The following is a 57,671-nucleotide window of genomic DNA, read 5'->3' as shown; positions in this document are numbered from 1 at the left end:
GATGCCGTGGGCCGGCACGCCGAAGGCGTTCTCGCGCAGCGCGGCATAGGCCTCGGCCTCGCGGCCCTTCAAGGCGCCGAAGCGCCACAGGTCGACCAGGAACGGCGTCACCGGGTCGCCGGTCATGATATTGGTCTCGAAGTTGGCATAGCCCCAGCGCGGCAGCCAGCCGCCCTGCTCGCGGATCTTGAGCACCGAGGTCGCGATATCGCTCGCGCGCTCCGGACGCAACAGCGCCAGCATCTGGTTCTGGGCGCGGTAGGTGTCCCACAGCGAGAAGAACTCGTAATAGGCCCAGTCCTTGGCCGTATGGATGGCGTCGTCGTAGCCGCGATAGCGGCCGTCGGCGTCGTTGCCGGTCAGCGGCTGCAGCAAGGTGTGGTACAGCGCGGTGTAGAACACGGTGCGGTCATCCTTGCTGCCGCCCTCGATGCGCACGCTGGCCAGCTCGCGCTGCCAGTTGGCCTGCGCCTTGGCTTTCATGGCGTCGAAGTGCATTGGGCGACCAGCCTCCATGCCCTCGGCCTTCAGGTTGATACGCGCGCCTTCGGCATCGACGTGCGAGATCGCGCTGACGGCGGTTACCGCCTGGCCATCCTTCAGGTCAAAGCTCAGCCACACGCCGTGTGGCTTGGCCTCGCCCTGCTGGCTCGGGCCGTCGACGTCCGGCCAGCCGGCGCGGTCGTCCCAGATGCCGCGCTTGGCGAAGGGCTGGTCGAACTCCATGCGGAACCAGGTCGTGTACTTGGCGCCGCCACAGAAGCTCTTGGTGACGATCTGGCCCTCGACGCTGCGGTCGCCCACGATCTTCACTTCGCTGCCGATCACGGAATGGCGTTCGTTGGCCTGACCCAGGTTGAGCAGCACGTGGCCGGTCTTCGTTCCCGGCGCATAGGTATAGCGCTCGGCGGCGGCGCGGGTCAGCGCGGTCGCCTCGGCGGTGATGCCGCCGTAGCTGGTCAGCTTGACCTTGTAGTAGCCGGCCTGGCCGACTTCGCCCTCATGCGTGTAGTCGGCGGCGTACTGCTTGTGGTCGAACGCGCCTTTTTTTGCGGTGTCGAAGTCGCCGCCGGGGCCGATGGTTCCGGTGACCGGCAGCACCGACAGCTGGCCGCCCTGCTCCCAGCAGCCGGCGCCGGACAGGAAGGAGTGGCCGAAGCCGCGGATCTTCTTGTCGGTGTAGCGGTAGCCGGCGTAGTGGTCGGCGATCGGGCTGACCTGGATCATGCCGAATGGGGCCGAGGCGCCGGGGAAGGTATTGCCTTCGTCCTGGGTGCCGATGAAGGTGTTGACTGGCATCGTGCCGACGGCGACGGCGGCTTTGGCCGCATTGGCCGACCCGCCGGCCGCCGTCGCATCGATCGCGGACAGCGGCAGCAGGCAGGCGGCCAGGGCGAAGCAGATGCCTCGAATCGCAGGCTGGAATGGGGTGGTTCGGTGTTGACTCATCACGCTGCGTCTCCTTCGAGCTGTTCGAACAGTTGGTGCATGGCCGCGGGTGGCGGCGGCGTGGCGCCGGCCTGCAGGCAGGCGGCGGAACCGGCGGCCAGCGCCGCGTGCAGGTGCGACTGCAGGCGCCGTTCCGGATGGCGCATCAGGCTGGTCAACAGGCCTGCAGCGCTGGCGTCGCCGGCGCCGACGGTGTCCACCACCGCCACTTTCGGGGCCTGCGCATCGCAACGCTCGGCGCCGTGGAACAGGCTCGCGCCCTGGGCCCCGCGCGTCAGCAGGCAATACGCCGCCGGATTGAAGGCGCGCAGGCGCGCCAGCGCTTCGCCCAGTTCGAGGCCGGGGAACAGGCCGCGCAAGTCGTCGTCCGACACCTTCACCAGGTCGGCGATCGAGGCCATGGCTTCGAGCGTCGGCGCATAGCGCTCGTCCATCAGGTTGCGGTAGTTGGGGTCGAAGCTGATCGCGACACCCTGCGCCTTGAGCTGGCGCGCCAGTTCCACCAGCTTCGCCGCCAGCGGCTCGCGTGCCAGGCTGATGCCGCCGAAATGGGCCCAGCGCAGGTTACCGGCCCAGCCGGCCGGGAACAGCGCCGGCTCGAAGTGCAGGTCGGCGGAATCGTCACCGATGAAGAAGTAGCGCGGCGGCTCGCCCTGCTCGACCACGGCCAGCAGCGGCGAACGGTCGACCCGCTGCAGCAGCCGCGTATCCAGGCCGACGGCCTCGCTGGCGCTCCACAACGCGTCGCCGAAGCGGTCCAGGCTGATGGCGCCGGCGAAGGCCGCCGGTTCACCCAGCGCCGCCAGCGCGCGCGCCACGTTCCAGGTCGATCCGCCCACGCGGCTCACCCATTGTTCGTCGCCCTGGTGGATCATGTCGGTCAGCGCCTCGCCGGCGCACAGCATGAGCGGGGGATTAAGCACGCGCGCCACCCTTCAGCACGGCCACGATGTCGTAGACGGCGCCCATGGTGTGATAGTCGACCTTGCCGGCCGGGCTCTTCTCGTCGGAGAGCTTGCGGTTCTCACGGTCGAGGATGCGGTACCAGGCGCCGTGCTGGTGGTCGACGAAATGGGTCCAGCTGTATTCCCACAGGCGGTCGTACCAGGTCCAGTACTCGGCGTTGCCGGTGCGCGCGGCCAGCATCGCCGCCGCCGCGGCGCTTTCTGCCTGCACCCAGAAGTATTTGTGGAAGTCGCACACGGTCAGGTCCGGCGCCAGCGAGTAGCACAGGCCACCGTATTCCGGGTCCCAGCCCTTCTCCACCGCTACCTTGAACAGCTTTTCCGCGGTCGGCAGCAGCCAGCCGAGGTCCTGCTCCAGCACGTCCTTGCCGCGCGCTTCCAGCTGCAGCAGCAGCTTGGCCCATTCGGTGAAGTGGCCCGGCTGGTAGCCCCAGGGACGGAACAGGTTTTCCGGGTCCTCGATATTGAACGTCCAGTCGGGCTGCCAGTTCGTATCGTAGTGTTCCCAGACCAGGCCGCCGCAGCGTTCGGCCTGGCGCTGGGTGATGTTGTAGGCCACCGTATAGGCGCGCTCGATGTAGCGCCGCTCGCCGGTCGCCGCATGCGCCGCCAGCAGGGCCTCGCAGGCGTGCATATTGGCGTTCTGGCCGCGGTAGGTGGACAGCTCACGCCAGTCCTGGCTCGCCTCGTCGGCATACAGGCCGTCGGCCGCGTTCCAGAAGCGCTTTTCCATCAGCTCGAAGGCTTCGGCGATCCAGGGACGCGCCTCCTCCATGCCGCCCATCGTGGCGTGCGCATAGGCCAGCAGCACGAAGGCCTCGCCATAGGCGTGCTGGGTGCCGTCCTCGATCGTGCGGCCGTCCAGCATCCAGGCATAGCCGTCGCCATCCGGGGCGCGGTGCGATTCGCGCAGAAAATGGACCGCATGCGTTAGGCCCTCGCGATAGGCCGGATCGCCGAAGTGGCGGTAAGCCATGGCATAGGTGAACACGAAGCGCGTGCTGCTGACCAGGTGGCGATGGCTCGCGTCGTAGACCGCGCCGTCGTCCTTGAAGTAGTGGTACATGCCGCCGGCGGGATCGATCGCGCGCGGATGGTAGAAGCGCATCGTGTGGCGCGCGTGGTCGAGCAGCACGTCCGGGCTGCGAAAGTTCGGGAAAGTGGTCATGGTGGCTTCGGGTGGGTGTGCGTTAGTCGTCGTAGCTGCTCTCGCGCACGATCATCTCGACTGGCAGGGTTATCTGGGATGGGGTTTCGTCGGGTTTGTGCAGCAGGGAGTCGACCCCGGCCCGCCCCAGCGCTTCCTTGTCCACGTGGACGGTGGACAGCGGCGGGATGGCGGCGGCGGAGGCGGCGATATCGTCGAAGCCGACGATCGCGAGGTCATAGGGGATCTTGAGCCCTTCGGCCAGGCAGTACTTCATGGCGACCAGGGCGGTGCTGTCGTTGTAGCAGAACAGCGCGTCCGGCCGCTTCGGCAGCTCGAGCAGGCTGCGCATCGCCTCGATCACGCCGTCCTCGCCCTCGCCCAGCGTGGGCACGATGACTTCCAGGCTCGGGTCGGCATGCACCTTGGCGTCGAACAGCGCCTGGCGAAAGCCCCGGTTGCGCTGCTGGATGCTGTAGTGGGCCAGGGAGCCGGACAGCATCGCGATGCGCTTCTTGCCGCAGCGCAGCAGGTGCTGGGTGGCGAGGTAGCCGCCACCCATATTGTCCGGATTGATCGAGGTGAAGCCGCGCCGGTGCATGTCCACCAGCACCATCGGCTTGCCGGTCTGCTGCAGCGCGCTCAAGACCTCGGGCTCGAAGAAGCCGGCGCACAGGATCGCGTCGGGCTGGTGCAGGCGGATCTGTTCCAGCACCGGCTCGGCCGGACCGACCACGATCAGCGACAGCGCGATGCCCTCGCGCCGGCAGGCTTCTTCAGCGCCGTGCAGCACCGGCGTGAAGAACGGACTGGAGGTGAGCGTGTTGTGCTGGCTGTGCAGCAGGAAGGCGATGCGGCGGATGCGGCCCTTCTTGAGCAGCGAAAAATCGTAGCCCAGCCGGATGGCGGCCTCGCGCACGACCGACCGGGTCGCCTCGGTCATGCCGCCCTGGTTTTTCAGCGCACGCGAGACGGTGCCGATCGACAGCCCGGTCTCGCCCGCGATGTCGCGCAGGGTCACCTGGCTCATGGCAGCACCAAAATCGACAACATGCTAGGTCTCCGTCATTATTATTTAAAACTGTTTTATTAAACGCTGGATGCCGCGTTTTTTGGCCTTAGACCGGCCAGGAAAATTCGCTTGCATCCAGCAGGTTTTATAACAGTCGCACTTTTGACGCGTCAATCGAAGAGAAGCTACTCCGGCGCTTTTTAGCGCTTTTTAGTAAACAGGCCAAACGCCGCCCGTCACCGGGTTCTGCCGAGGCATGTCTTACCTCGGCAGAACGTACTTACTGCGTGCCTGTTTCGTGTTTACCGGGCGCTCAACACACCGGTCGACGGCTTGCGCACACCCGGCTGCAGCAGTTCGAGTTCGGCCAGCTCCACCGTGCTGCCGTTGTCGAAGCGCAGGCGGTATTCGCGGTAGGCGCCCGGCTTGGCGACACCGAACGGCCGCAACTGCTTGCCCCAGTCGAAGCGCTCGCCGCTGCGCCCGTCGAGCGCAGTCCAGCCACCCTTGCCGCTGCGGCCTTCCAGCGTCCAGCCCAGGCCTTGCGGCGCGGACGCGCCCGCGGTGATGGTGTAGTGGCTGATCCGGGTTGGCGCCGCGAATGCGAACGCGACGCTGGCGCGCGGCGGCAGGGACAGCACGGTCGCCGCATCGTCGTCCACCAGCGCGCCGGCGATACGCTTGCCGTCCAGGGTCACGCTGCGCGCGCCGCCGCTGCGGTCGTCCAGGCCCTCCGGCTGCTTGCCGGAGGCCGTGAGCGAGGCCGGCAGGCTGGCTGCGTCGCTGCCCCAGGTCGACGGCGCACTGCCCATCGTGAATTCCAGGGTGGCGCCATTGGCGATGTCGGCGTGTTTGATCCAGGCCTGGTTCCACGGCTTGCCGTTGACCTTGAGCGACTGCACGTACACGTTCTGCGGGCTGTTGTTGTTCGCGATCACGCTCAGCATGCGCCCGTTTTCCAGCCGCACGTCGGTGCGCGCAAAGGCCGGCGAGCCGATCACGTATTCGGGAGACCCCATGCGCAGCGGATACAGGCCCATCATGGCGAAGGTGTACCAGGCCGACATCTCGCCGTTGTCCTCGTCGCCGGCGTAGCCCTGGCCGATCTCGCTGCCCAGGTACAGGCGGCGCAGCACTTCGCGGGTCAGCGCCTGGGTCTTCCAGGGCTGGCCGGCGGAGGCGTACAACCACGGAATGTGATGCGAAGGCTGGTTGCTGTGCGCGTACATGCCCATGCGCACGTCGCGCGCCTCGGTCATCTCATGGATCACCCGCTTGTAACGGCCCGAGAATTTTTCCTCACCCGTCTCCGGGGTGGCGAAGAACTGGTCGAGGCGCGCCGCCAGCTTGTCGCGTCCGCCCATCAGGCTGGCCAGCCCCTCGACATCATGCGGCGTGGTGAAGGCGAAGGTCCAGGCGTTGGCTTCGGTGTAGTCCGCCGCCCACAGGCGCGGTTCGAAGCTGGCCGCCGGCTGGCGCCACTGGCCCTTGGCGTCACGGCCGCGGAAAAAGCCCGTCGCCGGGTCGAACAGGTGCACGTAGTCGGTGGCGCGCGAGGCGAAGTATTCGCTCTCTTCGCGGTAGCGGCGCGCGCGCGCCGTATTGCCCTTGCCGGCCTCCTCGTCGGCCAGCGCCTGCCCCATCTTGGCCAGGCCGAAGTCGTTCAGCGCCCCTTCCAGCGTCCACGACATGCCCTCGTGCACCGTGGTGTCGGCATAGCCACGGTACATCGACTTGCCCAGGCCCTTGCGGCCCACGTTCGAGACCGGCGGCGCCACCGTCGCGTTCTTCAGCCCCGCCTCGTAGACCTGGTGCACGTCGAAACCGCGCACTCCCTTGAGCCAGGCGTCGGCGAAGGCGACGTCGGAGCTGGTGCCGACCATCAGGTCGGCATAGCCCGGCGACGACCAGCGCGCCATCCAGCCGCCGTCGCGGTACTGCTGAAGGAAGCCATCGACCAGTTCGCCGGCGCGGGTCGGCGTGAACAGCGCATAGGCCGGCCAGGTGGTGCGGAAGGTGTCCCAGAAGCCGTTGTTGACGTAGTTCTTGCCCGGGATGATCCTGGCCGAGGTGCTGGCGCCGTCGCCGCCGGCATTGTCCTTGGACCAGCCGCTCTGGTCGGCATGGCGCCAGTCCGGCTTGTCGACCGTGCCGACGTTTTCGTGGGCCATGTTCGGATACAGGAACAGGCGGTACAGGTTCGAGTACACGGTCACCAGCTGGTCTTCGCTGGCGCCCTGCACGTTCACGCGGCCCAGTTCCGCGTCCCAGGCCGCCTGGGCGCGCTCGCGCACGGCCTCGAAGCCGGCGTCGCCGACTTCCATGTCCAGGTTGCGGCGCGCCTGCTCGAGCGAGATCAGCGAGGTGGCGATGCGCATGCGCACCTCGCCCTTGGCATCGGGCTTGAACTTGACGTAGCCGGTCGGACGGCCGGTCTCGAGCGCGCCGCTGGCGGTCCATGGCTGGTCGAAGCGCGCGAACACGAACATGCGCGAGGCGCCGTTCGACAGGCCGCTGCGGGTGTCGGTATAGCCGCGCAGGGTCTGGGTCGCGGCATCGAGCGTCAGGCCGCCGCGCGCGTCGACGTTATCGAACAGCAGATTGGCATCGGCGTCAAGAGGGAAGCGGAAGCGGAATACCGCGGCGCGCTCGGTCGGCGCGATCTCGGCGCGGATGCCGTTGTCGAAGTCGACCCGGTAGCCATGCGCGCGCGCCTGTTCCTGCTCGTGCGAGAACGACAGCGCGCGGCGCTGGCGATCGGGATCGGGCTGGCCGCTGGCGGCCGAAGGCATCACCTGGAAGGTCTGGCGGTCCCCCATCCACGGGCTCGGCTGGTGGCTGAGCGACAGCGCCTGCAGGCGTGGCCGGTTGTCGGGACCGTTCTTCTCGTTCCAGCTGTACATGAAGCTGAGCGTGCCGGCGTCGGTGACCGGGGTCCAGAAGTTGAAGCCATGCGGCATCGCCGTCGCCGGGATGTTGTTACCGCGCGAGAAGGTGCCGTTGGCCTGGGTGCCGCGCGTCGCCCGCACGTAGTCCGACACGCGCGTGACGGCCAGCGGGGCCTGGTCGGCGATGACGATGTCGTCCAGCCAGCCGCTGGCCCTCGCCTTGCCACCGGCGGGCCGCACTTCGAGCTCGATCGACTTGATGCGGCGGCCCTTCAGCTGGCCCAGGCGCACCGATTTGTTCGCCCACTGCTGCGGGAACAGCGTCTTCGATTCGGCCTGGGAGGCGGCGCCGACGCGTACGCCGTGGTGGTCGAGGATGCCCAGGCTTGAGACGCGGCTGCCGTCGTCCAGCACCAGGTCGAGCGAGATGCCGGTCGAGGCGACCGTGTCGTCATCGACGATCTCGGGCAGCACTTTCCACGACAGCGTCGTGTCGGCATCGATGGCGATATCGACCGGGAACAGCTGCATGCTGCCGCCGCTGCCTTCGGCCTGGTAGCGCAGCGCGCGCAGGCCGCTGTAGCCGGCCTTCGGCTTGGCGGTGTAGGGGCGCTCGGGACCCGCGCCGGCCTCGACGCGCACACCGCTGCCGGCAAGGGTCGCAGGCATGGGGTCATTGGCCTCGAACGAGCTCGAGAACCAGGCCGCGTCCGTGGCCGGTGCCGGGCTGTCAGGCGTGGTGCTGGCGCAGCCGAGCAGCAGCGCGGCGGCGGCGACCTGGGCCGCGATGGCGCGCCGCCGCGGGGCAGCGCCACGGCGTGCGCCTGCGCTGCGTGGTTGGTCGGACAGCAAGGCGGCGCTGCGGGAATCGTGAGCGGTTGCTTTCTGCGTCATGGTGCGGAAGGGCTCCTGGTCTGTGGAAGGGTGGCTGGCACGGCATCGGCCAGCGCGCGAAGTTGCAGGGCGGCGCGCAAGTCGTCTTCGCTGGCGTCGGACGTCACCTCCAGCGTGATGCGCTCGCCCGGTAGCAGGGTCAAGGCGTTGTCCGACAGGTCGGCATCAAGATCGCCGAAATCGATCCAGACCGCGCGCGCGAGGCTGGAGGCGGAGATGTCGAGCAGGTAGGCGCCGGCGTGAGCTTGATCGCGGCGTAGGTCCGCGCGCAGGCCGGCGTCTTTCCAGGCGATGTTTTTGGCCGGCGCAAAGTACACCACGGCGCGCGCGGCCGGTTCGCCCTCGGCTTGCAGCTCGAATACGGCGACGGTGGAGGCGGGATCGGCCGTGCCGAGCAGGTCGGCGTCGCGGTAGGCGGCGACCTCGGTCGCCGACAGCGGCGCCATCTCGACTGGCTTGCGTTCGTCGCGCAGCACCTTGCCGTCCAGCGTCATCACGCGGGTACGCAGCTCGCCACGCACGCGGCCGATGCGGTCATTGAGCAGGCTGAGTCCAGTCTCGCCCTTGGCATCGCGCAGCGCGGCCAAGGCCACCGGCGCGAAGAAGCGGCGCGCGTGGAAGTGCAGCGCCTTCGGGCGGCCGAACCAGTCGATGCCGGACCAGGAAGCGCCCGGCCAGACGTCGTTGAGCTGCCAGTACAGCGAGCCCATGGTAACCGGCCGGCTGCGGCGGTGATGCAACGCCGCCAGTTCGATGCCTTCGGCCTGCATCGCCTGGCTCAGGTAAACAAAGCCGGCGAAGTCGCGCGGCGCGCCGAACTCGTCATTGATGTACTTCATCAGGCGTTCGTTGCCCTTGCCGGCCATGAACTTCTGATGGGCGTCGATCACGGGCGCGCCGAGCTGCTGCTGGTCGCGCCGGGCGAAGGCATCGATGGTGCGCTGGACTGGCCACGCCTGCAGGCCGTATTCGGACATGAAACGCGGCGTGATCTCCAGGTATTTCGTCACTGGATGGGCCGGATTGCCCCACACTTCCCAGTAATGCATGTCGCCGCTGGCCTCGGTGTTGGCGACTTCCTGCAAGTCCTCGCTCGGCGAGCTGGACCAGTAGCCGATGCCGCCGCCCTCTTCCCGCACCACCTGGCGCAGGTCGGCGCCGAATAGCTGCACATAGCCCTTCCATACCTGGTCGGCGAAGACCGGATCGGCCGCCTTCAGCGTCTTGCCATGCCCCCAGTATTTCCACGCGATCTCTTGCTCGTTATTGCCGCACCACAGCACCACGCTCGGATGATTGCGCAAGCGCCTGACCTGGTCGCGCGCCTCGTGCACGACGTTCGCGCGGAAGGCCGGGTCGTAGGCCGGCTGCATGCCGCCGCCGAACATGAAGTCCTGCCATACCAAGAGGCCCAGCTCGTCGGCAAGATCATAGAAGTCGCGCCCTTCGTAGTAGCCGCCACCCCAGCTGCGCAACATATTCATATTGGCGTCGCGCGCCAGTTCCAGCGCGCGGCGCAGCTGCGCCTTCTTGACGCGCGGTTGGAACATGTCGAACGGGATCGTGTTGGCGCCCTTGGCGAACACCGGGATGCCGTTGACGACGAAGTAGAAGGCCGTGCCGCGCGGGTCGCGGTCGCGGCGCAGTTCGACGCTGCGCAGGCCGGTGCGGGCGGAGACGCTCGCCAGCCGGGTCTTGCCGTCAGCCACCTCGAGCTCGTAGCGGTACAGCGGCTGCTTGCCGTAGCCGTTCGGGAACCAGCGCTGGGGCGCGTCGACCGCCACCGGAAGCGCGATGCGATTGGCGCCGGCGCGCAACCGGGCGCGCTGGCGGGCGGCCAGCGTGCGCGCGCCATCGGGCGCGGTCTGCCACAGGCGCAGCTCGACCGCCGCAGCGCGCACCGCGTCGAGCGAGGCGATCGCGGTCAGTTCGGCGCGCGCGGCGTCGACGCGATCCTGGCGCAGTTGCAGGTCGTCGATGCGCAGCGCATCCCAGCTTTGCAGCACCACCGGCTTGGTGATGCCGGCGCCGACGTAGCGCGGTCCCCAGTCCCAGCCGTAGTGATAGCCGGGCTTGCGCACGAAGTTGCCGGTCATGGCGTCCTGCGGCTCGTCGCCGTAGGGAGAAGGATAGTTGCCGGCGATTTTGTGCGGCATCGCCGCGACCTGCGGCAGCATCCGCGCGATCGGCGAGCGCAGCACGATGCGCAGGATGTTGCCGCTCGGGTGCAGCCGGCCCTGCACCGGCACGCGCCAGGTACGGTGGGCGTTGTCGGCGTCGAGCAGCTTGTGGCCGTTGAGCCAGACTTCGGCGAAGGTGTCCAGCCCTTCGAACACCAGGTCGCTGCGCGCGTTGCGCAGGGCCGCGCGCGGGGCATCGAATTCGACGCGGTATTCCCAGTCCGCCAGGCCGATCCATTGCAAGCCGGCCTCGGGCGCGCCGACATAAGGGTCGGGTATCAAGCCGTGCGCCATCAGGTCGGTGTGCACCGTACCCGGCACCGTGGCCGCGCGCGACGGCGCCGCTTCCGGATAGGCGCCGGCCTGGGCGTCGCCCGGCACCATGCGGAAGGTCCAGCCCTGGTCGATGGTGAACTGCAGCGGCACTTCGGCCTGGGCGGCGCCGGCAAGCAGCGCCATGACCAGTCCGAGCAACAGGCGCGTGGAGGACATCAGTGTAGACATGGCAATCATGGGATGTGGGCCTCCCCGCCTCCTGGTCGAGGTGCGGGGAGGCGCGACGGCGGAACTCAGAACTTGTAGTTCAGGCCCACGTATGCCACGCGGCCGGCGTAGCCACTCGAGTAGTAACGCGCCTTGGTGTCGTTGCCCAGGCGGGAACGCGACTCTTCCTCGGTCAGGTTCAGCACCGATGCGGTCAGGCTGAGTTCCTTGGTGAAGTTGTAGGCGGCGTTCAGGTCGACCTGGCTGTACGGCTCGTCATACACATTCAAGCCGTTGACCAGGCCGTTGACCACTTCTCCGCGGCGGTTGTACGACGCGCGCAGCATCATCTTGTCGTCCGAGTAGAACACGGTCAGGTTGGCCTGGTTCTTGGCGCTGCCCACCAGCGGCGAGGTGCCGATCTGCTGGCCATTGGACAAGGTGATCGCGGCCTGGTTGGTCTTGTTATACGTATAGTTCGCCTGGAAGCCAATGCCGGAATCGAAGGTGTGCTGCGCATACACTTCGATGCCCTTGGACACCGCATCGCGGCCACCGGCGCTGGTGCTGTAGTTCTGCACCGCCACCGACTGGCCGCCGATGTCCAGGGTGACGTCGCGCACCACCGGCACCGCGAAGTTGCTCACGTTCTTGCGGAACACGGCCGCGCCCAGCACCGAACCGCGCGTGAAGTACCACTCGAGGCCCAGGTCGTACTGCGTGGCCTTGAAGGCGTCCAGTTCCTTGTTGCTGCCCGTACCGAACCAGCCTACCTGGTCGCCGCCGCCGATCAGGCGGCGATCGTCGACGTATTCCTGGCCGAAGTTGCGCAGGCTGCCTGGGGCGGCGATCGAGTTGTAGCTCGGACGCGCCACCACCTTCGACGCCGCGCCGCGCAGCAGCAGGGTGTCGGTGAGGTCGAAGGCCAGGTTCAGGCTCGGCAGGTAGTCGGTGTAGGTACGGTCGAGCGCGCTCACCACGAAGGTCGAGATGTGGCCGCTGGCTGGATTGGTCTGGCTGTCCGGCAGCACGGTGAAGCCGCTGGTGCAGCCCGAACCGGCCGGCGCGCCGGCGGCAGGCGCGCCGCCCGGCAGGCATGGCGCCGGATTGCCGTCGGGACCGTCGAAGAAGTAATCGTTGTAGTAATCGACCTGGTCCGTCGAATCGGCGTGCTGGCGGGTGCGCACCACGCGCATGCCCAGGTTGCCGCGCAGGCGGTCGGTCTTGATGTTGGCCTGGACGTACATCGACGTGATTTTCTCGTCGACGTTGTAGACGAAGTTGTCCTCGTTACGAGTCTGCATCGGGCCGTAGGTGCTGTTCAGGTGCGCGATATAGGCCGGATAGTTGATCGCCGGGAAGGCGCTCGCTTTCAGCCCGTTGGTCAGGTTGCCCAGCTCTTCGCTGTAGAGGAAGTCGGGACGGAACTTGTTGGCATTGACGTCGCAACCGTTCTGGAAGCGGCTGTCGTAGTCGCCCGGGTCGGCGCCCTGGCAAACCCAGTAGTTGTTGCCGGTACGGCGGTTGGTGCCGCCATCGCGGTACTTGGCGCCGAACTGGATCGAATCGAGCCAGTTGCTCTTGTCGACGTGCCAGGTCAGGTCGGCCTGGGCGTAGTTCTGGTCGGTCTTGTTGCGGGTCCACGACGAGCTGGTCGAGCCAAGGTCGATCTCGCCGATGCCATTGCGCAGGTTGGCCATCAGCTCCGGCGAGAAGTTCATGGTCGGGGTGCCGGAGAGGTCCCACGACGAGAAGTGGTTGCCCAGGCTCCAGCTGCCGTCGGCGTTCTGGCGGCGCGGCTTGATCGGCATGCCGAGCGTCATTTCCGGACCGCCCTCGGCCCAGGTGCGGCCGAGCTTGATGTCGGCGTCGAGCGACTCGCCCTTCCATTCGAGTTCGAAGTCGGCGGTCTGCGACAATGCTTTTTCGCGGCTGATGTTGCCGGCGATCTGCGGGGTCGGAATCGTGCAGTCGTCGGGACCGAAGCCGCCGGTATTGGCGAACCCGGCCGCCCCGGCCTGCGCCGAGCTGCAGTAATAGTTCTTGCCCGGACGCGCGCTGTACTGGGCGCCGGTGACGATGCTGCCGCTCGGGTCGAAGGTCAGGTGGTCGAGCATGCGGCCGCCCGGATAATTGCCGTCGCCGTTGAAGCGCGCGATGCTCCATTCCGGGATCTTCAGGGAATTGGTCTGCGTATTCTGCTTCAAGTCGAAGCGGAAGTAGTTGGCCGTCATGTTCAGGTTGCGCAGCGGCTTGAATTGCAGCGTCAGCTGGCCGCCCTTGCGCTCGCGTTCATTGGTCACCACGTCCAGGTTGACCGAGGTCGGCAGCGCGAAGTTGGTGTAGTAGTCGCCATCCTGGTTGTAGAAGCCCGACTCGCCCCACCAGTACGAGTTCAGTCCGTTCGGCTGGCCGTTGACGTCGACCGACGGATTGGTGGCGCGGCTGTCGCTGTACCACTGCCAGTTGGAGGTGCTGCCGCCCATGGTGCGGATGGTGCGCTTCTGCTGGGTGTAGCCGATCAGGACGCCGATGCGGTTGCTTTCGTCGTGCCAGGCGTACTGGCCCGAGATCTGCGGGTCGGTCTTCTTGGTGGTGTCGGACCAGGTGCCTTCGGCGTTCAGGAAGCCGGAACCCGATTTCACGTCCAGCGGACGGCGGGTGCGCAGGATCACGGTCCCGCCGATGCCGCCTTCGTCGAAGCGCGCTTCCGACGTCTTGTACAGTTCGGCGCTGGCCAGCATATTCGACGGCATCAGCGTGTAGTTGAACGAACGGGACGGATCGCCATTCGATTCGGCGGTGGCGACGTAGTTGCCGTTCAACTGGGTCAGCGTCAGTTCCGACGACAGGCCGCGCACCGAGACGTTCTTGCCCTCGCCGCCGCTGCGGGTGACGACCACGCCCGGCACGCGCTGCAGGGCGTCGGCCACGTTCTTGTCCGGGAACTTGCCGACGTCTTCGGCCGTGACCACCTCGACGATCGAATTGGCCTCTCGCTTCTGGTCGAGGCTTTTCTCGATCGCGTAGCGGTAGCCGGTAACCTGGACCGTTACCGGTGCCACGGTATTGGGCTGGACCGCGGGCTGTGCGCCCGCCTGCGCCGGTTCTGGTTGCGCAGCGCCCTGCTGGGCCACCGGCGCTGCGGGTTCCGCTGCGGTGCTCGCAGCCGTCTGCGCGTGGGCGCTGGAAAGGGTCAGCAGTGCGGCGCCGACCGCCATGGCGATGGGCGTGATGCGGCAGGTCTGCTGCCGGGAAGCGGCTTGGGTTCTTGAAGTCATCGTTTGTCTCCTTGTCGTGCCCTGTGGCGGGCTTTCTTTTAGGCGGAACCTTTCGGGTTCCATGGAGCGGCATGCCGTGCTTTCCCCGGATGCGCGGACGCTGGAATGATAGCGTTCACAGGGATTTACTAAACGACAGTGATGCCGCGTGCATAGCAGGGGTCTTCGTGTAACAACAAGCGAATTTATACAAAGGAAAGAACTTCCACTCAACAGTCTTTCGCGGAACGGGCGCAGTTTAGCGAAGTTTAGTAAACGGCGATAAACCGTGTGCGACCCCGTTCCCCTGGGCAGAGTGCGATATCATCGCGGCAACTTAACCTGAGACAAGAGTGTTGCCGCTGTGTTTTTCCCCTATGTTTATCTCGCCTACCTGTACTTCGTACTGCGCCTGATCGTTCCCCTTCCCCTGCACCGCTTCACCCGGATCGGCCTGGGACTCGCCCTGCTGCTGGTCTGCCAGCACCACATGATCCAGCGCTGGGTGTTCGGCACGATGTTCTCGCCCGAGATCCCGCGCATCTTCATCATCCTGCTGGGCTGGTTGTACTGCAGCTTCCTGCTGGCGCTCCTGCTGCAGCTGCTGGCCGACCTGGCCCTGCTGGCCGCCTGGGCGCTGCGCCGCGGGCGTGCCGTCGATGCCCGGCTGACGCTTCGTTTGCGATATGCCGTCCTTGCCGCCGGCACGCTGCTGTCGGCGGTCGGCGTGGGCCAGGCGATCGGGGTGCCCGAGGTACGCCGGGTCGAGCTGGCGATCCGCGACCTGCCCCCGGCCCTGGATGGGTTCCGCATGGTGCAACTGACCGACCTGCACATCAGCCGCCTGATGCACGGGGACTGGGTGCGCGAGGTGGTCGAGCGCAGCAATGCGCTGCGGCCCGACCTGGTCGTCATCACCGGTGACCTGATCGACGGTTCGCCGCAGGCGCGCGCGGGCGACGTGCGGCCGCTGGCCGACCTGGCGGCGCGCCACGGCGTCATCGCCAGCCTGGGCAACCACGAATACTATTTTGGCGCCGAGCGCTGGACGGGTGTCTTCGAAGGACTGGGCATGCGGGTGCTGGTCAACCGCCACGCCACCGTCGACCATGATGGCGGCCGCCTGACGATCGCCGGCGTGACCGACCGGGTGGCGCCGCGCTTCGGTATGGAGGGGCCGGACACGCGCCGCGCGCTCGAAGGCGCCGCGCCGGATGCGCCGGTCGTGCTGCTCAGCCACCAGCCGATCGGCGTCGCCGCCAATGCCGAAGCCGGAATCGACGTGCAGTTGTCGGGCCATACCCATGGGGGCATGATCCGGGGAGTCGACCAGGTGGTCAAGCGCGCGAATGGCGGCTACGTCTCGGGCAGTTACCGCGTCGGAGGGATGGTGCTGTATGTCAGCAACGGCACCGGGCTGTGGAACGGGTTCCCGATCCGGCTCGGGGTGCCGGCCGAGATCACGGAGTTCGTCCTCAAGCGCGCGGGTTGATCGAACGCGTGGACGGCCGAGCCGTCCACGCGTTCAACAACATCTCAACGCGACCGCTTCTCCAGTTTCGGCACCGGCGGCAGCGACGCCTGGTGCTTCTTGATGTCGCTGAGCAGCAGGCGCGCCTGGGTGCCCCAGCCACCGATGAAGACGTCATCCTTGCCGTCGCCATCGAGATCACCCCTGCCCATGCTCCAGCTGCGGCCGACGGTCACGCCCGGCAGCACGGACAGGGTCACATCCTTGAAATTGCCCTTGCCGTCGTTCTGCCAGGCGCGCGGCTGCAGCGGCACGAAGCCCGGCACCTGGATCGCCCCGACCAGCAAATCCGGCGCGCCGTCGCCGTTGAAATCGACCACCGTGCCGGCCCAGCTCGAGAAGGTGTGCGCCGGCAGGCGCGCCTCCGTCTCGTCGCGGTAGTTGCCCTTGCCGTCGTTGACCAGCAGGCGCGTTTGCGGGTCCTTCTCCCAGCCGGCGTTATTGCTCGTGATATTGAAGAACACGATATCGAGCTTGCCGTCGCCGTTCACGTCCAGCACGTGCACTTCGCGGGTCTCCATCGGCACCTTCAACTCTAGCCGGTCCGACGCGTCCTTGAAACGTCCCTTGCCGTCGTTGATCAGCAGGCGATTCGGCTGGCTGGGGCTGGCCAGCACCAGGTCGAGGTGGCCGTCGCCATCCATATCGGCCAGCACCGCGCCCTCGGTCTGGTCGTTCGCCTGCGGCAGGTGGGTGGCGGAGGCATCGATGAAATAGCCGGGCCGCTTGGGGTCGCCCAGGAACAGCAGGTTCTTGGCCGGCACCTCCTTGCCGCCGCCCGCCTCGCCGGTGCTGCCGATGAAGATGTCGGGCAGGCCGTCGCCATTGACGTCGCCGACCGCCAGCCCATTGCCCTGGCTGTGGGCCGGCAGGCGCGCGCTGGCGTCGACGAAGCCGCCCCTGCCGTCGCCCAGGTAGAGCTGGTGATTCTCGTCCGCCTCGGCCACGAACACCACGTCCATATGGCCGTCGCGGTTGAAATCGGCGGCGCGCACGTGTTCGCTGTCGTGCATGCGGGTGCCGAAAGCATCCGGGACGTATGTCAGCTTGCCGCCGCCGTCATTGCGGTACAGGCGGTTGACGCCGTGCTCCACCGAGATCACGACATCCAGGTCGCCGTCGTGGTCGACGTCGATGAACACCGAGTCGGTGGCGTGCAGGGCCGGTGCGACCGGCACATTCAGCAGGGTCGCATCGATCCAGCCGGATCCCGGCGCCTCGGGAATCAGGGAGAAGGCATCGTAGGCCGGATCGCGCGCAGTGGGCTTACCGGGCTTGCCTGGCTCGATGCGCCAGAGATCGTCCAGCTCCGGCCCGCCGCCGCGATTGCCGCTGCCGGCAGCGATATAGACCTTGCCGTCCAGGGTGGCGGCCTGGGTGCCGTGGCGGCCGACCGGCATGGCGGGTAGCGTGTGCCAGCGGGCGGTTTTTGGGTCCCAGGCCTCGACTTCGCGGTGCGCGTGTTCGTGCTTCATGCTCTCGCCGCCCATCACCGCCAGCTTGCCGTCGATGACGGCGCTGGCCGTCCCGGCGCGCTGCGTCGGCAGCGGCGCAGGGAGCGTGCTCCAGCGCTTCGTCTTGAAATCGTAGACGTCGACCTCGCCGACCGTCTGCGCCAGGGTATTGCCCAGGTCGTGCGCGGAGCGGCGGCCGCCCGCCGCATACAGCTTGCCGTCGATGACGGCGGCGTGGAAGTGGTCGCGCGCATGCGGTGCGTCGGGGAGCTCGATCCAGCGGCCGGTGGCCGGGTCGAAGGCGTCGAACCAGGCGACGTAGCCGCTCATATGGCCGCGGCGGTTGCCGCCGACCAGGTAGATGATCCCGTCATGCACCGCCACGCCGCTCGCGCCGCGCCGCCGATGCGGCGGAATCCCGGGACCCTTGCTCCAGCGGTCGGCCGCCGGATCGTAGATCAGCACGTGCGGCACCGGAGACTCCTCCGGGAACTTGCCGGTCAGGGCGCCGAGCACGACTAGCTTGCCTTCAAACTCCACGCCCTGCAGATGGTGGATCTCGAATGGCGGCGCTTCGCCTTTGGTCCAGCGCCCGCTGGCCTGGTCGTAGATCTCCAGGGGCCGCTCGCCGCGTCCGCCGAGCAGGATCAGGCGCCCGGCCACCGCCGCGAAGCCGTTCTCGTGGCGCGCGGTGGGCCTGGATACGTCGGTCTGCTGGCGCCATTGCGGCGCCGTCGCCTGGGCGGGTTCACGGGCCTGGGCGGCGCTGCCGCCTATCGTCGTGGCGGCCAGCGCGATGGCGGCGGCGAGCCGGGTCCAACAAGGGTTGCGCGGCTTGGCGCAAGGGTCAAACGTCATCGATACGTTCCTCCATGAGCTGCAAATGCGATGCAAGCGGAAAGCATAGCAGACTTGACAATTCGGCAAGCACGCCCGACATCCCCATGTCATGGACCTGTCACGTGACGTTGATAGCATGGCTCGTTCGGTTCGATAAATGACAGCCCGGTGCCTGCCTCCACCCCTCTTCCACTCGCCATCCTGCGCCGCCGCGTCCTGTCACTGGTCAGCCCCAATGCCCTGCTGCCCGTGACCTGCGTGCTCGGACTCACGATCGTGCTCTCGATCTGGGCCTTTTACTTCGATCGCGCCGAGCAGGAGAAGACCGTCGCGCGCCAGGCGGCGACCACCAGCAGCGAAAACATCGTCCTCATCGTCGCGACCAATCTCGAAGAAGTGCTGGGCCGGGCCACGCTCTATGCGCGCATCGCCGCCAGCGAAGCGAATGCGGCGCAGTCCAGCGCCCTCCACCTGAATCCGCAAATGGTCGGCGACTCGGCCTATGTGCGCGCCGCGCTGTTCGACGCCGATGGCGCCCTCGCGTACTCGTCCGCCAACCAGGACCGGGAGCCCGAGCTGCAGCAGCTTCTCGAGCGCACCGGCGGCGACCCACCCGACGCGCCGGCGATGGCGATCGGACACCCCGCCGCGAGCGGCAAGTATCCCTGGCGCCTGCCGCTCCTGGTCCGCCTCGACGGAGACCGGGGCCACTACGGCGCGATGGTCGACCTGGGCTACTTTTTGGGCAGCTACCGCAACGTCGACCTGGGGCCGGAAGGACGCATCGAGATCGTCCACCAGGACGGCGCGCCGCTGGCGGTCATGCAGGGCGGGATCCTGTTGCCCACGGCGTCGCGCGCGACGGGGATGATGGAGTCCTCCGCCGGCGCCATCGTCGCCCGCGAAGTCCTGGCCGACATCCCGATCCGGGTGACCGTGATCCAGGATCCGGCGGTCGTCCTGGGCCAGCTCGATGCGCAGCACCGGTCGTACTTCCTGCGCGCGGGCGCCTATTCGCTGCTGGTGCTGGTCATCACGATCGGCATCGCGGCCGGCCTGTGGCAACAGCAGCGGCTGCACAGCGCCGTGGCCGTTTCGGAACAGGAAAAGCAGCGCCTGATCGCCCAGCTGGAGCAGGAAAAGAGCCGCGCCCTCGCGCTGGCCTCGCAAGACCACCTGACAGGGCTGGCCAACCGCCGGATGTTCCAGGAGATGGCGTCGGCGGAACTGAAGCGGGCCAGGCGCAGCCGCAACCTGTATGCCCTGCTGTTCTTCGATCTCGACCGCTTCAAGGTGATCAACGACACCCTGGGCCACGGCGTCGGCGACCAGCTTTTGAAGGCGGTGGCTGCGCGCCTGCGCGGCGCCGTGCGCGAGTACGACCTGGTCGCCCGGCTGGGCGGCGACGAGTTCGTGGTCCTGCTGTCCGAGGTGCCGTCGGAGGAATTCGTCGCCCAGCTCGCCGGCAAGCTGGTGCAGGGCCTGTCGGCGGTCTATACGAACCTCGACGGCCACGACGTCGAAACGAGTCCCAGCGTCGGCATTGCGCTGTATCCGCGCGACGGCCAGCAGCTGGACGCGCTGCTGCTGCATGCCGACCAGGCCATGTACAGCGTCAAGGCGCGCGGGCGCGGCTTCTTCAGCTTCTACGACGCCTCGCTGAACGCTTCCAATGCGCTGCATTCGGAACTCGCCGCGCGCTTCAGGCCGGCCATCCAGGACGGCGAATTCTGCCTGCACTTCCAGCCCAAACTGACCCTCGACACCTTGCAGATCGTCGGCCTGGAAGCCCTGGTCCGCTGGCAGCACCCCGACCATGGCCTGATCTTCCCGGGCGACTTCATCCCCCTGGCCGAGGAACAGGACTTCATCGCGCCGCTGGGGCGCTGGATCATCGACGCCGTGTGCCGCCAGCTGGCGCAGTGGCGGGCGGACGGCGTGCCGCTGGTGCCGGTGGCGATCAACGTCTCGGCGCGCCAGTTGCGCGACGAACGGCTGCTGGAAGACTTCCTGGGCGCGCTGGCCCTGCACGGCATCGCACCCGAGCTGATCGAGATCGAACTCACCGAGAGCAGCCTGATCGAGGATGCGGAACTGGCGCAGCGCAACCTCGACGCCCTTGCCGGCGCCGGCATCCGGATGGCGCTCGACGACTTCGGCACCGGCTTCTCTGGCCTGTCCCGCTTGAAGCAGTTCCCGATCCATACCGTCAAGATCGACCGCTCCTTCATCCGCGACATCCGCAACGACACCAACGATGCGGTGATCGTCGCGTCGACCATCTCGCTGGCCCACAACCTGGGCCTGACCGTGGTGGCCGAAGGCGTCGAGACGCGCGACCAACTGGTGCACCTGAAGGCCGCCGGATGCGACCAGGTGCAGGGCTTCTACCTGCAGCGGCCGTGCGCCGCGGCGCAGATCGCGCCGCTCCTCCACAAGCAGTACCTATCATTCCAGCCGACATGACATCCATTCTCCGCCGCCGGACAGCCATGCAGCTCCCGCTCCTCGCGGCCCTGGGCGCCCTTGGCGCACCGGCGCTGGCGGCAGCCTGCGAACGGCCGGACCGGCTGCGCTTTTCCATGATCCCGCGCGGCGACGTCCGGAAGGAAATCGCGGATCTGCAGCCGCTGCTCGACCAGTTGCGGGCGGCGCTGGGCATCCCGGTGGAGATCTATGCGGCGCCCTCGTACGGGGCGGTGGTCGAAGCCCTGCTGTCCGGCGCGGTCCACCTGGCGCGGCTGGGGCCCGCGTCCTACGTGTCCGCCAGGCGCGCCGATCCCATGCTCACGCCGTTCGCCAACTATGCGAACAAGGCGAGCAGGTTCCAGCCGGCCGGCGCGTCCTATCATTCGCTGCTTATCGTCCGGGCCGGCAGCGCGCTCGCGGACGTCGGGGCCCTGCGCGGAAAACGCCTGGCCCTGGTCGATCCCGAGAGCACCTCGGGCGCCCTGATCCCGCGCCACGTATTCGCGAAACAGGTCGGCAGGCCGCTGGAAGCGTATTTTTCCCAGGTCGGCTATTCGGGCAGCCATACCCAGTCGATCAACCGGGTGCTGGCCGGCCAGATCGACGCCGCCTTCGTCGGCAGCCAGAACCTGGCGACGGAGATGGCCTCGAATCCAGCCAGGGAGCGCCAGATCCGGGTCGTATGGCGCTCCGGCCCGATCCCGACCGACCCCTTCGTGTTCAGGGGCCAGCTATGCGACGACTTGCAGGAGAAGATACGCGGCGCTTTCTTCAACCGCGGCGGCCCGCAGAGCGCCGACGTGCTGGACAAGCTGAACGTCGCGCGCTTCGTGCCGGTGTCGGACCGCGATTACCGGATCGTCCACGAGATTTATTGAGGTGGATGGGAGGCGCGCCAGCCGGCAGTCTCAGAAGAACGGCCAGGCGAGTCGCCCCTTCAGGTGCAGGACGACCCGTAGCGCCGGGTAGCCGAGCGCGAAACCGAAGGCCAGCAGGCAGCATGGTTGGCCCATGAAGGCCAGCCAGAACCCGGCGACCATGCTGGCGGCCACCAGCACCATCAGCCACAGCTCGATACTGAGCAGGAATCCGGACGCTGCGCGCCACACTTGCCGCAGCTCGGCGGCGACTTCGCTGACGGACTTGTCATGCACCATGGCAGAGTTACCTCCTCGACCGGACCGGCGCCCGGACCGTTACTGCATCCTAGCCCCGGCGCCGACAAGCAGCATTGCCGCGCGACAATAAATGCGACGGAGTTCCAGTCTCGTGACGCGGCGGACTCATACCCAGGTATGCCCCGCCCTATCCGATGCGCCGATAGGCGGCGGTGCGCAGCCTGCGGATAATGTGCTTACCCTGATCATCCGGAGCCGCCATGACCGACATCACCGCACCGCGCGCCATCATCATCGGCGGCTCCCTCGGCGGCCTGTTTACCGCGCTCACCCTGCGCGCCATCGGCTGGCGGGTGGACGTGTTCGAGCGTTCGCCGCACGCCCTGGACAGCCGCGGCGGCGGCATCGTGCTGCAGCCCGACGTGCTGCACGCCTTCCACTTCGCGGGCCTGCGCCATCCCGGCGCGCTGGGCGTGGCGTCCGGGGACCGCATCTTCCTCGACCGCGACGGCAAGGTCGTGCAGCGCGGCTACCAGCCGCAAACCCAGACCTCGTGGAATATGCTGCACGCGCTGATGCGCGCCGCGCTGCCGGACACGCAGGTGCATGCCGGCGAAACCCTGCTGCGCTTCGAGCAGGCGGGCGGCCAGGTGCGCGCCCATTTCGCCGGCGGGCGCAGCGAGACCGGCGACCTGCTGGTCGGCGCCGACGGCGCGCGCTCGACGGTGCGCCGGCAACTGCTGCCGGCGCTGGCGCCCGACTACGCCGGCTACGTCGCCTGGCGCGGCCTGGTGCCCGAGCCGGCGCTCGGCGCCATCGACCGCGCCCTGCTGGACGGCGTGTTCGCCTTCCAGCAGGGCCCGGACCACATATTCCTCGAAGACCTGGTGCCGGGCGAGGACCGCTCGCTCGCGCCCGGCGCACGGCGCTGGAACTGGGTCTGGCACCGCAAGCTGGTGTCGGAGCGCCTGGCCGGCGTGATGACCAACGTCGCGGGCCGCCAGCACGCGTTCTCGCTGCCGCCCGGCGCGCTGCGGCCCGAGCACGCGGCGGCGCTGCGCGAAGACGCCGCAGGCAACCTGGCGCCGCCGTTCGCGCGCCTGGTCGCGCTCACCGCAGAACCGTTCGTGCAGGCGATCCTGGACCTGGACAGTCCGCGCATGGTGTCGGGCCGGGTGGTGCTGGTGGGCGACGCCGCCTCGGTGCCGCGCCCGCATACGGCTGGCGGCGCGGCCAAGGCTGCGGCCAATGCGCTGTTCCTGGCCCAGGCCCTGCAGCGCACCGAGGTGCCGGTCGAAGAGCGGCTGCGCGAGTGGGAAACGCTGCAGCTGCGCACCGGCCGCCTGATGCTCGAGGCGGGGCGGCGCATGGGCGACCGGATCATCGGCTCCGTACCAGCCGATGCTTCACGGTGAAAAATGGATCGCGATTCATACCCGCAGGATTTACCGTCTTTAACTTTCATCGCCGGGCGATGACGATTATGCTGACATGGCGCCGATGACCTGTCGGCGAACGCCGAACCAAAGAGGAATCCATGTCAGCATACGTCGTCTTCATCCGCGAAAAAACCACCGACCAGGCCCAGATGGACCAGTACGCGCAAACGGCGCCCGCCGCGCGCGCCGGCCACGACATCACCCGGCTCGCCTTCTATGGCGCGCTCGAGGTGCTGGAGGGCCCAGCCGCCGAGGGCGTCGCCATCCTGCGCTTTCCCGACATGGCGGCGGCGCGGGCATGGTATGACAGCCCGGCCTACCGGCAGGCGCGCGAGCACCGCCACCTTGGCGCCGACTACCGGATGCTGCTGGTCGAGGGCAGCGACGCCGCGCAGTAAGCGGCCTTACCTGCCCCCACTCCCCGGCCGGACCATTCACTTTCCAGGAGAACCTCATGAGCATGAAGCACGTCCTGTTCATCGTGACCAACACCCATGAAATCGGTCCGCACAAGCGCCCGACAGGCTACTTCTTCCCCGAGATCGCGCACCCGGTCGAGGTGTTCGAACGGCACGGGGTGGCGGTCGAATACTGCTCGCCGCTGGGCGGCGCGCCGTCGGACGACGGCTACGACGAGAGCGACCCGGCCCAAGCGGCCTACCGCAACAGCAAGTCGATCCGCCGCCTGGCGCGCAGCCGCCGCCTGGCCGAAGTGGACGTGCTCGACTACGACGCCGTCTTCGTCCCCGGCGGCCTGGGCCCGATGGCGGACCTGGTCACGAATCCCGACGTGAAGCAGGCCCTGGCGCGCGCCTGGAACGCCGGCCTGATCGTGTCCGCGGTCTGCCATGGCCCCTGCGCCCTGCTCGGGGTGAAGACCGAGGATGGCGCGCCGCTCATCAAGGGCCGCCAGCTCACCGCCTTCTCGAACCGCGAAGAAGAAAACTACGCGAAGGCAGACGTGCCCTTCATGCTCGAGGATGCGCTGGTGGCGGAAGGCGCGCAGTTCTCGGCGGCCGATCCCTGGCAGGTCAAGGTGATCGTCGACGGCCGACTGATGACGGGGCAAAATCCCGCCTCGGCCGGTCCGCTGGCGGAAGAGATCGTGAAAGCGCTGGGCTGACGAGGTAGAACGGCATCGCCACACCCACCAGGAACCTCGACCGTCCGACGTAGTCCGACTGTTGCCTGCATCAGGGTGAGCGCAGCTTCTTTCTTGTACGGACAAGCGGTTTGGTCGTGGCGGTGTCATCAGGCACGGTGCTGTTTCCCGGCCCAGGCAGCTGGGTCGAATCGCCCATAGCGGCCGTCTGTTTAAGTTGCTGCAAAGCGGCATTCATCTGATGCTTGAACTCGGCAATAGCCTCCGCAATTTCGTGCATGCCAGCGGCGGCGTTGTCCCTATCATGCTTGAACTGGATGAGTATCGCTTTCGACACGCTGGCATCGTCGCTCGCCATCGCAGCAAGATCGTCGGCAGGTTGCAGGACACCGTTGTCCTGCGCTTCGCGCATCACCGGAACGAATGCCACCTCCAGACCGAAGAACTGGCCGATGCGATTCAGCGTCGCCATCGTCGGATTGCCCTGTCCCAGTTCGATTGCCTTGATTACCCTGGCGCTGACGCCGCGGTGTCGCGCGAACTCCTCTTGCGTCATCCCGGAAATCGCCCGCATCTCACGTACGCCCTCGGTGAGTGACAGCCTGGCGGCGGCTGCGGACGCAAGCATGCGATTGCGTCGCTCCCGAATCTGCGTCTTGTCGATCGGTTTTCTTCTGCTCATGACTACCTCAAGGCCAGGATGTGGGTTCGTTGCGCTTCGACGCTGGGTTTGACGAATTCGACGATGTCATTGTCGATGCCTGCCTCGCGCATGTAGTTGGGCAAGGTCGCCAGTTGTTCGCCAAATCGGACCAGGGCGTCCACCACCTGCGCATGCTCCGGACCGGACAAGGCCAGGTGATCCAGGATGTCCGTCCAGTGCCGAAGTTCCTTGCGTGTTTCACGGTGATACCAGCGCGCCGAGCGGGTGATGCCTTCGGGGTCCAGGTACATCGGTGCGAAATCGAACAGGGGCGTCAGGCGAACGATACCATCGGCAGATTGCACCGCTGTGTTGCGAGCATGGTTATCGGTATTGCGCATGGCCAGGTTGAGCACGTCGCGCCGGATGAACTCGATGGTCTCTTCGGTCGGATCGTCCACGACCTTGCGTACTGCCTCCAGCAGTTCGAACTGGTTGGCCTGGGTACCGAAACCGGCCAGTCCGGCGATCGAGGCCACGCTCTCCTGGTGAAAGCGCTCTACGCATCCGTCCCGTGCGCGGCGGTCGAAGCGAGGAACGAACAAGGTGTTTTCATGCCATGTCGGCAGGTCGAAGGTACGGATGCCAAGTCGGTGAGCGACTTCCATATAGCCGGCTTCGTTGCGCAACACCTTGCGATCGTCTTCGGATGACCCGCGTGGTCGCTTGACAATGTAATGGCGCCGGGCACGGTCGTCGGAGAGCGTCGCATCCGGATACCATTTGCCGTCATGCCCTTCGGTCAACAGGTATTTGGGGGCGACTCCCTGCACGCCAGTGCCACCTGCCGCCAGCATGCCATGGACCATCATCACTTCATGGAAGTCTGCCGAACGTGCGAGCAATTCATCGAAATCGAAACCCGCGGCAGCAACATCATGGCGTCCGACATGCTGCTCGTAATAATGCACGGCTTCCCTGACCCGCAGTCGGCCGATGGGATTGAAGGCGCCTGCGCAGAGCAGCGGGAGATCGGACGCCTGGGCATCGGGAAGCTTGAGATGATCGAGGAGGAACTTGCGACCATTCCCTTGCGGTACGAGGTCGTACAAAAACGTCGGCCAGGCCTCGCGGACATGGCGACTGGCATCGACTGGAAGGACGAGCGAGACCGGAGACGGCGCGTTACCGAAAGCGTAGGGCAAATCGTACTCGAATACGCAATCGTTGGCCCTGAAGCCGTTGTGGACGATGTCTGAAAAGCTCGCAGTGGCAGCTGCCATCCACTGGCCGTCCTGGAAAATCTCGATATGGCAGTCCATATTCGGTCAACACCCTGAAAGTGCACTAAATGATCCTGAAACCAGTATAGCAGCTAGTTTGTGCACCGGACAGCAGATAGCATACGGCCATATTTGCACCTGACACATTCTTGAGTCCGAATAAAAAATTGCCGGCGTCAGCCGGCAATTTTCACTCCTGTCCTGCGTCGAGCCTCAGGCGCATCCCTAGAAATCGAACTGCGCCGACATCAGCGCGGTGCGCGACGCGGCTGCGCTGGCGAAGGTGCCGTTGGCCAGCCAATAGGCCTTGTCGGCGACGTTCTCGACGCTGGCGCGCAGGATGACAGGACGGCCCATCAGGCTGGTGCGGTAGCGGGCGCCGATATCGAAGCGGGTCCAGGACGGCAGGAACAGCGTGTTGGCGGCGTTGAACGGGATGTCCGAGGTGTGGATGGCGCGGGCATTGAAGCTCAGGCCCGGCACCTGTACCAGATCCCAGTCGAGGCCGGCGCTGAGGGCGCGCTTCGGCACGCCATTGGCGTCGTTGCCCTCGTTCACGCCGCCCTGGGTTTTCTGCAGTTCGGCGTCATAGAAGGTCGCGCTGGCCATCAGGCGCAGGTTGCGCACGACCTCGCCCATGGCCGACAGTTCCAGGCCGCGGTTACGCTGGTTGCCGTCCATGCTGTAGATCGTGGTGACCGGATCGGTGACGGCGTTCGGACGATCGATCTGGAACACGGAGATGCCGGTCAGGAGCTTGCCCTGCTCGACCTTCACGCCGGCCTCGTACTGCTTCGATTTATACGGGGCGAACACCTCGCCTGCATTCGCCGCCGTCTGGGGCGCCGTCCCACCGCGCGTCAGGCCGGACGTGAAGTTGGTGTACAACGACACATTGGCCATCGGCTTGACCACGATCCCGAGCAGCGGCGAGGTCGCGCTCTCGTCGTACGAGGTCGTGCTGGCTCCGGTCGGTGCGATATTCTTCGCGACGACCTTCTGCTTGCGCACGCCGCCGGTCACCAGCACCCGGTTGTCGAAGAACGACAGGGTATCGGTGAGGGCGATACTGGACAGCTCCGTGCCCGAGGTCGTGGTCGGCGACTCGCGTACCCCGGTCATGGCCGGCAGCGGCACCGGATGATAGATGTTCGAATTCACCGCGGCGCTGGCCGGCCCGGGCAGGTAGAAGCTGCCGGACTCCTGTTCCAGGCGCGAGGCCGAGACGGTGAACAGGTGCTTCACGCCCAGCCCCTCGACGGTGGCGCGGGCGCCGACCTCGCCGGTCTTGTTGCGGGTGGCGGCGTCGTACCATGCATTGGTGATGCGCAGATTGCCCGCCATGTCGATCGCATCGTTGCCGCGCGCGGCTGGGAAGTCCTGCTCATAGGCGTTGTAGTGGTAGCCGGCGGCGGCGTACAGCATCACGTTCGGGGCCAGGTCGTATTCCAGCCGCGACGAAATGGTCGAATCGCGCATCGCGAGTTCGACGCCCGGATACATCGCGCTCTTGCCGGAGGGCGCATCCGGGATCCGCGTCACGTTGGGACGGAAGCCGGACTGGCCGCGGAAACCGTCGGTGTCCTCGCGCTGGGCATAGGCATCGACCACCCAGCGCAGATTCGAGGAACGGTAGTCGAGCGTCAGCGCGGCCAGGCCGGATTCGGTCTTGCTGTGGTCGAGCGTGTTGTCGCCATTGCGGTAGACGCCGTTGAAGCGCACACCCCACTGGCCGGCATCGCCGAAGCGGCGGCCGACGTCCACGTGGGTGCCGAAGATCGACTTGCTTTCGAAGGTGCCGGTGATGCGGGTCAGCGGCTGGTCGCCCGCGCGCTTGGTGACGATATTGATGCTGCCGCCGACGCTGCCGCCTGGGGGGATGCCATACATGAGCGTTCCCGGGCCTTTCAGCACTTCGACGCGCTCCATCATCGCCGCCGGCATCCGGTTGCCCGAGGCCAGCCCGTACAGGCCGTTCACGCCGACGTCGCCGCTGCCGACGCCGAAGCCGCGGATCTGGAAGTCCTCGCTGAAGCCGGAGGTCGAGGTCTGCACCCGCACCGAGGCTTCGTTGACGAGCACGTCGGCCAGCGTGCGCGCCTGCTGGTCTTCCAGCAGCTGCGAGGTGTAGTTGGTCGTGCTGAACGGCGTATCCATGATGTCGCTTGCCCCGAGCACGCCAACGCCGCCGCGGCGCGCCACGCCGCCATTCATGTAGGGCGCCTCGTCCAGCGTGCGGGCGCCGGTCACCAGCACTTGCTCGATCTGCGGCGTCGCGGCGTCCTGGGCGTGCACGGCGCCGGCCAGCAGGGCGATGGGCGCGGCGGCGAAGGCGGTGCCCCAGACCCTGCCGATCATCAGGCACAGTTCCGTGGGACGATTGGATTGGGCAGATGGCGGAGTCCGAAGCTTGGTCATGAAGAGGTCCAGTAAGAATTGACATTGAATGCAAGTGAGAATTATACTCATTTGCATAATCAATCACAATATTCTTGATGGATACACCGCCTTGTCAACCCTCGAAAAGAAGGACTGCGGCAGCGTCTTACGGGGCCCTTGGCGCTGTCCTGGGGCGGCGCGCAGCCAGATCCTCTCGCCGATGATCTGACTGCTGCCCCCCTTCAGTCCGGCCGGCCGGCATGGCTGCCGCCTCGCGCTCCCCACACGGCGTAGAACAGCACGTACAGCTCGCATGCCGCCGTCAGGAGGAACGACAGTTGCAGCCCGACGGTATCGGCGAGCCAGCCTTGCGCGATGACCAGCGCCCCACCGGCAATGGCCATGATCAGCAGGCCCGCGCCCTCCTCGGTGAGCGGCCCCAGGCCCCGGATACCCAGCGTGAAGATGGTCGGGAACATCACCGAATGGAACAGGCCGACCGAGACCAGCGCCCATAGCGCGACCTGGCCGGTTCCCAGCGCGGCGACCAGCATGACCATGAAGGCGCCGATGCTGGCCATCGCCAGCACGTGCTGCGCTGCCACCCGGCGCATCAGGACGCTGCCGGCAAAACGCCCAACCATCATGCCGCCCCACATCAGGAACAGGTAATGGGCGCCCTGCTCGTGGCTCAGGTTGCCGATCTCCGGCAGCGCCACGAAGTTGATGAACAGGTTGGCGACGCCGATTTCCGCGATCAGGTAGATGAAGATCGCCGGGATGCCGAGCACCAGGTTCCGGTGGCGCCACAGCGACAGCGTGGCGCGCACTTCCTTGCTGACGCGGCGCGTGCCGGCATGCAGCGCCGGCAGCGGGAAACGCGCGATCGCCACCGCCAGCAATACCAGCACGCCCGCCACGATAAGGTAGGGCAGCTGGACCGCCTGGGCATCGGCGAGGCGCTCGGCCTGGGTAAGGACCGTGTTCGCCTGGGCGGTGCCGGAGTTCGAACGCCCCAGGATCAGATAGGCGCCGAACAGCGGCGCCAGCGTCGTGCCGAGCGAGTTGAAGGCCTGGACCAGGTTCAGGCGCGACGAGGCTGTTTCTGGCGAGCCTACCACGGTCACGTAGGGGTTGGCCGACACCTGCAGCAAGGTGATGCCGCTGGCGATGACGAACAGCGCGAACAGGGTGACGCCATACGATGGCAGCCGCGCGGCCGGGACCATCAACAGGGAGCCCACGGCCATGATGGCCAGGCCGGTCACGATCGCCCGCTTGTAGCCGACGCGCTCGATCAGCCGCGCCGACGGGATCGACGCGATGAAGTAAGCGGCGAACCAGACCGATTCGATCAGCGTCGTCTGGGTATAGCTCAGGTCAAACACGCTGCGCAGGTGCGGCAGCAGGGTGTTATTGATGACGGTGATGAAGCCCCAGATGAAGAACAGGCTCGACAGCAGCGACATGACGGCGAAGCTGCTGACCCTCACCGATCCGGGTACGGTGGAAGCTGTGCCGGAAGCGGCAGTGGGACCGGGCATGGAAGACTCCTTCAAACGGATCGATCGGAATGCTGCAACGCTCCGGTCCGCTCGCGGCTGGCGCCGACGGACCGGTCCCGCATCGTAGAGCCTTTCGTGATGGCATTCCAATCAAGAATTTGACGAGATCGATACCCGTTTTGATATCACTCCCCGCTTCTCGCAGGCCTCAGAAGTAGTAACCAGCCTGCAGATTGATGCGCCGCGTGAACCCCTGGTGCGCGGACGAGGTCGCAGCCAGGCCGCCCAGATCGGGCGACAGATAGGGATGGTGCTTGCCCATCATCAGGTCCGCATAGAACGACCACTTCCCTGCCCCGAAGCTCATCCCGGTCACGTTCTGCACCGAGTCCCGGTAGTCGCCGCTGCGCTTTTTCAGGACGCTGTAGTCGTTGTAGACCTTGAACCCGCTGAACGGGCCGATCCTGCCGGGAAGGTCGTAGCTGATGTTGGCGATATGGATGTCGCCCTTTGATGCGACCGGGAACGGATAGCCGAAACCGCCGACCAGGACGAAGCTGTTGGGGTCCAGGCCGCCATAGGTCTGCTCGGGACCGTGGGCGGTGCGGTAGCTATAGCGCATCGATTGCAGCATCACATTGACGCGGCCATAGCTGCCGCGATAGTGGACCGCCCCGGCGTGGCGCCGGGTGTCGGTGCCGCGGCCGTTGTCGATCTCGCCGGTCAGGCCGGAAAAACCGAACTGGTGGCGGCCTTCCGGCCCCAGGTTCCAGACCACGCGCCCCACCAGGGTGTTGCGCTCGCTGTCGGTCTGGCCGGTGCCGTAGCCCTGCTCATCGTCATCCTTGACGATATTGTAGGAATAGCGGTTCGAGGCGCCCGCCGTATTGCTGCCGCCGCCGTAGGAACCGCCATCGCGCGGGAAGAAGGCGAGCTGCCATTCGACAGGGCCGGGGCGGCTGATGTATTTCACGCCGAGGTCGTATTTGTCTTCGAAGCCGGCATAGAAGGCGATCGACTCGTAGAAGTTATTCGAGGCGAACGGCAGCAGGCCGAAGGGATTGCTGTCCAGGCCCACATGCAGTTCGCTCTTGTCGTCGAAGCGCACGCCGCCCCAGGCATGGCGCAGGAAATGCTGCCAGTAGTCGCCCTGCCCCTTCGGGTAATTATTGTAGCGGTACTGCGCCGAGCCGATCATCCGGCCGTCGTCGTAGTTGACGTCCAGGCGCGCCGTGTCGAGGCCGACGAAACCGCTGCGGCGATCCTTGTCCCAGCTCTTGTGGCCGTAATTGAAGCGGATCGCGCCGCCGATCGTCAGCGGCGATGCCGCTTCCTCCTGCGCGCTCCCGATCTCCTGGGCTTGAGCGGGGGCGGATGCGAGGACCGCGATGCCGGCCAGGGCGGCGCACAGGCCAGTCATCGTCTTCATTTTCATGCGAGCGCTCATGCGAGCTGAAAGCGCCGCCCTTGTCGAATCGAGGTCTTGCGGGGTAATGGTGTAGTTCAAATTCACGTAGATGTCCTGAGTGATGATCGGCGCGCCGCGGCCGGCGTCGAGCGGGCGATGGCGCAATTGACGAAGAATCCCGGGCCTACGGTCTATTGACGGCGCAGCAGAACTTGATATCGGGCGATCCATGTCGCGCGATGTGCAAGCTCCCGAGGTCGAAGTGGCCTGCGATTGCCCTCGATGACCGACACGGCCAGGCCAATGACGTCATCGTCGTGGGAATACAGGACCAGGTTCACCATTCAAGGTGACGACGCCGCACAGGGCGCCCTGCCTGGCGCATGGGGTCGATCCGGACAAGACAGCGATCTCGGACGCTGCTCAATGCGCCCCATGCTTGCCGGCGCGCTCGGCGCCGCATCGACTGGGGGGGGAACATTGACGAATGCCAGGCCATGACTGGCGGCAGAAAGACATATTGTAACCTAGCAATGCAGATTCGTACAAATGTACTTGCCTCTATTGAAACAATTACAGCCGTCCGCCTGCATCGCAGCGCCGGCCGCGCGTGCAAATCGGAGCGGCGCTTGCAGCGCCTCGCACGAGGGAAGACGCGATCCGCAAGATCAAGTCCCTCAAGGCCCACGGCCTGACTTTCGCGATCGACGATTCCGGAACCGGCTATTCGTCGCTGGCCTACTTCAAGCGGCTGCCGCTCGACATGCTCAAGATCGACCGCTCCTTCGTGCTCGACCTGACCACGAATCCCAACGATGCGGTGATTGCCCGCACCATCATCGCGCTGGGCTCCAGTCTTGGCCTGAAGGTACTGGCCGAAGGCGTGGAAACCGAGGCCCAGCGCGACTTCCTGCTCGAGGACGGTTGCCAGGCCTGCCGGGGCTGCCTGTGCGCGCGGCCGCTGGAAGCACAAGCGTTGGCGGGACTGCTGCGCAAGCACTGACCACGCCTCCCGCCCGACGCATCCATCGTCCTTCCAAGGACGCATCCAAACATTAATAGCAAACAGATGAAGCTTTCGAACGAAAGCTTTAACGCAGATACAACAAGTCTTTCGAAAAAAATCGAAAGATGTTTTGTCATCGCCGCGATTTCGCTATAGACTAAATATCGCTGTAGAAACGGCAATACCGGACGCTTTCGATATCCAAAGGACCGAAACCTTCACACGTGAGAGACAACGTGATACGAAATCAAACGAAAGCATCACTCGACTCACACCAGCTTGCCCGCGCCGTGGCCGGCGAATGGTGTGATCGCGACCGGTCCGCCTTCCCGGTGTACCTGCACTCGCCGTACTGCTCCAACAACTTATAAAAAAGGAAGCGTTTAATGAGTTCTCATATGCAATGCCGCCCGCACGCCGACAGTCACGCCCGCCTCGTGCTCAAGCCCCTGACTTCCGCCTGCCTGCTCGCACTAGCCACCCTCACGGCGCCCGCCCGCGCCCAGGAGGACGCCACCACGGTCGATCCCGACAAGGTCGAGCAGGTCGTCGTGACCGGCACCCGCGCCAGTCTGCAGCAGTCGCTGGCGCTCAAGCGCAACTCGGCTGTCGTGCAGGACAGCATCAGCGCCACTGAGCTCGGACGCTTCCCCGACAACAACGTGGCCGACTCGCTCAGCCACATCACCGGCGTGTCGATCTCGCGTACGGCCGGCGGCGAAGGCCAGCAGGTCAGCATCCGCGGCCTCGGCCCCGACTACACGATCACCACCTTCAACGGCCGCCTGCTGGGCACCGACAGCGCGGGCCGCTACTTCGCCTACGACGTGCTGCCGGCCGACGTCATCAGCGGGGCCGACGTCGTCAAGTCGACCCAGGCGCAACTGGTCGAAGGCGCCATCGGCGGCCTCGTCAACCTGCGCTCGGCCAGCCCGTTCGACCAGAAAGGCCAGCGCGGCCTGCTGCGCCTGGAAGGCGACCACAACGACATGAGCAGCCTCAACGGCAAGAAACTGTCCGGCACTTACAGCAATACCTGGAATGACAAGGTCGGCGTGCTGCTCGGCGTGGTCTACGCCAAGCGCGACGTGCGCACCGACACCGCGGGCAACGATGGCGGTTGGACCCGCAACGCCATCCCGAGCGACCCGAGCCAGTTCTGGGAGGGCGGCAACGCCTGGGGCGGCCACATCGACCCCAACGGCAACGGCATCCTCGATCCCGAAGAAGAAGGCCTGATCGGGCCAGGGCAGTTCCGCTTCGGCTCCATCATGGAGAAGAAGGAACGCATCGCCCTCTCGGGCAAGGTGGAGTGGCGCCCCACCAGCGACGTGAAAGTGATCTTCGACGGCTTCAAGACCCGCCTCGACTCGCCGCAGGTCGGCTACCAGCTGTCGTATTACCCCTTGTTCGCGCCGGGCCGCTGGTCCAATATGCAAGTCTCCAACGGTGTGGTGACCGACCTGACCCTGGACAGCACCGACCCCGAGCTGCGCCTCAATCCCGAGGTCCTGAACCAGACCGAGTACCGCGTGGTGGATACCGCCATGTACGGCACCCGGGCCGAATGGAAGGTGTCGCCGACCTTCAAGGTGGCGGCGGACGGCTACCTGTCCACCTCGGAGCGCAACTCGGGCGGCAACGACAGCTATGTCGTGCTGCGCATGAACCAGCCCAACACCACGCGCATCCGCCTCACCGGCTCTTCCGTGCCCGACGTGACGACCACGCTGGCCGACGGCCGCGACCTGCAGACCGGCCTGGCCCAGGGCCTGTTCACCGGCAACGACTTCAATACCCACTACTACAGCCGCACGGGCGACAATATCAAGGACCGCATCGGTGGCCTGACGCTGGATGCAGACTGGCGGGTAGACCGGTTCAACGTCGACAACCTGAAGTTCGGCGTCAGTCAGACCAACCGCAAGAAGTCGCGCGACATGATCAACAACGCGTTCAATGCGGGCCAGGATCATTACTCCGGCGAGAATGCGATCAATGTGGGCTCCCTGGGCAACAACGTCATCAACCAGACCCTGAGCCCAAGCGGCTTCCTGTCCGGCGTGAGCGGAAACTTCCCACGCAGCTTCCTCGGTTTCGACGTCAACAACTATGCGCAGGCACTGGCCGGCCTCGACGGCCAGCCCCGCCCGGGCGGCGGCGTCTACAGCTCGACCTTGTCGGCGCCCGCCTTCAACCCGCTGGAAAGCTACCGCGTGGAAGAGAAAACCACGGCTGCGTTCGTGCAGGCGGACATGTCGGGCGACCGCTGGTTCGCGGACGTCGGCGTGCGCCTCGTGCGCACCAGGACCAGCGCCCAGGCCTGGGACGCGAAGATCAACGACATCCTGCAGAACGGCGCGTTCAACTTCACTGCCGTCTACGCCGATCCGTCGGTCATCCAGCAAGACGCCAGCTATACCTCCGCACTGCCATCGGGTAACTTCACCTACTCGCTGACCGACAACCTGCAGCTGCGCCTCGGCGCCGCCAAGACGATGGCGCGTCCGTCGGTCGACAAGCTGGCGCCGTCCAGCACCACCGCCAGCATCTCGTGGGGCGACTTCACGCAGATCTACGGCGGCAATGCCGACCTCAAGCCGTACTCCGCACGCCAGGCCGACGTGTCGCTCGAGTGGTATTACGCCAAGAGCTCCGCACTGACCTTCGCGGTCTACCAGAAGAACATCAAGAACCAGATCACCAACCAGTGGCTGACCGGCCAGGACATCGGCGCGCCCGGTGGACGCCTGTTCAACGTGCAGCGCCCGATCAATGGCGACAGCGCCAAGGCCCGCGGCATGGAGATCGGCCTGCAGCACCTGTGGGACAACGGCTTCGGCGTGCGTGCGCAATACACGCGCAACCTGTCGAAGAGCTGGGTCGACGGCCAGGAACGCCCGCTCGAGGGCATCGCGCCGGCGACCGCCTCGGTGGGCGTCCTGTACGAGAAGGGTCCATGGAGCATGAGCGCCACGGCCGACTACACCGACTCCTTCGTCACCGCCACCAATGTGATCGGTTCGGGCTTCAACGAGATGGCCAACTCGATGACCTGGGTCACGGCCCAGATCGCCTACGAGGTGAACAAGTCGCTGCGCATCAGCCTCGAAGGCAATAACCTGTCCGATGCAGAGCAGGCGCCGAAGCTGACCAACGGCATCGTCAGCCTGCCCAACGGCTACTACCGCTATGGCCGCTCGTTCACCCTCGGTGCAAGCCTGAAGTTCTGATGCGATTTGTTGTCTCTCCCCTTGCCGCCCTGTTGTCCGGGGCGGTTCTTTTCTCGGCCCAGGCGGCGGACACCGTCGAGACCACGTTCCGCGCAACGGACGAAGAGATCGCCAATCCCGAGCGCGGCATGTATGTCTGGGCGGCGGACGACCTGGCCGCATGGACGCAAGCGCAGGCCGATGCGCAGTTCGCGGCCGGCTATCGCCTGGTCTATGCGCCGGTGCGGCTGGACCGGCATGCCGGTGGCGCGCTGCCAGCCGCCCTGCTCGATGACTTGTCCGAAGGTCTTGCCAGGGCGCGCCGGGCGGGCCTGAAGGTGATTCCGCGTTTTATCTATAACTACCCGGCGGGCGAAACCGGCTACCAGGCAGCGCAGGATGCACCGCTCGCGCGCGTCCTGGAGCACATCGGTCAGCTCGAGCCGGTGCTTGCGGCCAATGCGGACGTCATCGCCTACCTGCAGGCCGGCTTCGTCGGGGCCTGGGGAGAATGGCATACATCGTCCAACCGGCTCACCCAGCCGGAGGCGCGCACGCGTATCCGCGACGCGCTGCTCGCGGCGCTGCCGGAAGGCAGATTCCTGCAACTGCGCTACCCTCCCTATCTGATGGCGTGGGCGCCGCAGGCGCCGCGCTGGCGCGACGGCTCGAAGGCTGCGCGCATCGGCGTGCACAACGACTGCTTCCTGGCCTCTAACACGGACGTCGGCACCTATGGCGAAGACGCGCCGACACGCCAGCGCGAGCGCGACTACGTCGCGGCGCTATCAAACGTCGCACCGTTCGGCGGCGAGACCTGCAATCCGGCCGATGCGGTCGATCCGACGCCGCGCGGGAACTGCGAGGACATCCTGCGCGAAGGACGGCAGTTCGGCCTGACCTACCTGAACGACACCTATTACCGCGAGCTGTTTCATGCGCGCTGGGAGGCGCAGGGCTGCATGGCGCAAGTCAGGCGCAGCATGGGCTACCGCTTCGAGCTGGCGGCGCTGCGGCACAGCGCCACGGTCGCAGCCGGCCGGTCGGGCGACCTGGCGCTGACAGTCAGCAACCGGGGCTGGGCGCGCGCCTTCAATCCACGCGCCGTGCACGTCCTGCTCAGGCACCGCTCGACCGGCGCGGTCGTGCGCATTCCCCTGGCCCTGGTCGACCCGCGCGACTGGCTGCCGGGAACCACCAGCAAGGTGAACGCACGCCTTGCCGTACCCGCCGGCACGCCCACCGGCGCCTACGACGTACTGCTTGCATTGCCGGACGGCGCCGCCGCGCTTGCCGGCGACGTCCGCTATAGCGTGCGTCCCGCCAATGCCGCGGATGCCGCGCAGTCGCAGGGATGGGATGACGCACTGGGGGCGTTCCGCGTCGGAACGACGCTGCGCGTACAGTAAGACGAAAATTTCTTTCGATTATCATCGAATGACAACGACAATAAGGAGATATGGATGAAAGAGCGCTCGACCAGGAGGAGTCAACCCAAGCCGTGGAAACTTGTCTGCGGTAGCCTGGCTGCCGCCGTGGCCTTGTTGTGTGCGCCGGCGCATGCCGCGCCCACCGGCGACCCATTGGCCCCGGCGGGCCGCTGGGAAGGCGCCACGAGCGGCAGCGCCAGCACGCCGCCGATGGGCTGGAGCAGCTGGAACGCGTTCCGCACCGAAGTCGATGAGAGCAAGGTGCTCGGCGCCGCGCAAACGCTGGTCGACAGCGGCCTGGCCAAACTCGGCTACAAGCACGTCAACATCGATGACGGCTGGTGGGTGAAGCGCCGCACGGGCGACGGCCGGCTGCAGATCCGCACCGGCATCTTTCCATCTGCAGCCACCGGCGGGCCGAACGGGACCAGCTTCAAGCCATTCACCGACAAGCTGCATGCGATGGGCCTGAAAGCCGGCATCTACACGGATATCGGACGCAACGCCTGTTCGCAAGCCTATGACCTGCATTCGCCCAACCTGCCGCAGGGCACGACGGCCGAGCGCGAGGTGGGACTGGAGGGCCACGTCAGGCAGGACATCAACCTGTATTTCAAGGAATGGGGCTTCGACTACATCAAGATCGACGCCTGCGGGCTGGCCGACTTCCTGCCGGGCTCGGACCTGGTGAAAAAACAGGACTACCGCGCGGCGGCGCCGCTGATCGAACGCGGCTCGATCAACCGCACCGATATCAAGGCGGTGCGCGCGCGCTACGAAGACGTGGCCGCGGCGCTCAAGGAAGCGCGGCCGAACAATGACTATGTGCTGTCGATCTGCGCCTGGGGCATGGCGAACGTGCGCACCTGGGGCAAGGACGTCGGCAACCTGTGGCGCACCAGCGCCGACATCACGCCGAGCTGGACCAGCATGCTGCACAACTTCGACAGCGCGGCCAAGCGCGCGCTGTACGCCGGCCCGGGCCAATGGAACGACCCGGACATCCTGCACATCGGCCACGGTGAATTCGATGTCGCCAACCCGGTCGAAGTGCGCTCGCATTTCTCGTTGTGGGCGATGATCAACGCGCCGCTGCTGCTCAGCTATGACCTGCGCAACGGACCGGCCTCCTTCCTCGAAGTCATCGGCAACGCCGAGGTGGTCGGCCTGAACCAGGACAAGGCGGGACACCAGGGCGTGGTCACCTACGACTCGGACGATGCGCAGATCATCGTCAAGACGCTGGGCAACGGCGAGCGCAAGGCGGTGGCCTTGTTCAACCGCGGCGCCTCGCCGGCGCCGGTGACCCTGCTGGCAGGCCACCTCAAGTTGTCCGACAGCGCACCGGTGACCCTGCGCGATCTGTGGTCGAAACAGAGCGCGACCTTCACCGGCGAAAAGGAATTCGTGCTCGCGCCGCACGAGACGCTGGTGTTCGAAGCGACCGGCAAGCGGCAGCTGGAAAACGGCGTGTACCTGTCGGAGATCCCGGGCGCGATCAACGTCGCCGTCGACGGCACCCGGCAACCGCAACTCGATCCGACCGTCCACCGCATGATCGACCCATGGTCGAGCACCCGCTCCGGCGGCTCGCGTCCCCAGTACGCGGGCTGGGGTGGCGCGCAGGCGGATACGACGCCGTATGGCCAGAGCCTGGAGGTGGCGGGACAGGTGTTCGAGTCGGGGCTCGGCGTGCTGTCGAATTCGCGGCTGCAGGTGAAGAACGATGGCGGCTATGCACAGTTGACGGCATCGGTCGGCGTGGACGATTCGACCGAGAACACCCGGCAGCCGGTGCGCTTCTATGTGTATGGCGATGGAAAGCTGTTGGCCGAAAGCGCGCCGGTGGCGTTTGGAACCAAGGCGCCTCGATTGAACGCCGATGTACGCGGCATCAAAGTGATTGAACTTGTGGTGCGCGGATCAAAGACGGACGACGCGCCGCCTGTGGTTGCGACCTGGGGGGATGCTCAATTGACGCGTGACGCCGGATCCTTGACTACTGCCCAACGCAGATAATCTTGGTGTCGTATTCGTGGGCATTGCCTTTCTTCTTGGCAGCCCAGTCGATAACTTCCTGAGCTTCGGCCACCGTCATGACGGTGGCTTTTTCTTTGTTCTTGATGAAGGATACACCTTCGAACTTGCCTTCTTTGCTGCGCATTACTTTGGCGAATACGGGCGGCTTGCCCTCCTCGGTGCGCTTTTTTTGCTGGACGAGGTAACGCTGGTCGGTGGTTTCCATGCGAATGTCTTATACGTGGTGGATCAAGACCGCATTTTACGGCGTGCGATTGGTCCAAGGCCAGAAACCCAACGGTCATTCACTGGAATATTCGAGCCCTTTCGTCGCGGGTCATTGCCGGCAAGACGGGTATTGTCAAATCTACAGATCGCCATGTTACAATTGTCGCTACTGGCGGTGCGCCTACCGTACCATGCGCGCATGAACAGTTTCAATCGAATGGGCAGGCGATGACTTTCGCCAGCGATCAACAAGGCGCCGGGGTCGGCCTTTCCGAGGCGGCGCAGCGCATGCTCGACTTGCGCGACGCCGTCTTTGCCACCTGGGAAGCACGCGTGCGCGAACGGATCGTGCAGGCGCGTGATGTCCAGCATCCCATTCTCATCGACACCTTGCCTGTCTTCTACGACAACATCGCCCAGAGCATCAGCCCCGACTATCCGCGCCTCACGGCGGTCGACGGCACTTCGGTGGCTGCCGAACACGGCGGCGAACGGGCGCGGGTCACCGTCTACGATCATGCGGCGCTGATCGAGGAGTACCAGATCCTGCGTTGGGCCATCTTCGAGGTATTGCAGCGCGAGCAGGTCGACATCGGTCAGCACGAGGCCCGCACGATCCACGCCTCGATCGACGCGGGCATCCAGGAAGCGGTCGAGGCATTCTCGCTGGTGCACAGCGGCTTTCGCGAGCGCTTTGCCGCCGCGCTCACCCACGATATGCGCGGCCCGCTGACGGCTTCCATGTCGGCGCTCGAACTCATCCTTCTGAGCAATGACCTGACACGCGTCAAGACCGTGGCCGCCAAGGCGCTCACCAATCTGCAGCGCATGGCCGCCATGGTGGACGAGCTGCTCAATACCATGGCTTTCCACAGCGGCGAGAGCATCCAGCTGGCACTGGCCAAGGTCGACATCTGGGAGGTCGCAAAGGAAGTCCAGACCGACGCCCTGGCGGCGCACGGACCCCGTATCCATCTCGATGGCCGTTCCATCGGCGGCTGCTGGGACCGCGCGGCGCTCAAGCGCGCGGTGGAGAACCTGGTCTCGAACGCGGTCAAGTACGGCGCCGCTGGCTCGCCGGTCACCATTCGCCTGGGCAACGTCCACGAGCGCTTGCTGCTGACCGTGCATAACGAAGGCGAGCCGATTCCACCGGACGAACTGGAATGCATCTTCCAGATGTACCGCCGCGCCGAAGCCGCCTTGCGCGGCCAGCGCCAGGGTTGGGGAATCGGCCTTCCCTACGTCAGGGCGGTAGCCGAAAGCCATGGCGGCAGCATTGGACTGGACAGCAGCGCGGAACGGGGGACCACTTTCGTCATCGATATTCCGATGGATGCGCGCCTGGTCCGGTCGGCGCCCACCCTGCAAACGACGGACGTCTGAGCGCAAGCTGTAGCCATCACACTCGCGCATGCGCTGGCCCATGCACCGGCGGATTCGGACTGAAACCTGATTCGTCGAAATACACCGACTCGCACCAGGGTTATGGTCGAGCCGGGACAATCCGGCGAATCGCTCATCGCCTCCAGCCCTCCCCGCAGGCCACGAGCCGCATCACCAGCGGACGCTTCATCTATTTCCCCCGCGCCGCAATGATCAGTTACACCCAGGACGGCGTGTAGAGCAGAACATTTACACATTTTTGATAATGAGATATCATTCTCATTAAGGAGGAGCATCGTCCTGACGGCCCCTGTGCGTCTCCGATTCCCGCATCGCGGCGCCCCGCCTTCACCACCTCACCCAATGATCAGAAGCGACCACCTGACCAAACGCTACGGCGAGCGCACCGTCGTCAACGACCTTAATCTGCACGTGCCGGCCGGACAGGTTTATGCGCTGCTCGGGCCGAACGGCGCCGGCAAGTCCACCACCATCGGCTGCCTGCTGGGATTCGTGAAACCTGACCACGGCCGCATCACCCTTGCCGGCTCGCCCCTTCCCCCGGCCGAGGCGGCAATCCTCCACGCCGCCTATATCGCTGAAAACGTCGCCCTGTACGAGCGCCTTACCGGCGTCGAGAACGTCGACTTCTTCATGCGCCTGCTGGGTCGCCGCCTCCCCACGAGCGAGATCGAAGCGCTGCTGGCGCGTGTTGGCTTGCCCAAGCACGCCTGGCACCGGCAGGCGCATGGCTATTCAAAAGGCATGCGCCAGAAGGTCGGCATCGTGATGGCGCTGGCCAAGGGTGCGAGCGTATTGGTACTGGATGAACCGACTTCGGGCCTCGACCCTGAAGCCAGCGTCGCTTTCGGCGAACTGATCCGCGCGGTGGCGGACGACGGCGCGGCGGTGATCATGGCCACCCACGATTTGCTGCGCGCCCAGGAACTGGCCGACCGCTGCGGGCTGCTGGTCGGCGGCCACCTGGTCAGCGAATGGAAACTCGGAGAATTGAATGCAGGCGAACTCGAACGCAATTACCTCGACAGTCTCGCGGCCCGTGCCTGACGCCGTGTGGCGCCACGCCTTCGTCGGCGCCTGGCAGGCCGACTGGCGCGAGCGCCGGCGCGACTGGCGGGTGGGCCTGGTGCTGGCGCTCGGCCTGGCGCTGGCCGCCTGCGCCGCGCTGCTGGCTTCGCTCGACCTCGACCGCACCCGCGCCGCGCGCGCGGTGGCGGCCGATGCCGAGGCCCAGCGCTGGGTCCACCAGGGCAGCAAGAACCCCCACTCCGCCGCCCATTATGGCGTGTACGTTTTCAAGCCGCTGCCGACGCTGGCGGCGCTCGATCCCGGCATCGAGCACTATGTCGGCACCAGCGTGTGGCTCGAAGCGCACCGTCAGAACGATATGGTGTACCGCCCTGCTGCCGACGGCGCGGGGGCCGATCGCCAGTTTCGCCTCAGCCCGGCCCTGATGCTGCAGGTGCTGGCCCCGGCCGCCATGATCTTCCTGGGTTTCGGCATGTTCGCCGCCGAGCGCGAGCGTGGCATGCTGCCCGCGCTGCGCCTGAACGGCGCGCCGCTGCGCGCGATCGCCACCGCGCGCGGCGCCCTCCTGCTCTGCCTGGCATTGACCATGTCGCTGCCGGCGATCGTCGCCATCGCGGCCGTGAAGTGGCACGCCGGCGGCGCCGAGCCGGTGGCCGACGCCGCTATGCGCGGGGTGCTATTCGCGGCCGGCTACCTGGTCTATCTAACCACCTGGGCCGCGCTGGTGACAGCCGTATCGGCCTTTGCCCGGACCCTGCGCGCCAGCCTGGCGCTACTGGTCACGCTGTGGATCGTCGCGACCCTGGTGCTGCCGCGCGCCGCGGTCGAACTGGCGCAGTCGGCGGCGCCCCTGCCGTCGATGCAGGCCTTCCGCCAGGCGGTCGACGAAGAACTCGGCATGCCCGACGACCCGGCCGAGGCCGAGCGCCACCAGCAGCAGCTGCTCAGCCAGTATGGCGTCGACGATGTCGCCGACCTCCCGGTCAACTGGGCCGGCATCAGCCAGTTGCGCAGCGAGGCCCACGGCAACGAGGTGTTCGACCGCCACTACGGTCCGCTGTTCGCGGCGATGGCCGCGCAGGACCGGGCGGTGGCGCTGGCGTCCTGGCTGTCGCCGGCGGTGGCGATCGGCGGCCTGTCGAGCCGGCTGGCGGCGAGCGACAACGCCAGCCATACCGAATTCATGCAGGCGGCCGAGGCGCACCGGCGCCTGATGCAGGACTTGCTCAACAGCGACCTAGCACGCAATCCCGACCGTGGCGGCGTCAAGTACCAGGCCGGCGAAGCGCTGTGGCGCAGTATTCCGCCGTTCCGATTCACCTACGCCGCGCTCGACATGGGCGAGGTGCTGGCGCGCTGGATGCTGCCGCTGCTGGCCGGCCTCGCCGCGGGCCTGGCGCTGGCCGCCGCCGCCCTGCGCCGCCTGCGCACCGGGAGCGTCAAATGATGTCCATCCTTGCCCTGGCGCGTTTCGACCTGCGCGCCCTGCTGCGCGAGCGCGGCACGCTGCTGCTGATCGCCGCAGCCCTGCTGCTGGCGCTGTACGGCCTGTTCGAGGGCGCGCGCTTCCAGCGCCATGCCCAGGCCGCGCAGCAGGCAGCGCTCACCCAGGAAGCCGGCGCGCGCGGCGCCGCCAAGGAACTGGCGGCGCGGTACTTCGCCGATCCGGACGACCCGGCCTTCGCCGGTATGCGTTACTTCCGCACCCCGGTCGACATCCGTGGCTACGCCTTCCGCGAGCACGTCGGATTCGCGGCGCTGCCCGCGCTGCCCGGCGCCGCGCTGGCGATCGGCCAGGCCGACATCCAGCCCGGCTATGTGCGCGTGCGCGCCGAGTCGATGGAATCGGTGCGCACCGCCACCGAGATCGAGCATCCGGCGCGCCTGGCGACCGGGCGCTACGACCTGATGTTCTTCGTGGTCTACCTGTGGCCGCTGGTGCTGCTGACCTTGTCGGCTTCGGTGCTGACCCAGGACCGCGAGAGCCTGCGCCTGCGCAGCCTGCTGCTGCAGGGAGTCGGCAGCAGCCGCATCCTGTTTACCCAGGCCGGCGCCCGCAACCTGCTCGCCACGGCGCTGCTGGTGGCGACCGTCGCTGGCGCGGCGTTGCTCGGCGGCGCCGTGCCGCGCGATGGCGCTGGCCTCGCCGCGCTGGGCAGCTGGAGCGCCATCGTGCTGCTGTATTCGGCCTTCTGGACCGCGGTCGGCGCCGCCGTGTGCGCGGCCTGCGCGAACCGCATGAGCGCGATCTTCGCCGGCTTCGGCCTGTGGCTGCTGTTCGCGATCGTGCTGCCCGCCGCGCTCGACGCCGGCGCGCGCATGGCTGCGCCGGTGCCGCCGCGCGAGCGCTATGTCCAGGCGACGCGCGATGCGCTCGACCAGGTCAACGCCAACACGGCCAGCAGCATGGCGCGCTTCTACGACAGCCACCCGGAATGGAAGCCGCAGCGCACCGCCCCCGGCGACGTATCGTCGAACGTCTCGCGCCTGCACCGTGCCGAAGAGGTGGAGCGCACCATGGCCGGCGTCGAGCGCGAGTTCGCCGCTGCCAGGGATGCGCGCAGCGCCTTGTTCGCGCGCCTGAGCCTCGTGAGTCCGGTGACGCTGGCGAATGGCGCTTTCTCCCGGCTCGCCGGCAACGACGGCGCGCGCCACGCGCGTTTCGTCGGCGAGGTCGCGCGCCACCAGCATGCGCTGCGCGACTGGTTCCAGGGCGCTATCCAGCGCGCCGCGCTCGGTGATGAGCGCTCGCCCTGCCCGCGCACCTGCCTGGGCGGCTACGGCTTTCGCGACTTCGACGCGGTGCCGCGCTTCACCCCTTCTGAAGGACTGGGGCAGCCGGCCGCCATGCCGCCGCGCGCCTGGCTGCTGGCGGCATGGGCTGCCTGCTTCATCGCACTGGCGCTGTTCGCGCTGCGCCGCGAACGCCGGCGCCAACGCGGCTGATTTTTAAATATTTCCCCCTCACGTTTCTGGAGTAGTCATCTTGCAATCCGTTACCCGTCCCACCGTCTGCGCTACGCCCCTGCGCGCGATTCCGCATGCCGTCATGCTCAGCTGCGCGCTGGCCGCGCCGGCGCTGGCAGAGGATATGACCGCCGCGCCCGCCGACCCGGCCCAGGTCGTCGAAGTCAAGGGGCAGCGTAGTGAGGACGAGCGCCTGGCGCCGGGCACCGGCGCCAGGTCGTTGCCCGGCGGCGTCACCACGGTGACCGCCAAAGACCTGGCCACACTGGACATCGGCCGTGACATTTCGAACGTGTTCCGGCGCGTGCCGGGCGTGGTCGCCAACAATATCGACCAGGGCGACACCGGCAACGGCTTTCGCATGCGCGGCTTCGCCACCCAGGGCACGCACGGCGCCGACACCGCGATCTACATCGATGGCGTGCCGCAGAACATCCCGTCCAGCCAGGGTGGCGCGGGCCACGGCCCGGCATTCCTCGAGTGGATGACCGGCGACATGATCGACACGATCGACGTCATCAAGGGACCCGTCTCGGCCCTGTATGGCGACCAGAATCGCGCCGGCGCGGTGGCGATCCGTACCCGCGAAGGCGGCGCAGCCACGCCATCGAGCGCCACGGCGACCGTGGAAAGCTATGGCGGTCGACGTGGCTCGCTGGTGCTCTCCAGCGAGCACGGCAAGCTGCGCTCACTGGTCGTGGCCGACCGCTACAGCCTCGATGGCTTCCGCCACGGCGCCTTTACCGATCGCAGCAACCTGTTCTGGAAGCTGTCGACCACGATCGGCGACGGGGTCTACAGCCTGCGCGCCACCTATTACAAGTCCGACTTCGCCGGCGCCGGCTACCTGTCGTTGCCGGCCATGGAAGCCGGGCTCGATCCGCATTCGACGATGTACGACCTGCCCGGCTTTGGCGCCGCCCAGCGCAAGACGCTGGTGTTCAACCGCCGTCCGGCCTCCGGCGAGGCCGGCTGGTTCGCCACTGCCTACGCCGAGGACTTCGAGCGCAGCCGCGCGATCCAGACCAGCACCACCCAGCACACCTATGGCTACGACGACCGCGGCATCTACGGCGCGCGCGGCGGCAATACCTGGACCTTCGGCGACGCAGCCGTGCTGACGCTGGGCGCCGAGGCGCGCAAGGACAAGGGCGATGCGTATCGCCAGCAATACCGCGACCGCCAGCCGACCGCCAACTACGTCAACAACCAGGACCTGGACCTGCTGACCTACGGCGTGTTCGTGCAGGGCCAGTACCGGGTACTGCCCACCGTCAAACTGCATGGCGGCGCGCGTTACGACCGGTTCGACTACGACCTGGTCAACCTCAAGCTGCCGGCCGCATCGACCGGCTACAAGGGTTCGGTGCTCACGCCGAAGTACGGCGCGATCTGGAACGTCGTGCCCGACGTGGAACTGTACGCCAATATCGCGCAGGGCTTCCGCTCGCCGGCTGCCGAGCAGATCAGCACCAGCGGCAGCCTGGGACCGCTGGGCGCCCCGGGCGGACGCATCAACGCCGGCATCGATCCGAGCCGGGTCCGCTCGCACGATGTCGGTTTCAACGCCAGGCCCCTCGGCGGCCTGAGCGTGTCCGGCGCGTTCTACTATATCCAGAACGACGACGAGATCGTCAACACGGCGCCCGACGTGTTTGTCGCTTCGGGCCAGACCACCCGCCGCGGCGTGGAGCTCGACCTGCGCTACCAGTTCAGCAGCGCCTTCAGTACCTACCTGAATTACGGCCGCATCCTGCGCGCGCAACTGGACAACCCGGCCCCCGGCGCCGGCGCCCGCCTGTCGGTGCCGGAACACACCTGGAAGGCCGGCGCCCAGTACCGCAGCGCACTGGGACCGGGCCGGCTGACGCTTGCCGGCGACGTGTATGTCACGGCCGGCAATCCCTACTACATGGGCACGCCGCTATATCAACGCGGTATGCCGACCTATGTGCGCCACGACGTCAAGGCGACCTACGACATCGGCAAGTTCCAGGGTGCGCTGTTCGCGACGCTGCAGCCGCACAAGTTCGCCAGCGACATCGCCTATGGCACGGCGGGCGCTCTGGTGGTCACTACCGTGCCGCAGGCCAGCGGGGGTGCGTCGCTACGGTATTTCTTCTGACGCGACCGAAGGCGAAGGGGAAAGCGACTGACGGGGCGTTCGTCTAATGCAGGCAACTGCGCTTGTGCAGATACATTTCCCGGTCCGCAGACTGCACATAGTCGAGCAATGCCGTGCCGCTGCCCGGATCGCATTGCACCGCGCCGGCGCTCACCCCGAGCAGGTAAGTGCGTTCCTGCATCAGGTTGAACGCGCGCAGATTGTCCTGAAGCCGTGCCAGTATCACGCGCGGATGCGCGTCGTCGAGTGCGAATGCGACGAACTCGTCGCCACCGAAGCGTGCCAGCACGTCGCTGTCGCGCAGGGATTCGCGCAGCACGCTGGCCGCGTCCTGGATCAGCCTGTCGCCGGTGGCGTGGCCGAGCCGATCGTTCACCAGCTTGAGGCCGTCGATGTCGGCATAGATCACGGCGCAGCCGGTCTGCTTGCGCCGGGCCAGCTTGAACATGTGCTCGGCCTGGGCGAAGAAGCCGCGCCGGTTGTTCAGGCCGGTCAGGACGTCGGTCAGCGCAAGCGCGCGCGTTGCAACGTCGGATTCGTCGCGACGCGCCAGTTCGTCGGCATGCGCCAGGGCGCTGCCCGCCATCTGTTCGTATTGAACCGATACCAGGGCCTCGAGCGAGGTGCGCGCCGAGATCCTGCCCAGGGTCGCGATGGACAATTCGAGAATCGTGCCCAGCAGGCTGTGCCGTTCATCCCAGGTGTCCGGCGCCGCGTCGCCCGTCCAGCCGGCGGCCAGCACGGCCATGGTGTGCCGGCTCGGCACGCCAACCAGCATCGTCCGCCGGTCCACCATCGCTGCATGTTCCGGTCCGCTGTCCAGGCGGGCCAACGCCATGCGGTACCAATCGTGGTCTGACGTCGCCTTGCCCGGCCTGCCCTCACGGTCGAAATCGATGCATTCGTTGATCTCGCCACGCACCAGCAGCAAGGCACTGTCGATGTGCGCCAGTTCGGCCATGGCCCGGCCTGCCAGCGCCAGCGCGGCGCCGGGCTTGTCGACTTGCATCAATTCACGCGACATGGTGAGCAATGCGCGCAATTGCCGCGCTTCCAGGTCTGGACTCGGTTCGGTCATGTGTGTCATCGGTAGCTCTCCGCTTGCGTTTGGTCCGCAGCCACGGCTGCGGCTTATTGATCGTCTGGTGACGACGGGGTAATCGCTTCCGAGACCGATTGTCCCTCGCTCTCCCGGCGGCGCAGGCCGGGATGGCCGAGCACGCGCGCAATCACATGCTCGGGAACCTGCTTGTAGCGCATGTATCGAATAGCGAGTTCGGCATTGCGCGCTGCCAGGATATTCAGCCCGCGTGCGACGGCATTCGCTGCGGGCCCGTCCCGGCGCCGCTGGCGCTCGTTGATCAGCATCGATTCTCCATCACAATCGGCCGAAACTGAGCGACACATCGGAATAATGCCTGCAACTGTTTCAAACGCCAGTGCGATCGATCATACGCGCCGCATTGCCAGGGGACCAGCGCTTTTCGTAACGGTGCATCGGGCATGCCGTCCGCCATCGCCGCGGGCGGATGGCGGCCGTGGCGCCGTGGCCGGCCTCAGGCCTCAGGCCTCAGGCCACATGCAACAGCACGGCGATATAGTGGCAAATACTGCCGGCCAGGACGAACAGATGCCAGATCCCGTGACCATGGCGCACCCTATGGTCGGTGGCATAAAACACGATACCGGCCGTGTAGCACAAGCCGCCCGCAGCCAGCCAGGCAAAGCCGGCGCGGCCGAGCGCATCCACCAGAGGAACGGTACAGACGATGGCGAGCCAACCCATCACGACGTAGATGACGAGCGACAGCACGCGCCGCCGTCCGGCATACAGGAGCTCCTGCGCGATACCGAGCACGGCCAGGGTCCAGACCACGCCGAACATGGCCCAGCCGATGGCACCGCGCAGCGCCACCAGCGTGAATGGCGTGTACGTGCCCGCGATCAGCAGGTAGATCGCGCAATGGTCCATCTTGCGCAGTACGTCCTTGGTTGCGCCGCGCAGGCTGTGATACAGGGTAGAGGTCAGGTAGAGCAGCAACAGCGTGACCGCGTAGATGCTGAAGCTGACGACCTTCCAGACATCGCCGCTGCGCGCCGCCACGTGCACCAGCAGCACGCCGCCCACGACCGCGGCCACCGCCCCCACGGCATGGGTGATGCTGTTGAAGCGTTCACCTTGGACCATGCGCCGCCTTTCGCATGCAAGGCCCGGCCTGCGTGCGGACAGCCTTGCATGGCCGGCCAGGGTGCGTCACTCGGGTAAGCGATGCCCGAAAACAGGGATTGCGGTGCGCGCGACCCGCCGCCGCCATGGCCGGGTCAGCACACGCAGCGCCACCTCCAGCGAAACGTGATTTGTCGCCAGCGCTTCGGCTGTGGCTCGGATGCCGCGAGCGCGATGGTTGCTCACGATCGCATCGATCAAGATGGCATTCAGGCGATCGATACGGGTATGCATTTGCCAGTCTAGCATTCCCCCCGATGAACACAAGTATTATATTTTTTGCCAGATGAAGCGGGTACATGGTTTCGTGCTACTGTGGTTTCCTGACCAAGGAGCATTCCATGCACGCCGAGCCAAAATCCCATTACAAAGGCTATACCATTGTGGCGAATCCGGTCGAAACGATCCGCAGACGCTTCATGGCCATTTTCACGATCTATGAAAGCGAACATGCGACTTTCCCCCTCTGCCATCACCAGGCGACCGGGACCAAGGGCTTCCTGACCGTCGAAGAAGCCGTCAACAGTTCCTTCGACAATGCGCGCAAGTGGATCGACAACCGACACATTCCACATATTCATTGAAGCGCCGGCATGCTTTTGCGTGCTCGCGCGCCTGTCCAGTCCCGCACCGACAGCGGCATGGCGACCATCCAGCGCCACTTTCACCCATGGCCGGCAAAGGTTCGTAGGGCGCTCCCATTGGTACGATGCGCGCGTCCGACCCGCACAATATGCGTCAACATTCGGGCAATCATGCAAAACCGCGCTGACACGAACCCCATGGAATTCACCATGCTCGACGAGCCATACCTTGGCTATAGCATCGAGTGGGCAACCACGCCGTCGCAGAATCAGCCCGAGATGTGGCTGGGACACTTCCACGCGTTCAAGCAAGGGGAGCGCACGGTCAGAGGTTCGCTCGTCAATCCACAACGCAGCGCCGCGAACGCACACCTGAGCGTGATCCGCATCGCAAAAGCCAGGATCGATGCGGCGCTTCTCCGACACTCCCCTCGCCCGCCCGGCTGAACCACGGCCGCCCGCGCCATGTCCATGCTGTCCGAAAGCGAGCGGGGCTCTTCCTGCAGAGTTTCGTGACCGGTATCCCAGCCCGCGCGCATTGCCCGCTGCCAGGCGCGCCGTTGGCCCGGCGGGCGCGAGGCGGGCCTGGGGCGCCAGGTCCGGCTCAGGCAGACGTCGCGTCCAGTACCACCGGCAGCACGAATTTCAGGCGCAAGCCCTGCCCCCGCCCGGCGCTGTCGGCGGACACCGTCCCCCCATGCGCCCGGCTCACGCTGCGCGCGACGGCCAGGCCGAGTCCCGCTCCGGATTCAGCGCGAGCAGGATGCGGGGCGAACTTGCGAAACGGCTGGAACAACAGGGGTAGTTCGCCTTCCTCGACGCCGATCCCGTGGTCGCTTACCAGCAGCTCGAGAAAAACGCCATCGACCGCCACCGCCAGTGAAATCGCGGCCCCATCGTCGGAAAACTGGCTGGCGTTGAGCAGGGCGCCGCCGAGCGCCTGGGCCAGCCGCTCGGGATCGCACCACAATATGGCGCCCCGCACCTGTCCCTGCGCAGGAATTCTCAACTTGAGCGTCTGGCCACGTTCGCTCAGGACGCAGCCGACAACGTCGCACGCGTTCTCCAGCACCTCGTCCAGGTTGGAGGCGCGTTTGAACACCGGCGTGTCGCCGGCTTGTTCGATGCGCGAGCCTTCGAGCAGATCGTCGACGAAGCGCGCCAGCTTCCTGGTCTGGCGCGCGATGACGCCGGCCATGCGGTCCATGCCCGGGGCGCCGGGCCGGCGCTGCAGCAGCGTGGCCGCCGCCATGACCGGGGCTAATGGATTGCGCAATTCATGCGCCAGCACGTGCAGAAAGCCGGCCCGGCTGTCATGCACGAACTTCACCTGGTCTTCGAGCCGCCGCTGCTCGCTGATGTCGGTCAGGGAGCACAGCACGCCTGCGCTGGCGCCATCGGCGTCGAGCACCGGCCGTGCATGGATCACCACCCAGCGCCGGCCCCCGTCGACAGACTCGGCCAGCAGTTCGGCGGCCGGCTGGGCAAGTCCGGTGCGCGCCGCCAGCGCGGCCGGCGATGCCGGCCTGTCGAGCGCGCTGCCATCCGGGCGGTACAGCGCCTTGAAACCGTCCCAGCGCTCATCCTCGTCCGGATCGGGGCAGACGCCCCATAGCCGCCTGGCGGAGTCGTTGGCGTACCGTACGGCCCCGTCAGGAGTACAACAGTACGCAGGACAGGCAATCTGCCCGATCAGCAGACCATGGGCATCCAGCGCAGTATCGCCGCGCCGGTCCCTGGCGTGCCGCCTTTCAGGTATTCGTGCCACAGCGGCTCCCGGTTTCATCGTCGTACATCATGATGGACGCTGGCGCCGCGTGCCGACGTAGGACACGCACGGGCGTGCATGTCATCTGTACCGCCGCCGAGCTCGCTCAGGCATCCATGCTGCCGATGAAGAAGCGCAGCATCTCCTGGCTGGCGTTCGGTCCGAGGGCATCCGTATAGCTGCCGCGCGCGTCACCGCCCGACCAGGCGTGGCCGGCCCCGTGCACGGTCCATTCCTCGGCCACGATGCCGCCCGAGCGTTCGCGATGCACGTGGCGGGTGAATGCCCGCCCGCCGCTGCGTCCTGTCTCCGCCTCCACGGCGACGCCGGCATCCACCGCGCGCCGGTGCAGCGCATGGCTGTCGAGAAACTGGCGTATCACGCCGCCGCTGTTCATGCGATGGACCGTCGCATCGGCATCGCCATGGAAAACGATGACTGACGCGGCGGCATGCGCACTGGACGCAACCGGTGCCGGCGCAGCGGCGCCGGTGCGCATCGCCAGCAGCGCGCCGGCGTCACTGCCGGCGCTGCCGTGCGCCAGTCCCGAGTGGCAGCCGACCGCGCTGAACAGGTCGGGATAGGTTCGCCCAAGAATGACTGCCATGGCGCCACCCGCCGACAGGCCGGCGACCGCGACACGACCGGGATCGACCGCATGCTCGGCCATGATGCGCCGGGTGAGTCCCGCGATCAGTGCCGGCTCGCCTTCGCCGCGCCGGTGATGGGCCCGGTCGTACCAGTTCCAGCACTTGTTGTAGTGGGCGCTACAGGACTGTTCCGGATACAGGACCAGGCAGCCCTGCTTTTCGGCGAGCGCATTCATGCCGGTGCCGGCGGCAAAATCGGCAGCGTCCTGGCCGCAACCATGCAGCATGACGATCAGCGGCATCGGGCCGCGCTCGTCGCCGGGAATGAACAGGCGATAGTGCAGCGCACGCTCGCCGTTCTCATCGAGTCCGTGGCTGAACCGGCTACCGGAAATGCACTGGGCGGGGGCGCCGCTCCAGGGCAGGGCCAGCGATGACCAGGCGTCGAAAAAGATGTTAAACATGGTTCGCTTTCCCCAATAAAGTGATGCAAATCAGTCGTGCAGACGCAAGCGGCGGCGCGACCGCATGGTCGGCGCCGCCGCAAGGCTTGCCCCCGGGGCCCGGGCGAGGATGGAAGATCAGCGTGGTGGCGACGCCACAGTGTTGCCGGCCAGGCCATTGCCGTCTTGCCCGTTGCCGGGGTTGTGCGGCGGGCCGGCCTGGCCATCGGGCTTCGCGCCTGCGGCCTCGCCCTGGAGCTGGTTCAGGTAGTCGGCGCCGATGCTGGCGCCGCGCTGCGCCTCCTGCAAGAACGCGTCGCGCGAGTTCTTGACGGTTTCCTCCTGCTGGCGCAGGCTCTTGTCGGCTTCCTCGGCCGACGCGCGGGTGACTTCGCTGGCCAGCGCGCGCGCGGTACGGGAGGTTTCCTGCACATGCTGCTCGCTCGCGCGGGTCAGGTCGACCTGGGCGGTGGCGGCCAACTGCGACAACTCCTGCTGGTACGAACGCAGCTTGTCGGTGGCGGGCTGGGCGCGCGAGGCCGCCGCCGACAGGGCGTCGGTGGGACGATCGGCACTCAGCATGCGCTGGGCGGTGCCGGTGGCCTCCTCGAGCAGGGTCTGGCCAAACTGCATATTGAGCTGGAAGACCTGCTGGAAAGAGCGCAACATTGTTTGCGACAGCTCGTTCAGGAAGGCGCTCTGGGCGTCGATATGCGAGCGCAGGGCGGGATTGACGGATTGGGGAAACGGATACATGGCGTACCTTTCAAGGAATGGAATCGATGGCGATGGTCATGCGAGCGCCGGACGCAGTGCGTTGACATATCTGGCGGGAATGGCAGCACGGCAGGTGCCGACTGGGAGATGACGATCAGGGCAGATCGCGTGTGACCTTTGCACTATGCGCTCTTTTACGCGTCCAGGCGGCCGATTCGCATATCTATTTTCGGGCGATGGCAGTCGGCAAGACATTGCCCGCGAAGGTCCCGCAGCGGATGCGCGGATGCAGCGGCAGCGCCGTTGACAAGCAGATGTACCGCTAAGCTATTTATTATTACAAATTTGACAATTAGATGCTGGTTGCTATACTGTATTGACGCAATCCCGGCCCATGCGAAACAATTTGCTCGATGCGCGAAGAGGTAACCACCGATGCCAGCCGGAGACGTCATGCCTTATCGAGTGCTCATCCTCTCCCCCGATGCCCACGACGTCGGCAGCCTGCGCCAGGCGCTGGGCAATGCACGCGATGGCCCTTTCGTTCTCGAACACGCAGCTACCCTGTCGGATGGTCTGCGCCGCATCGAGGGTGGCCAGATCGATGTGATCCTGGTCGATCTGCTGCTCCCGGACAGTCAGGGCCTGGCATGCTTCGACCGCTTGCACGCGGCGGCACGTCATACCCCGATCCTCATACTATGCGCACCCGACGACGAGGCCGATGCCGTCGAGACGGTCCAACGCGGGGCCCAGGGCTGGTTGTCGAAGGGTTTCTTCGACAATTACCTGGTGCCGCAGTCGCTGCGCAACATCATCGAACGCATGAAAGTGGAGCGCGGTCTCTACGTTGCCCAGGCACGTGCCGAAATCACGCTCAACTCGATCGGCGATGCCGTCGTCTCGGTCGACATGGCCGGGCGCGTGGATTACCTGAATATTGCGGCCGAACTGGTCTGCGGCTGGTCGCGCGAAGAGGCACGCGGACGGCCCGTCGCGGAAGTGATCGATCTGGTCGACGCCGACAGCGGACGCACGATCACCAGCCCCGTCGATGCCATCCTGCATACCGACCAGCCCGCGAGCCTGAGCGGCAACGCCATCCTTGTTTCAAGTCAGGGCCGGCGCATCCCGATCGAAGACTCTGCCGCGCCCATCCACGATTGGGATCGGCAACTCGTTGGCGCCGTAATGGTGTTCCGGGATATATCCGACACCGTGGCATTGACGACCAAGATGCGGCACCTGGCGCAGCACGATTTCCTGACCAGCCTCCCTAACCGCGCCCTCCTGAGCGACCGCATCACCCAGGCCATCGCCATGTCCAGGCGCAACGACACCGCCCCGGTGCTGCTGTTCCTCGACCTGGACAAGTTCAAGCACATCAACGACTCCCTGGGACACGCGATGGGCGATCGCCTGCTGCAGGCGGTATCGCAGCGTTTGGTCGCCTGCGTGCGTACGTCCGACACGGTCAGCCGCCATGGCGGGGACGAGTTCGTGATCCTGCTGGCCAATGAACGGCGTGCGCGCGATGCGGCGCTGGCGGCTGACAAGATCCTGCTGGCACTATCGGCGCCATTCGTGATCGACACCCACGAGCTGCATACCTCGACCAGTATCGGCATCAGCACCTTCCCGCTCGACGGGACCGATGCCGCCACCCTGATCAAGAACGCCGACACCGCCATGTACCATGCCAAGGACCTGGGGCGCAATAACTACCAGTTCTTCCGCCAGGACATGAACACCCGCGCCGTCGAGCGACAACTGGTCGAAACCAATCTACGCCGAGCACTGGGTCGCGCCGAATTCAGGCTGCACTACCAGCCCAAGGTCGACCTGCAAACCGGTTGCATTACCGGTGTCGAAGCCCTGCTGCGCTGGGAGCATCCGGAATGGGGACTGGTGATGCCGGAGCGCTTCATCACGATTGCCGAAGAATGCGGCCTGATCGTTCCAATCGGGCGCTGGGTATTGGGCGAAGCGTGCGCGCAACTGGTTCGCTGGCGCGGCATTGGCATCCCGAATGTATCGGTTGCGGTAAACATCTCTGCTGTGGAATTTCGCCATCGGGATTTTTTCACGCACGCGCTCGCGATCTTCGATGCCACCGGCGTGGACCAGACACGTATCCAGCTCGAACTGACCGAGAGCGTGCTGATGCACGATGTCGCCGCCAGTGCCCTGCTGCTGGCCAAGTTCAAGGCAATGGGCGTACAGATCGCGGTCGACGACTTCGGCACCGGGTACTCCAGCCTCAGTTACCTGAATGAATTCCCGATCGACGTGCTCAAGATCGACCAGTCCTTCGTCAGGGCGATCGAGTCGGGAACGGGGGCGGGATGCAACGGCGCGATCGTCATCGCGGTCATCGACATGGGCAAGAACCTGCACCAGCGCGTCATCGCCGAGGGCGTCGAAGACGAAGCGCAGCTCGCTTTTCTCAAGGACCACAACTGCAACGAGGGCCAGGGCTTCCTGTTCAGCCATCCGGTGAACGCAGCCCAGATGCAGGCAATGCTCGGCAATGGATGGCCTTGCTGAACGCCCTGCCCTGCGCCCTGCACTGTGTCATGTCACGGTGTCGATGCCATGGCATCGTCCACTGCCGCCGGCGAGCGGGGAATCTCGTGCCGGCGTGTTCGCTGCCCCATACGGCCCGCGGTCACTGTCGCGGCAAACACAGGCTGGCGATGATGTCGCCTTAAGAATCTTATTGCTGGCGCAATTTCTCCGCATTCTTTATTTTTTTGTCCGCCTTTTTTTCCTTTGCGGTCCTGGCAGGTTCTTTTTTGGTCGATTTCTTCGCGTCCTGGTTTTTGCTCATGATTTTCTCCGTTTAAATGTGGCCATGCGGTCATGTGTGATCGAACATCTGGCCGGGAATCTGGTCGGAATTCCTTGGAGAAGGCAAGGCAGACGTGCAGCCCGAGGTCAGGCAACCAACATACAGCAGTTGCGCCATGTAGACGGTGATTTCGGCGTCGATTTACGAATAATTCCTGGCAAGCGGCCTGCGCGGCCAGGCCGGCGCCGTGGCAAAGGCGCATGCGCAGGCGCTCTGGCCGCGTAGACACATTACACGTCGGCGCATCAGCATCCGTCAGCCGAACGGACCTGGCCAAATCGTCCTGCAGCCAGATCACGTTCGAACCTCTCGACCCATGCCGTGCCGTCGCCGGTTGGATATTCCCTGCGCTGCGCAGTCGAATTGCGACGGATGTCGACATAACCCTTGAACGGGTACAACTCGTCACTGCACGGATCGGTCGTATCGACTTCATGCAGTTCAAAATCTGCAGGATCGCACGACCATGCTCTTAGGACCTGCCCATATCGCAGCATCTCGTCAGGCTCGATCAGTTCCATGGCAGCTCCTCGATGGTGGTGACGACGAATCCCATGCTAGCACGATGCAGGAATCGCCCGTTCCGAAGCGTGGAGAGTTGAAGTCGATCCCCTGCCTGCATTGCAGCGAACGGCTGGTGTGTGGTGCTGAACCCAATGCAAACGGGCCCCAATGGGGCCCGTATCGCGAAAATCTGGCGGTGAGGACGGGAGTCGAACCCGTGTAGATGGCTTTGCAGCGCCGTGTCTTGCCATCAGAAATCAGTCAGTCAGGCGAGAACCGTATTTTTCGCCGCTTGTGATGCCCAATAGGTGTTTCGACCTTGTGCAGACCGTACTGAACGCACCGTCCAGGATTACAGTGGGGCCAGCGGGCTGTCGACGTAGGGCGCGCCTGCGAGTTCGATCAGCCGGCGCAAACCGGCAAGGAAGGACGCAACGTGGCGTTCAACCGTTTTGGAAGAAGCAGCGTGGGAGGTAATGGTCAGCGTGTTCATGGCAGCTCCTGTGGATTCGTTAGCATTGAGCGATGTAGACAGTGTATGAGCGCCACTGATATAAATCCAATTTTGATTACCGATCATCGAGATACAGAATCGTGATATCTCTATTGCGTGGTATGCGCGGTCCTTTTCGCGGATATCACCAATGACGATATCTAGCGTCTCGAGCGAACCTCTGCCATTCAGTACTGCGCGTGGTCAGAGAGTGAAGGTTGTGCCCTCATCCTTGATCGATCATCCAGACGTTTGTCAGGGTCCAGGCTGCCAAAAGGCTTGCCGCTTTGGGTGGCGCCTCGCCTGGTATGGCTGACATTCCGCGCCACGTCGAAGACGCCCCGACATGAAAGGCATTGAACCTGCCGTCAAGGCCGACTTTGGCACGGCAAGCATTCTGAAGGACGGACGCGTTGTGTTTAATATCGCTGGCAACAAGCACCGGCTGGTTACATCCATCAACTACCCGTATGGGATCGTTTTCGTGAAGTTCGTCGGCACGCATAAACAATACGACGCCATCGATGCACGAACTATTGAGGGACATTATGGACATTAAGCCCATCCGTACCGAAGCTGACTATCAGGCAGCGCTTCGTGAAGTCGAGTCGCTCATGACTGC

General features: G+C 65.9%; 44 protein-coding genes and 1 pseudogene (2 of these 45 cut by a window edge). 21 read left to right on the top strand and 24 right to left on the bottom strand.

Going from position 1 to position 57,671, the window contains the following annotated elements:
* The 7 genes from SOM28_RS00980 to SOM28_RS00950 form a co-directional block, all read right to left on the bottom strand.
* Nucleotides 1-1,449: the 5' portion of a GH92 family glycosyl hydrolase gene (locus SOM28_RS00980; protein ID WP_320466884.1), read on the bottom strand. Its footprint begins 1,032 nt before the window's first position; 1,449 of the gene's 2,481 nt are visible here — the first part of the coding sequence; the start codon lies at nucleotides 1,447-1,449; its stop codon lies off the left edge, out of view.
* Nucleotides 1,449-2,354, bottom strand: a complete 906-nt coding sequence (locus tag SOM28_RS00975; RefSeq protein ID WP_320467308.1) for a carbohydrate kinase family protein — start codon at nucleotides 2,352-2,354, stop codon at nucleotides 1,449-1,451. Before SOM28_RS00975 ends, SOM28_RS00980 begins: the two co-directional genes overlap by 1 nt.
* Before the next feature lie 10 nt (nucleotides 2,355-2,364).
* Nucleotides 2,365-3,582 (bottom strand): AGE family epimerase/isomerase, encoded by a 1,218-nt coding sequence (locus SOM28_RS00970; protein ID WP_320466883.1) that lies wholly within the window; start codon nucleotides 3,580-3,582, stop codon nucleotides 2,365-2,367.
* Between the two features lie 22 nt (nucleotides 3,583-3,604).
* Entirely contained in the window at nucleotides 3,605-4,591 is a 987-nt protein-coding gene (locus tag SOM28_RS00965; protein ID WP_320466882.1) for a LacI family DNA-binding transcriptional regulator, read from the bottom strand.
* 284 nt (nucleotides 4,592-4,875) lie between these two features.
* Nucleotides 4,876-8,355 carry a GH92 family glycosyl hydrolase gene (locus SOM28_RS00960; RefSeq protein ID WP_320466881.1) on the bottom strand — a complete coding sequence of 1,160 codons (3,480 nt, stop codon included), beginning with the start codon at nucleotides 8,353-8,355 and terminating at the stop codon, nucleotides 4,876-4,878.
* On the bottom strand, nucleotides 8,352-11,039 hold the full coding sequence (locus tag SOM28_RS00955; protein WP_320466880.1) for a beta-mannosidase: 2,688 nt from the start codon (nucleotides 11,037-11,039) through the stop codon (nucleotides 8,352-8,354). The genes SOM28_RS00960 and SOM28_RS00955 overlap by 4 nt, the downstream gene beginning before the upstream one ends.
* 65 nt (nucleotides 11,040-11,104) lie before the next feature.
* On the bottom strand, nucleotides 11,105-14,299 hold the full coding sequence (locus tag SOM28_RS00950; RefSeq protein WP_320466879.1) for a TonB-dependent receptor: 3,195 nt from the start codon (nucleotides 14,297-14,299) through the stop codon (nucleotides 11,105-11,107).
* Between the two features lie 343 nt (nucleotides 14,300-14,642).
* On the opposite strand from SOM28_RS00950, the gene SOM28_RS00945 reads away from it, so the two are divergent.
* The gene (locus SOM28_RS00945; RefSeq protein WP_320466878.1) at nucleotides 14,643-15,770 is read left to right on the top strand and encodes a metallophosphoesterase; all 1,128 of its coding nucleotides are present in this window, start codon (nucleotides 14,643-14,645) and stop codon (nucleotides 15,768-15,770) included.
* Between the two features lie 44 nt (nucleotides 15,771-15,814).
* Here SOM28_RS00945 and SOM28_RS00940 read toward each other — a convergent pair whose 3' ends face one another.
* The gene (locus SOM28_RS00940; RefSeq protein ID WP_320466877.1) at nucleotides 15,815-18,121 is read right to left on the bottom strand and encodes an FG-GAP-like repeat-containing protein; all 2,307 of its coding nucleotides are present in this window, start codon (nucleotides 18,119-18,121) and stop codon (nucleotides 15,815-15,817) included.
* A 150-nt stretch (nucleotides 18,122-18,271) separates the two neighbouring features.
* On the opposite strand from SOM28_RS00940, the gene SOM28_RS00935 reads away from it, so the two are divergent.
* Both SOM28_RS00935 and SOM28_RS00930 read left to right on the top strand, forming a co-directional pair.
* Complete coding sequence (locus SOM28_RS00935; RefSeq protein ID WP_320466876.1) at nucleotides 18,272-20,569, top strand: putative bifunctional diguanylate cyclase/phosphodiesterase; 2,298 nt, start codon at nucleotides 18,272-18,274, stop codon at nucleotides 20,567-20,569.
* Nucleotides 20,570-20,595: 26 nt separating this feature from the next.
* Nucleotides 20,596-21,450, top strand: a complete 855-nt coding sequence (locus SOM28_RS00930) for a phosphate/phosphite/phosphonate ABC transporter substrate-binding protein (RefSeq protein ID WP_320466875.1) — start codon at nucleotides 20,596-20,598, stop codon at nucleotides 21,448-21,450.
* Nucleotides 21,451-21,480: 30 nt separating this feature from the next.
* On the opposite strand, the gene SOM28_RS00925 is transcribed toward SOM28_RS00930, so the two are convergent.
* Nucleotides 21,481-21,729, bottom strand: a complete 249-nt coding sequence (locus SOM28_RS00925; protein WP_320466874.1) for a hypothetical protein — start codon at nucleotides 21,727-21,729, stop codon at nucleotides 21,481-21,483.
* 221 nt (nucleotides 21,730-21,950) lie between these two features.
* On the opposite strand from SOM28_RS00925, the gene SOM28_RS00920 reads away from it, so the two are divergent.
* From SOM28_RS00920 to SOM28_RS00910, 3 genes are all read left to right on the top strand, one after another.
* Nucleotides 21,951-23,105: an FAD binding domain-containing protein gene (locus SOM28_RS00920; protein WP_320466873.1), complete on the top strand. Its 1,155-nt coding sequence runs from the start codon at nucleotides 21,951-21,953 to the stop codon at nucleotides 23,103-23,105.
* Nucleotides 23,106-23,227: 122 nt separating this feature from the next.
* A complete protein-coding gene (locus SOM28_RS00915) occupies nucleotides 23,228-23,527 on the top strand; it encodes a DUF1330 domain-containing protein (protein WP_123069325.1) in 300 nt (99 codons plus the stop codon).
* 56 nt (nucleotides 23,528-23,583) lie between these two features.
* Complete coding sequence (locus tag SOM28_RS00910; RefSeq protein WP_320466872.1) at nucleotides 23,584-24,252, top strand: type 1 glutamine amidotransferase domain-containing protein; 669 nt, start codon at nucleotides 23,584-23,586, stop codon at nucleotides 24,250-24,252.
* A 70-nt stretch (nucleotides 24,253-24,322) separates the two neighbouring features.
* Here SOM28_RS00910 and SOM28_RS00905 read toward each other — a convergent pair whose 3' ends face one another.
* The 5 genes from SOM28_RS00905 to SOM28_RS00885 all read right to left on the bottom strand — a co-directional run bounded on the left by SOM28_RS00905 (nucleotide 24,323) and on the right by SOM28_RS00885 (nucleotide 31,476).
* Nucleotides 24,323-24,913 (bottom strand): helix-turn-helix domain-containing protein, encoded by a 591-nt coding sequence (locus SOM28_RS00905; protein ID WP_147934149.1) that lies wholly within the window; start codon nucleotides 24,911-24,913, stop codon nucleotides 24,323-24,325.
* 2 nt (nucleotides 24,914-24,915) lie between these two features.
* Nucleotides 24,916-26,196, bottom strand: coding sequence for a type II toxin-antitoxin system HipA family toxin (locus SOM28_RS00900; RefSeq protein ID WP_320466871.1), 1,281 nt, complete (start codon nucleotides 26,194-26,196; stop codon nucleotides 24,916-24,918).
* A 186-nt stretch (nucleotides 26,197-26,382) separates the two neighbouring features.
* Nucleotides 26,383-28,515, bottom strand: coding sequence for a TonB-dependent receptor (locus tag SOM28_RS00895; RefSeq protein ID WP_320466870.1), 2,133 nt, complete (start codon nucleotides 28,513-28,515; stop codon nucleotides 26,383-26,385).
* Between the two features lie 263 nt (nucleotides 28,516-28,778).
* Complete coding sequence (locus tag SOM28_RS00890) at nucleotides 28,779-30,080, bottom strand: sugar MFS transporter (RefSeq protein ID WP_320466869.1); 1,302 nt, start codon at nucleotides 30,078-30,080, stop codon at nucleotides 28,779-28,781.
* A gap of 169 nt (nucleotides 30,081-30,249) precedes the next feature.
* Nucleotides 30,250-31,476 carry a hypothetical protein gene (locus SOM28_RS00885; protein WP_320466868.1) on the bottom strand — a complete coding sequence of 409 codons (1,227 nt, stop codon included), beginning with the start codon at nucleotides 31,474-31,476 and terminating at the stop codon, nucleotides 30,250-30,252.
* 583 nt (nucleotides 31,477-32,059) lie between these two features.
* Here SOM28_RS00885 and SOM28_RS00880 point away from each other — a divergent pair.
* The 4 genes from SOM28_RS00880 (at nucleotide 32,060) to SOM28_RS00865 (ending at nucleotide 39,116) form a co-directional block, all read left to right on the top strand.
* Complete coding sequence (locus SOM28_RS00880) at nucleotides 32,060-32,452, top strand: EAL domain-containing protein (RefSeq protein WP_414675114.1); 393 nt, start codon at nucleotides 32,060-32,062, stop codon at nucleotides 32,450-32,452.
* Between the two features lie 389 nt (nucleotides 32,453-32,841).
* Nucleotides 32,842-35,688 carry a TonB-dependent receptor gene (locus tag SOM28_RS00875; RefSeq protein ID WP_320466867.1) on the top strand — a complete coding sequence of 949 codons (2,847 nt, stop codon included), beginning with the start codon at nucleotides 32,842-32,844 and terminating at the stop codon, nucleotides 35,686-35,688.
* Nucleotides 35,688-37,076, top strand: coding sequence for a DUF4832 domain-containing protein (locus tag SOM28_RS00870; RefSeq protein WP_320466866.1), 1,389 nt, complete (start codon nucleotides 35,688-35,690; stop codon nucleotides 37,074-37,076). Before SOM28_RS00875 ends, SOM28_RS00870 begins: the two co-directional genes overlap by 1 nt.
* A gap of 54 nt (nucleotides 37,077-37,130) precedes the next feature.
* A complete protein-coding gene (locus SOM28_RS00865; RefSeq protein ID WP_320466865.1) occupies nucleotides 37,131-39,116 on the top strand; it encodes an NPCBM/NEW2 domain-containing protein in 1,986 nt (661 codons plus the stop codon).
* Here the strand turns inward: SOM28_RS00865 and SOM28_RS00860 are convergent.
* Entirely contained in the window at nucleotides 39,097-39,342 is a 246-nt protein-coding gene (locus SOM28_RS00860) for a hypothetical protein (RefSeq protein WP_123069607.1), read from the bottom strand. The genes SOM28_RS00865 and SOM28_RS00860 overlap by 20 nt on opposite strands.
* A gap of 230 nt (nucleotides 39,343-39,572) precedes the next feature.
* Here SOM28_RS00860 and SOM28_RS00855 point away from each other — a divergent pair, with 230 nt between their 5' ends.
* The 5 genes from SOM28_RS00855 to SOM28_RS00835 all read left to right on the top strand — a co-directional run bounded on the left by SOM28_RS00855 (nucleotide 39,573) and on the right by SOM28_RS00835 (nucleotide 46,872).
* The gene (locus tag SOM28_RS00855) at nucleotides 39,573-40,730 is read left to right on the top strand and encodes a sensor histidine kinase (RefSeq protein ID WP_320466864.1); all 1,158 of its coding nucleotides are present in this window, start codon (nucleotides 39,573-39,575) and stop codon (nucleotides 40,728-40,730) included.
* A gap of 363 nt (nucleotides 40,731-41,093) precedes the next feature.
* Nucleotides 41,094-41,798, top strand: coding sequence for an ABC transporter ATP-binding protein (locus SOM28_RS00850; protein ID WP_123069606.1), 705 nt, complete (start codon nucleotides 41,094-41,096; stop codon nucleotides 41,796-41,798).
* On the top strand, nucleotides 41,746-43,227 hold the full coding sequence (locus SOM28_RS00845) for a DUF3526 domain-containing protein (protein WP_320466863.1): 1,482 nt from the start codon (nucleotides 41,746-41,748) through the stop codon (nucleotides 43,225-43,227). The genes SOM28_RS00850 and SOM28_RS00845 overlap by 53 nt, the downstream gene beginning before the upstream one ends.
* Entirely contained in the window at nucleotides 43,224-44,726 is a 1,503-nt protein-coding gene (locus SOM28_RS00840) for a DUF3526 domain-containing protein (RefSeq protein WP_320466862.1), read from the top strand. The genes SOM28_RS00845 and SOM28_RS00840 overlap by 4 nt, the downstream gene beginning before the upstream one ends.
* Nucleotides 44,727-44,766: 40 nt before the next feature.
* Nucleotides 44,767-46,872, top strand: a complete 2,106-nt coding sequence (locus SOM28_RS00835; protein ID WP_320466861.1) for a TonB-dependent receptor — start codon at nucleotides 44,767-44,769, stop codon at nucleotides 46,870-46,872.
* 43 nt (nucleotides 46,873-46,915) lie between these two features.
* Here SOM28_RS00835 and SOM28_RS00830 read toward each other — a convergent pair whose 3' ends face one another.
* The 4 genes from SOM28_RS00830 to SOM28_RS00815 form a co-directional block, all read right to left on the bottom strand.
* Nucleotides 46,916-47,959, bottom strand: a complete 1,044-nt coding sequence (locus SOM28_RS00830; protein ID WP_320466860.1) for a GGDEF domain-containing protein — start codon at nucleotides 47,957-47,959, stop codon at nucleotides 46,916-46,918.
* A gap of 44 nt (nucleotides 47,960-48,003) precedes the next feature.
* The gene (locus SOM28_RS00825; RefSeq protein ID WP_320466859.1) at nucleotides 48,004-48,240 is read right to left on the bottom strand and encodes a hypothetical protein; all 237 of its coding nucleotides are present in this window, start codon (nucleotides 48,238-48,240) and stop codon (nucleotides 48,004-48,006) included.
* Nucleotides 48,241-48,442: 202 nt separating this feature from the next.
* The gene (gene trhA, locus SOM28_RS00820) at nucleotides 48,443-49,060 is read right to left on the bottom strand and encodes a PAQR family membrane homeostasis protein TrhA (protein ID WP_320466858.1); all 618 of its coding nucleotides are present in this window, start codon (nucleotides 49,058-49,060) and stop codon (nucleotides 48,443-48,445) included.
* A gap of 66 nt (nucleotides 49,061-49,126) precedes the next feature.
* Nucleotides 49,127-49,333, bottom strand: a complete 207-nt coding sequence (locus SOM28_RS00815; protein WP_148043993.1) for a hypothetical protein — start codon at nucleotides 49,331-49,333, stop codon at nucleotides 49,127-49,129.
* 107 nt (nucleotides 49,334-49,440) lie between these two features.
* On the opposite strand from SOM28_RS00815, the gene SOM28_RS00810 reads away from it, so the two are divergent.
* Nucleotides 49,441-49,683: a hypothetical protein gene (locus SOM28_RS00810; protein ID WP_123069600.1), complete on the top strand. Its 243-nt coding sequence runs from the start codon at nucleotides 49,441-49,443 to the stop codon at nucleotides 49,681-49,683.
* Nucleotides 49,684-49,881: 198 nt separating this feature from the next.
* Nucleotides 49,882-50,130 carry a hypothetical protein gene (locus SOM28_RS00805; RefSeq protein WP_148043992.1) on the top strand — a complete coding sequence of 83 codons (249 nt, stop codon included), beginning with the start codon at nucleotides 49,882-49,884 and terminating at the stop codon, nucleotides 50,128-50,130.
* 157 nt (nucleotides 50,131-50,287) lie between these two features.
* On the opposite strand, the gene SOM28_RS00800 is transcribed toward SOM28_RS00805, so the two are convergent.
* From SOM28_RS00800 to SOM28_RS00790, 3 genes are all read right to left on the bottom strand, one after another.
* Nucleotides 50,288-51,469, bottom strand: coding sequence for a PAS domain-containing sensor histidine kinase (locus SOM28_RS00800; RefSeq protein WP_123069598.1), 1,182 nt, complete (start codon nucleotides 51,467-51,469; stop codon nucleotides 50,288-50,290).
* An 88-nt stretch (nucleotides 51,470-51,557) separates the two neighbouring features.
* Complete coding sequence (locus tag SOM28_RS00795) at nucleotides 51,558-52,505, bottom strand: extracellular catalytic domain type 1 short-chain-length polyhydroxyalkanoate depolymerase (RefSeq protein ID WP_320466857.1); 948 nt, start codon at nucleotides 52,503-52,505, stop codon at nucleotides 51,558-51,560.
* A 117-nt stretch (nucleotides 52,506-52,622) separates the two neighbouring features.
* Nucleotides 52,623-53,240 carry a phasin family protein gene (locus SOM28_RS00790; RefSeq protein ID WP_320466856.1) on the bottom strand — a complete coding sequence of 206 codons (618 nt, stop codon included), beginning with the start codon at nucleotides 53,238-53,240 and terminating at the stop codon, nucleotides 52,623-52,625.
* 414 nt (nucleotides 53,241-53,654) lie between these two features.
* Here SOM28_RS00790 and SOM28_RS00785 point away from each other — a divergent pair, with 414 nt between their 5' ends.
* Nucleotides 53,655-55,748 carry a putative bifunctional diguanylate cyclase/phosphodiesterase gene (locus SOM28_RS00785; protein ID WP_320466855.1) on the top strand — a complete coding sequence of 698 codons (2,094 nt, stop codon included), beginning with the start codon at nucleotides 53,655-53,657 and terminating at the stop codon, nucleotides 55,746-55,748.
* Nucleotides 55,749-56,297: 549 nt separating this feature from the next.
* On the opposite strand, the gene SOM28_RS00780 is transcribed toward SOM28_RS00785, so the two are convergent.
* Both SOM28_RS00780 and SOM28_RS00775 read right to left on the bottom strand, forming a co-directional pair.
* Nucleotides 56,298-56,573 (bottom strand): transcriptional regulator, encoded by a 276-nt coding sequence (locus tag SOM28_RS00780; protein WP_148043991.1) that lies wholly within the window; start codon nucleotides 56,571-56,573, stop codon nucleotides 56,298-56,300.
* A gap of 335 nt (nucleotides 56,574-56,908) precedes the next feature.
* Complete coding sequence (locus tag SOM28_RS00775) at nucleotides 56,909-57,049, bottom strand: hypothetical protein (protein WP_320466854.1); 141 nt, start codon at nucleotides 57,047-57,049, stop codon at nucleotides 56,909-56,911.
* A 242-nt stretch (nucleotides 57,050-57,291) separates the two neighbouring features.
* On the opposite strand from SOM28_RS00775, the pseudogene SOM28_RS00770 reads away from it, so the two are divergent.
* From SOM28_RS00770 to SOM28_RS00760, 3 genes and pseudogenes are all read left to right on the top strand, one after another.
* Nucleotides 57,292-57,399 (top strand): annotated as a pseudogene (locus tag SOM28_RS00770) (type II toxin-antitoxin system VapB family antitoxin); the annotation flags it as partial.
* On the top strand, nucleotides 57,396-57,608 hold the full coding sequence (locus tag SOM28_RS00765) for a type II toxin-antitoxin system HigB family toxin (RefSeq protein ID WP_320466853.1): 213 nt from the start codon (nucleotides 57,396-57,398) through the stop codon (nucleotides 57,606-57,608). The pseudogene SOM28_RS00770 and the gene SOM28_RS00765, both read left to right, overlap by 4 nt.
* Nucleotides 57,598-57,671, top strand: partial view of a helix-turn-helix domain-containing protein gene (locus tag SOM28_RS00760; RefSeq protein ID WP_123072083.1) — the 5' portion only. It continues 301 nt past the right edge of the window; only the first 74 of its 375 coding nucleotides appear in the window; it begins with the start codon at nucleotides 57,598-57,600; the stop codon falls past the right edge of the window. The genes SOM28_RS00765 and SOM28_RS00760 overlap by 11 nt, the downstream gene beginning before the upstream one ends.

Source organism: Massilia sp. CFBP9026 (assembly GCF_034045165.1).
GTDB classification, from domain to species: domain Bacteria; phylum Pseudomonadota; class Gammaproteobacteria; order Burkholderiales; family Burkholderiaceae_D; genus Telluria; species Telluria arenae.
The sequence above is the reverse complement of the archived record's forward strand: the minus strand, read 5'-3'. Positions and strand labels throughout refer to the sequence as shown.

Excerpts from the sequence above, each read along its gene's own strand:
- SOM28_RS00795 (WP_320466857.1), bottom strand. The coding sequence starts at position 52,505 with ATGTTTAACATCTTTTTCGACGCCTGGTCATCGCTGGCCCTGCCCTGG.
- SOM28_RS00800 (WP_123069598.1), bottom strand. The coding sequence starts at position 51,469 with ATGAAACCGGGAGCCGCTGTGGCACGAATACCTGAAAGGCGGCACGCC.
- trhA (WP_320466858.1), bottom strand. The coding sequence starts at position 49,060 with ATGGTCCAAGGTGAACGCTTCAACAGCATCACCCATGCCGTGGGGGCG.
- SOM28_RS00815 (WP_148043993.1), bottom strand. The coding sequence starts at position 49,333 with ATGCATACCCGTATCGATCGCCTGAATGCCATCTTGATCGATGCGATC.
- SOM28_RS00970 (WP_320466883.1), bottom strand. The coding sequence starts at position 3,582 with ATGACCACTTTCCCGAACTTTCGCAGCCCGGACGTGCTGCTCGACCAC.
- SOM28_RS00810 (WP_123069600.1), top strand. The coding sequence starts at position 49,441 with ATGCACGCCGAGCCAAAATCCCATTACAAAGGCTATACCATTGTGGCG.
- SOM28_RS00870 (WP_320466866.1), top strand. The coding sequence starts at position 35,688 with ATGCGATTTGTTGTCTCTCCCCTTGCCGCCCTGTTGTCCGGGGCGGTT.
- SOM28_RS00890 (WP_320466869.1), bottom strand. The coding sequence starts at position 30,080 with ATGCCCGGTCCCACTGCCGCTTCCGGCACAGCTTCCACCGTACCCGGA.
- SOM28_RS00925 (WP_320466874.1), bottom strand. The coding sequence starts at position 21,729 with ATGGTGCATGACAAGTCCGTCAGCGAAGTCGCCGCCGAGCTGCGGCAA.
- SOM28_RS00845 (WP_320466863.1), top strand. The coding sequence starts at position 41,746 with ATGCAGGCGAACTCGAACGCAATTACCTCGACAGTCTCGCGGCCCGTG.
- SOM28_RS00950 (WP_320466879.1), bottom strand. The coding sequence starts at position 14,299 with ATGACTTCAAGAACCCAAGCCGCTTCCCGGCAGCAGACCTGCCGCATC.
- SOM28_RS00900 (WP_320466871.1), bottom strand. The coding sequence starts at position 26,196 with ATGGACTGCCATATCGAGATTTTCCAGGACGGCCAGTGGATGGCAGCT.
- SOM28_RS00850 (WP_123069606.1), top strand. The coding sequence starts at position 41,094 with ATGATCAGAAGCGACCACCTGACCAAACGCTACGGCGAGCGCACCGTC.
- SOM28_RS00940 (WP_320466877.1), bottom strand. The coding sequence starts at position 18,121 with ATGACGTTTGACCCTTGCGCCAAGCCGCGCAACCCTTGTTGGACCCGG.
- SOM28_RS00775 (WP_320466854.1), bottom strand. The coding sequence starts at position 57,049 with ATGAACACGCTGACCATTACCTCCCACGCTGCTTCTTCCAAAACGGTT.
- SOM28_RS00805 (WP_148043992.1), top strand. The coding sequence starts at position 49,882 with ATGGAATTCACCATGCTCGACGAGCCATACCTTGGCTATAGCATCGAG.
- SOM28_RS00905 (WP_147934149.1), bottom strand. The coding sequence starts at position 24,913 with ATGAGCAGAAGAAAACCGATCGACAAGACGCAGATTCGGGAGCGACGC.
- SOM28_RS00960 (WP_320466881.1), bottom strand. The coding sequence starts at position 8,355 with ATGACGCAGAAAGCAACCGCTCACGATTCCCGCAGCGCCGCCTTGCTG.
- SOM28_RS00825 (WP_320466859.1), bottom strand. The coding sequence starts at position 48,240 with ATGCTGATCAACGAGCGCCAGCGGCGCCGGGACGGGCCCGCAGCGAAT.
- SOM28_RS00875 (WP_320466867.1), top strand. The coding sequence starts at position 32,842 with ATGAGTTCTCATATGCAATGCCGCCCGCACGCCGACAGTCACGCCCGC.
- SOM28_RS00895 (WP_320466870.1), bottom strand. The coding sequence starts at position 28,515 with ATGATCGGCAGGGTCTGGGGCACCGCCTTCGCCGCCGCGCCCATCGCC.
- SOM28_RS00915 (WP_123069325.1), top strand. The coding sequence starts at position 23,228 with ATGTCAGCATACGTCGTCTTCATCCGCGAAAAAACCACCGACCAGGCC.
- SOM28_RS00790 (WP_320466856.1), bottom strand. The coding sequence starts at position 53,240 with ATGTATCCGTTTCCCCAATCCGTCAATCCCGCCCTGCGCTCGCATATC.
- SOM28_RS00885 (WP_320466868.1), bottom strand. The coding sequence starts at position 31,476 with ATGAAAATGAAGACGATGACTGGCCTGTGCGCCGCCCTGGCCGGCATC.
- SOM28_RS00955 (WP_320466880.1), bottom strand. The coding sequence starts at position 11,039 with ATGTCTACACTGATGTCCTCCACGCGCCTGTTGCTCGGACTGGTCATG.
- SOM28_RS00830 (WP_320466860.1), bottom strand. The coding sequence starts at position 47,959 with ATGACACACATGACCGAACCGAGTCCAGACCTGGAAGCGCGGCAATTG.
- SOM28_RS00930 (WP_320466875.1), top strand. The coding sequence starts at position 20,596 with ATGCAGCTCCCGCTCCTCGCGGCCCTGGGCGCCCTTGGCGCACCGGCG.
- SOM28_RS00840 (WP_320466862.1), top strand. The coding sequence starts at position 43,224 with ATGATGTCCATCCTTGCCCTGGCGCGTTTCGACCTGCGCGCCCTGCTG.
- SOM28_RS00865 (WP_320466865.1), top strand. The coding sequence starts at position 37,131 with ATGAAAGAGCGCTCGACCAGGAGGAGTCAACCCAAGCCGTGGAAACTT.
- SOM28_RS00785 (WP_320466855.1), top strand. The coding sequence starts at position 53,655 with ATGCCTTATCGAGTGCTCATCCTCTCCCCCGATGCCCACGACGTCGGC.
- SOM28_RS00920 (WP_320466873.1), top strand. The coding sequence starts at position 21,951 with ATGACCGACATCACCGCACCGCGCGCCATCATCATCGGCGGCTCCCTC.
- SOM28_RS00860 (WP_123069607.1), bottom strand. The coding sequence starts at position 39,342 with ATGGAAACCACCGACCAGCGTTACCTCGTCCAGCAAAAAAAGCGCACC.
- SOM28_RS00910 (WP_320466872.1), top strand. The coding sequence starts at position 23,584 with ATGAGCATGAAGCACGTCCTGTTCATCGTGACCAACACCCATGAAATC.
- SOM28_RS00855 (WP_320466864.1), top strand. The coding sequence starts at position 39,573 with ATGACTTTCGCCAGCGATCAACAAGGCGCCGGGGTCGGCCTTTCCGAG.
- SOM28_RS00780 (WP_148043991.1), bottom strand. The coding sequence starts at position 56,573 with ATGGAACTGATCGAGCCTGACGAGATGCTGCGATATGGGCAGGTCCTA.
- SOM28_RS00965 (WP_320466882.1), bottom strand. The coding sequence starts at position 4,591 with ATGAGCCAGGTGACCCTGCGCGACATCGCGGGCGAGACCGGGCTGTCG.
- SOM28_RS00975 (WP_320467308.1), bottom strand. The coding sequence starts at position 2,354 with ATGCTGTGCGCCGGCGAGGCGCTGACCGACATGATCCACCAGGGCGAC.
- SOM28_RS00765 (WP_320466853.1), top strand. The coding sequence starts at position 57,396 with ATGAAAGGCATTGAACCTGCCGTCAAGGCCGACTTTGGCACGGCAAGC.